Here is a 57,671-nt window from a genome sequence, read left to right on the forward strand (position 1 = left end):
TGTAGCCTTCCCCAATTTAAGACAGGGCTAAATTCAATAAATTTTCATTAATATCATTCGATTCGGGGAAGAATTCTTCCCCGAATCGAGGTTTGTACTCCCTTGGTGATTTATTGCCCAGGGATTGATGCGGATGGTTATTATTGTAATCTTCCATCCATTTATTGCTTAAAGAACGCAATTGATGTAAATCATTAAACCAGTAAGCATCTAATATATCTTCTCTATAAAATCTATTTAAACGTTCTATATACCCGTTTTGCATTGGCTTACCTGGCTGGGTATACCGTATTTCCACACGTTTTCTATTGCACCATTGACTGAATGTTTTAGAGATAAACTCAGGGCCATTATCACAACGGATAGTTTGTGGTAATCCAATTTCTTCTTCTAATTGTTCTAAAGTCTCCACTAGCTTTCTAGCAGGATAGTTCAACCCTGGATCTACAGCCAGTACTTCTCGGTTGCAATCATCAATTATATTTAAGACACGTACCTTTCTGCCATCAGAAAGGACATCTGACATAAAATCCATACTCCAAACCTGATTCAATTGTTCAGTGGTCTCTAAAGGATGTTTTACCCTACCTGTAATGCGCTTTTTATGTTTGCGCCTTAGCTTAAGCTTCATCTGCCGGTATACTCGTAATACCCGTTTCCGGTTCCACTTATGGCCTTCGCGACGTATTCGTTTATAGTATTCATCAAAACCTCTGGTGGGCAACTCAGTGGCCAATTCAGAAAGTTTATCGATTACCTCATAATCGTCTCGCTTAGTCTGATAATACCACATCGAACGGGTTAAACCTACTACATTACAGGCTCGTTTTATGGAGACCTGGTACTCCTTGATCAAATAAACCGCTCTATGCTTCTTGTCGGAAGGCCTTAGAACTTTTTTGACAGTATATCTTTCAGCATTTGGTTATCTAGACTGGCATCGGCATACATCTGCTTGAGCTTGCGATTTTCTTCTTCCAACTCCTTAAGCCGTTTTAGCTCACTAGTTTCCATTCCACCATATTTCTTACGCCAATAATAGATAGTGCTTTTATCAATACCCAGTTCTCGAGCGATATCACCAACAGCTCGGCCTTGTTCGTTTTCTTTCAAGATCTTGATGATCTGACTTTCTGTAAATCTACTTTTTTTCATCGGACAGTTTATCGTTTTTAAAATTAACAATTTCGAATTTTAAACTGTCTTATTTTTAGGGAAGGCTACAGGCGAACTTCCCAAACTTTACGCTATTGACTTTATCAAAAAAAATTAAATTGATAAGTGGTTCAAGAGTCCTTGAAATTAGCTATTAAGAATATTTGATTTTAAAAGCATCCAAGAGAGAGTTTAAAGTTATATCTAGATAACTTCCCATAAGTGCAAATTTTTGCTTGATATCAGAAAGAAAATCCTGGCCGTAATTGCTTTCATTAAGTAAAGGAACTAGAATAATAAATAAATTTCGTGACTCCCTAGCATATATTTCTTTACTAATAGCTGGATTAAGCGCTATCATTTTTAAAAATTCTAGAGTCGTTAGGAGATTTTGTTGATTAAAATTCTCTTTTAATGTTAGATTTCTTAGTGCATAATTATAAACATGAGTAGTCTCTTCTCTATTCTTAAATATATAAGAATTATATAACACAAGCGCGTTTATGGTAACACCAACATACTTTTTTTTAAGAAAAAAATTAATGATTTCAGTTTTCATCTCTGGAAACTTATGTATTAAAAAAAACTCTGTAGTAGAAAAATTTCTCATTCCGAGTAATTTTGAGTAACCGATATCATCTGAAATAAGTAAGTAATTATCTCTTTCGCCTAACAGTCCACAATCAATAAAAAATTCTAAAGGAAAGCTAATTTTACCTTCAGCATACAATGACCTATCAATCTTTAATCTTTCAGTTGGTGTTTCTATTTGAGCTTTTTCTATTAACCAATCTTTGAAGGATTCTAAAAAAGAAATCCGTTTTTGATTAAAATCTTCCCCATAAAAATGCGGAATAACTTTATCAGTATAAATTGATACTGATAGAGGTGAATCAGTATTATTCTTAGTTTGAATAATGAGATTGTCGATTAAGCCTATAAAATTGGAAGAAATCACAAAGCTATTTTCTAAAAAAGAAATTGATTCGGGATGCTCTTTAGATAGTTCGAAGAATAAAATTGCTGATGTGAAATCGACAACTAAATTTTTGTTTTCAAATTTTAATTGTCTAGAAAGATACTTTAAAGGTTTTATGTAAAATCCTTCACTTTGATTACTTGTTAATAGGTAATATGAATCAAAAAATGATTTATCATAATTAAAATAGGCTAACTCAAAAAAGGATATCTGATAATTTTTAAACTGATTCAAGTTTTCATTTTGAGTATTTCTCCTTTCTTCTTCTCTATGCCCAAAATTCACAATAAATGTTTTTTCAAAACTTTTAATATCTGTTGAGTCAAATTTCAATACTTCCACCGGTAACCCTGAGAATGAACTATTCATATCTTCATAGATTTCTTTTTGAAGAGCCGAATATTTATCAAGGATTTCAAGTATTTGAACATTCTTCAATTTAGGGGAAAATTGGCTCTCTATATGAAATGAATCTCCCACTGATTTTCCAATTGATTTTGAAACAATAGGGTTTTCTAATGTTCTCTCATTTATATGAATTGTTTCCTGACTATTATCAATTTGGTATTTCACATAAGAATTTTCTTTTATTGATTCGTTTTGCCCATTATCGTCGTGTAAAATTTTTAAAGTAATAAATTTCATTCTAGCATTAGAATTATTCCGATCACAAGCTAACTTATAAAGTAATTCACGAGCAGTTTCAAAATATTCTTCTCTGTAAAGGGCATCAACTAGCAATAATGCATAATCGATATTTTTGTAGTTGAAATTTATTAGTTCATCTATAAATTCCGGTTTATCATTAAATGCTCCAATGTTTAATGAACTGAAAGTTTTAATACTAAAATAATATTCACTCTCTGGCATAAATTTTAATCCGTACGTAGCAACTTCAAATAAAGTATTATAATCTTTCAGAATTTTTAAAAGAGATATTTCTAGATTAATAAGATCCTGTTTAAAAGAGAAATCTTTCTCTCTCCATAATTTTAACAGACGTAATAATTCGAGTTGCTTATCAGTTTTACACTCCTCAAGTGCCCTTATGAAGAGTAGTAATTCCCTAGATTCATTGCTTACTGAAACTTTATCTTCCAAGTAATCAACGCATTTTTCCGGATAGTTGTTTTCTAGTAATAAAAATCCAAAGATAAATTCAAGTTCTTCATAATTTTCAAATAAGAATGCTACTTCTAGAATCTCCTTTGAACTTGTATCCTCAAATTTTAGAATTAAGTTTAATAATCTTTCGAAATGAGGTTCGGAAATTTGCTTTTTTAAAATTTCACTTCTTAATTCATTTTTATAATCTGGTCTCCTAATTATAATTAAGAAATTACAAATATTGGAAATATTCAATTCATTAATTACAGTAATAGTAGATAAGTAGTAAATAAAATCCTCTTTATTGGGTGTCCGTTGAGGGTTACAAAATAGTTTTAGAGTTATTAAACTTTCGTCTAGTTCACCGGGATAAGAACCAATAATCTTTAAAGCTTCCTGTTCTCGGTTATTTTTCTGAAAAGAATTAGCAATTAAAAGTGTTCTAAGAGCATCCTTTACCGGTAGTTCATTATATGAGGAAAGCAAGTTATTAAGAGTTTCCTCGTTTAAATCAATCTCGCTTTGCAACCAGTAATGATTAAATATAATAAGCTTGTGAACTTTTTTAATTTCACTATTTCTGAGGCTATTGTATAGTATTTTAGACAAATCTAAAAGGTGAATTACTTTTTCAGTTTTGTCTATATTACCCTGAAACTGAATTTTTGTAATTTGAAAAAAATCTAATAACCGACATTCAAAAATAAACTTCCAATGATAAAAATTATTATAATAGATGTGATCGGGTAATTCTTTTGATATTTGATCAATTTTTAGATATTGAAATAAAAATTCATTGGATAAATTTTTAAATTTTGCAAGGTTTAAATTGAATATTAATCTTTTGAATCTATTCTTATTTTTAACAATTTCTGGCACAGAATTCTTAAGAAATGTTTGAGGTTCTTCACTTCTAAAAACCTTAATCACCCATAATTCTTCATTAAATGGCTCTTGTTTATTTAGCCTTTCTAATAGACTTAAATAATCATCACAATTATTTAAATAATGATATATACAGACTTTGCGTTCTGAATCCTTATTATTGCAATTAAAATTATATGATTTAAGAAATAATTCATACGCTTTTTCTACATTTTGTAAAGACTCATAACAAACTGCCTGGAGATAAAATAATTTCGATTTAATAGTGTTTGATATGTGATTGGAATTTTCTTCTAACCTTTTACCTAAACTTTGCAAGCGTTTTAATGCACTTTGAGGCTTTAAATTTTTTATACTTTCAATACATTCTTCAATGTCATTTCTGTAATGATTTTCAAGGAGAGGAACAATTTCAATCAACTGAGTATTAAGAATGCTTAAAATTTCATTAACCTTTTTATGTATTTCGTAGACTTTTTCTTTGTGAAATTCTTCGATCTCTAGGTGTTTCAACTTCGCATTTGAAGATATTTGTTCATTAAAAATTTGGAAAAATAAGGATAATTCCTCTTCACTAGGCTTTAATATTCTAGGGTTTTTCTCTAATTCATTTTGAATTTTAATCGAATCGAGTTGGTAACCATCAAAAATTCGAAATTTTAAAAATTCCTCAAATAAAATTTTTGATTTGTAGAAGGGAATATTTCCTTTACTTTCCACTATAGGATTTCTTTTCTTAAAAATTTCAACACTACTGGAAATAGTTTTAAATAATTCTTCTTTAAAATATTCTTTATTATTCCCAAAAATTTTATCAAAACCTGTGGTAATACCAAAAGAGAATATTTGCTCTGCAATGAAGATTAGAATCTTTTCCATAAATGATAAAAAAAACCCTACTTTTATAGGGTTGATATTTGGATTAACTTATTTTTTGTGAATTTAATTACTTTCCTTCGGTAGATAAGAATTATTGCAGCGGTTATCCTTACCGAAAGATTGAATCATTTCAAGGAGAAATTAACTTGCACGGTTTCAAATAATTTTTTACCTACTCCATTTAATTGCATTTTCTCATATTCAATACAATCGCCATAAATTGAGATCACATATCCTTTCTTTTCGCTCTTTAATTATTATCTAACAACTTCTCCAAATAAGTCACCTTATCCTTTTCTGCCTGCACCAGGCGTTCATAAAGCTTCTTATTTTCTTCGTATGCTTCAACTAATTTGTCAAGTGGATTGAAAGTACAATTGTTTGCTGCAAAGGTTCCCTGACTATTACTGAAGCTATTATCATTGAAATTATTGAAGAAATTAATAACTCTTTCCTCTGTGAAATTTTCGATAGCTTCTTTAGTGACTCCTAAAACTTTAGCCACACTTTCAATTTTTTCATCCTCTAGGGTTTCACTTTTTTCCAGGGTAGAAACACTTTGTTGGCTAATGCCTAATTCTTCGGCAAGGGTTTCTTGTTTCATTCCGCGCAATTCACGAATACGGGCAATCTTACGGCCTATATGGTTGGGTTTGGTAGTTGTTGTCATAATCTCAAAGATAAGGATTCAATTTAAAGTTTTGCGACTTTTAGTATACGGTAAAATACAAGTCCTTGCGGGTATTTTACAAGGCCGAGTGGTAGGGTACGGCCTTCTCGCTTTCTACCTTCAACAGGAAATTAAAATATCTGTATTATGAAGGCATTAACAAATATAGGAATTTATCCTACTAAAAATGTACAGGGGCAAAAGACTCTTCAACAAATTATTAACGAGGTTCTGCCTATTCTTTTAAAGCAAGTAAGCTTAGAAGCTATTTATTGTTTTAGTTTTGAGTCCCATTTCAATACTAAAGAGAACATTTTTCAGGAAAATTATCAGTTGAAAACACGCTGGCAGTTAAACCTACTACTGATTGGAGAAAATCATCCCAATGCTACCGCTGATCTGGCAGATATAATCTATCAGCATACCGAAGGAGAAGTGAGCCTTTTGTTACTATGCTATACCCGCAAACAAATAGCCCAGGCTAATAACAGGCACAAGCACCTTTTTGCAAAGATAAGCCGTTCGGGTTGGTTGGTCTATGGCAAACCACAAGAATTAGCCCCGCTAAAGTTAGTCAATCTTCCCGATTTGGATTATAAAGGAATCATCACATACTCCGAAAACCGCCTGAACATTGCCGAGAGTTTATTAAAGAATACGACTTTATTTTTCGATCAGCCGCTTGTTGCTGCTTATATGTTTCGGTTGGTTGTAGAGCAATTGTGTTTAGGAGTATTATATGCTTTTATTCATTACCACCCGAAGCAATTTCATATTCAATACCTATTGCAGTTGTGCAGGAATTGCTGCGGACTTGAAGATAAGATTCCAGTCATTTTATTTGAGCAGCAGTGGTATAATAAACTGCTAAAAACAAGTACTAGTGATTTGCGCTTTCGAAGTACGGATATCTTCACCTCAGGAGAAATCAAAGCTGCTTACGCTTATTGTGCAGAATTTTTAGATCAACTCACTCCGGCTATTCATAATCAATTACAAACTTTAAAATTAAAGGATTATGAAAAGTAATGATCTAAATAGAATAAAACTTGAGACACTACAGGATATTGGAGCATCCAAGGGTGGTCTTCAAAAAGAAAAAACTAATCGTCATACGCTAAGGATTGCTAATATTCCTTTTGATGATCATACTAGCTACCTACTGAAGGTAACTGCTTTGCTCGAAGTCTGTGTTTTAGCTTTAGACGGGCAGAGAGATTTTCATTCTAAAATGCTCAGTCATCACGATCTGGATACCAGTGTCAAAATGGTATTGGAGATGGTCATTGAAATGATGCCTCATGATGATATGTTCAAATTGAAGAAAATACTGACTGTATTGGAAGAAGATACAGACAACCGCTATTATCCAGAAAAACTGAAGGAACTAATCATAAATTCTAATCATGAAAAAGAAAAAGCTATTGAAAAAGCTAAATGAATTTAGAGAAAAAAATCTAGTTCATTTGGTTCCAAAAACCGGGAGAAATGGTAAATATTACGAAGGTACATATAGGGTAGAAAGTCATATGGAGCTTATGTTTCTGGTTATTAACTTGATTAAAGTTTCTGCCGTAGCATTGGAAGAGAATGAACGTCTATCAGATCAAGAAATCCCAAACCCAAAATACAATGTAATGGAAGTGCTCCGACACGTTTTACAACTCATTCCACTAGAAGAAATTGAAATGATAGATAAGGTTAGTGAGCTTATAGAAGAGGTAAACCTGGAAGAAAACACACCGGGATTTAATAATTAGAAGATCTTCTATAAGTACTGTTTTCACATAAGCCAGACTACTAATTGTTTAGGCTTTAATATTAATAAAGCGAAAAGTCGAATTAAAATTTATTCACTTTGAAATCTAAGCTTAATTTCTATTTTTCATATTCGAGAGTACATTAGAAAATAAGTTAATGGTGAAAATAATACTCGGCAGAAAAAAATAGAATCCTAAATAAGTTTCATAATAGAACTTCACTTCAAAAATATTTTCTAAAATTAAAAGTATTAGAATTAGGAAGCAATGGTATAATGCCTGGTACAAAATTGAAATGATTATTTCATCCAATGAAAATACTGAAATATCTTCAGAAGGTAGATTATTCTCCTTAGCTTTTGTTCTAGACTGAACTACAGCAAAATCACCAAATATGATAAAGCTTATTAAAGTGAAAATGATACAATAAGCACTAATTAAAAATAAATCTGCCTGGAGGAAAAATTCAAGATGAAATAGATGAAAGGTTATATACCAAAATGGCAGAATAACAACTAAGCATAATAAGTTTTTAAGCCTTTCAGGAGCTTTCGAAATATCAAAACTAACCATCAATTGTAATTTAGTTAAAACTACAAAAACTTTTATTTTATTTTTTCAACTCTCCGCAAATATATTTTAAAAAAAAAGAAGTCGAAATTTCCCTTAAACAATAAGTGCGATAAGAATATTAAATTAGTAGTTAATAGGTACCATGCTTTCTTTTTTTGAGTTCGATTTATTAAATTTTTAAAGGTGTGTACCTGTGGGCAAAATCTTGATTGCTCCCGTTGGTCGCAATAAAAAAAAGAGATGCTTAGGGGGGAATTCAAAACAATTTACTTTTTTCATCTGGAGCATTTTCCTTTTGCCGGCGAAAAGAAAAAATAATGTAGATCAGGATGAAATGGTTTATTCTCAATTTTCATTTACTTCTTCCAGCGCCATCGCATTACCTTTTGATGCTACTTCATTCAGGTTTTAAAATTATAGAGGAGCTATAAATAGCAAAGCGGTTTATGCGCTCCGGTTAATTTTTAAGCTTGATTTTTGCATCGAAAGGTAAGGTGATGTAAGAAGGATTTTTAAATAATTCTGAAATCCTGGTCGGTGAATGTTAGTTACCGCCTAGCGGACTTGAGTCAAAAAGCTTTTTCGATATTATTCTTTCAGTATTTAATATTTTAAGCTTTTTGGCTCGTGTCCAAGACAAAATGTTATGAACCTCTTTTGCTGAAAAGGAGCTTATGCGAAGTGGAAGTAAAAGTGGTGAATGGGTTTGAATTTCTGTTTTCCTTGAAATTTGTCGCAAAAAACCACCTATTTACAGGGGTTGCGAGAGCATTTGTCGCAAATTCCGTGAAAAATGACAGGATGAAATTTTATAAATAATTATAATACAGTTTATTACGATTTTATAACATCGCGCAGCGTGTTATCCTCTTGCTATTTCCTCCTAATTTTACAACCAAATTTTATATAGAGAATTATTTATGTTTAGCCTCATACTTCTATAAGTTACGCCAGAATAAAATTTAAAAAAATAATTGCAAACAATTAGAAGTTAATAAAGTATAACAAATTTTCAAAAAAAATATTTGTTTTGCATATAATTTTTTAAATTTATTGAAATTACAATGAATAGAAGCTACTAAAGTTTCAATCATAAAAACTGCATAGCTCATTTGGAAGGAAATACCCTACCTTACCTTCTATAATTAAGTTAACTATCAAATTTTTATTATTTTTTAATTTTATTTGATATTCACAGGGAATGATTAATTCATATCTGAATTAAATAGAATTTAATTAAAACCTTTCATTATGAAAACACAACTACTTTTGTTCCTATTTTTATTATTGTCTTTTAATGCAGTTTTTGGTCAATTATGTGGCACACCTCATCCTACTAATCTTACTATATATCCGCAAGAAGATAATTTCACTAAACAATCTGAAATCTCAAAAAGAGAGTCTAGTTCTGCTATTTGTATTAATGTATTTTTTCATATAGTAAGAAATACCGATGGGACCAATAGGTTTCCGATGCCAAATACTGATGATATTATAACGGAACTTAACGAATTCTATAGTCCCCATAATATTGTAATAAATAACCTGGGAACAAACTTTATTAATAACTCCAACTTTTTGCAGATAGACCAGGGAGAGCATACAACATTGATGAATTCTGGATTTGATGTAACAAATGCAATTAATTACTACATAGTAGATGAATTATGGGATGTATTTGAAGATGGTGTACTTGTAGGGTCGGTTACTGGTGTTGCAGATGCTATTCCATCAGACAGTTTTATTGTTAGAAACGATAGAGTACTTCTACCTACTTCACATCATGAACTAGGACACTGTTTAAATCTTTATCATACTTTTCAAGGTACTGATCCTACTACAATAGGATGTGCTGAAGCAATAGACGGTTCGAATTGTGAGACGTGTGGAGATGTAGTATGTGACACTCCGGCTGACTCGAATGCTGGAAATACTGCGGGTTTTACCCCTGATTTGACAAATATTATGTCATATTATAATAGTCGTGATCATTTTACAGATGGTCAGGGATTTAGAATGAGATATGCTATAAATTCTGAATCTGTTCTAAATAATATTAGAAGTACATCCTGTACGCAAATTTCAGAAATTGCTACAATCTGCTATTCCCAAACGTCAACGGTAAACTTAACTAATCTTGGTGGAGCGACAACAGTATGGACCTCTTCCAGTAATGTGCAAATTGTCTCCAGCAACAACTCAAGTGCAACAATTAAAGCTTTGAATTCTTATTCCAACGGGAATGGGTGGATAAGAGCTGATTTGAGTAATGGTATAATATTTCAAGAAGAATTCCATGTTGGAAAGGCTGAAATTAGTAACGTAATATTTCGTAATAATGGAGCAGGAGTTACAGGTTATTTTTGTACTAGTCATTATTATAATGAATTTGAAATACTTCCTTATGTTCCCGATTCCTCATATGAAATTAGAATTAGGGATTTATCTACATATAACATAGTTGCTGGGCCTTATAATTTTACAGGAAATATAGCTAATTTACCTACAAACTTTAACTATAGTCCAGGTTGGTATCTATTTGAAGTTAGAGGAACTAATTCCTGTGGAGTATCAAGTTGGATTCAACGGGAAGTAGAGTTTGTAGATTGTTCAGTTGGCGGTGGTGGTGAATTGGAATATGTCGTTTTCCCTAACCCTAGTTCTGAGATTTTATATGTTAAAAAAAATATTCCTACAAAGAATGGAAGTTCTGAAAAACCCTCAGATGAAAACCGAAAGAATGCTTTTGAAATTTTTGATTTTAATTCAAACTTAATTTTTAAAGGTATAATAGGCAACCAAAATGGTATTGACGTATCTAACTATAAAAAGGGAAATTATTTTCTAAGAATTTATACAAATGGTAATTATGAAACACATCAAATAATAATTAAATAAATGTAAAATGAAAAATATAATCTTATTAATTAGCTTAGCAACTACTATCATTTCTTGTAGTCAGAATGATGAAGATGATCCGATAGAAGAGACAATATATGGTACTTGGAAATTGATAGAAACTTATAATGGAAGCGGTGCAAATAATTCGCAATGGAAAACTATTGATGATGGATATATATATACTTTTAAAAAGGACAACACATTTTCTTCAAACAGATTTAACGAATGTTCAGAAGGAACATTTGAAATAAATGATTCAAATTTAATCTTAAAATTTAATTGTATAGAATTTAATACGGGAATAGAACCTTCTCCTGGGGTTTTTATAGAAAACTATGCATTTGGAGAAAATTATCTTTTCTTAACTCCTACTTATCTAAATTGTGACGAAGGGTGTTCTAATAAATTTGAAAAAATTAAACTGAATAATTAATAAAAAGACAATTTAATTAAGATTGACTAATTACTATTGTGTTTTAAATTTATAAATTAGCTAACTCAAGTTTCGCTTTAAATTTAAGCTACTAATTTACTGCTACTTATACTTACAGGATTTGGCGTATTGTTTAAAAATGATAAAGATTCACTGTGAAGTATTAATTTCCTTGCAATTGAGTTAATATCTACATTCTCAACCAATATTTCCAAAACCTTCAAAATATCAGCGATTGCCAACAATAGCCTTTCGTTGAGTTTAAAAATTTGAGTGAGGTGTTTATAATCTCTCTCGTAACTGCTCAAAATCATGAGATATTTTAGAATCAATTACCCGGGCATAAATTTGAGTAGTAGATAATTTTGTATGTCCTAAAAGCTTAGATACTGTTTCAATGGGAACACCATTGGCTAAGGTTACCGTTGTGGCAAAAGTATGCCTTGCGGCGTGAAAACTAAGCTCTTTATTGATCTTTACCGCTTTGGTAATTTCGCGTAAGTACTGATTGGTTTTCTGATTAGAATAGACCGGAAGCAAAATATCACTGGAACATACCTTTGGATGATCCTGGTACTTTTCAAGAATTCTTTCAGCTTCTTCTAAGAGTGGGATTCTGAGCATCGTATTGGTTTTTATCCTTCGGGTGTAGATCCATTTATTCCCATCAACACCTATCTGAATATGCTTTTTCTTTAGTTCCTTGACATCGCCATAGGGTAACCCCGTATAACAACAAAACACAAAAATATCTCGGTTGATATTGTGAGTAGACCTTTTGAACTCCTTTTCCTTGATCTTTTGTAATTCGGCTTTGGATAGGTAGACCATATCCACCTGGTCAAAACGGAGTTTAAACCTTTTGGTTGGGTTCTTTTCTATCCAATCTAAATCTTCGGCCAGGCGCATCAGCTTTTTAAAGCGCTCCATATGTTTCATGACTCCATTATTTTGAAGACTGGGCAAGCCTCTTAAATAACTTTCAAATCCCAGGGTAAACTGGTAATCAATTTGTTTTAAATAAACATCTGAAGTATGATGCTGTGTTCTCAAATAACCTTTCAGGTAATTTTCTGTGGTCGTATAGTTTTTCATTGTCCCATACTTTAAAACCTTACCCATTTTCTCTTTGTGATAGTTTATCAAATGGATTAGTGTATAATGTTGCTGGTCACTGCCTAGAAACCGAGCTTTAACTGTCTGTGTGGTTATCAGCAGTCCTTCTTTTAAAAGGCCATCATAGGTTTTATAAAGTTGTGCTTTGGTTTCATCAATTTTTTTATTGATCTGCCGACTTTCCATACTGCTTCCCTGAAGTTTACTGGAGAACTGATTCCATTTATCTACCGGAATAGTGCGTTTTAAACTAATTTCTAAGGATTTGCCGTTAACGGTAATTCGGGCATAGAGGAGGGCTAATTCTGGTTGCTTTTTCTTTTTTCTGATAATAAAAGAAATGGAAAAGGTTTGACTGGTGCGCATAGCTTTGTTGTTTAAATGAAACAATTAATTAAGGCGAAAGTCAAACTACCAATACGTAATTATGGCGTATCGATAAGCTAAAAATACAAAAAAATAGCTCACGATAAACTCACAAATTCACAGGGAACTCACGGTGAACTCACATTAAATTTAACACTATTTGTTAATTTTTGAGCACAAAAAAGAAAGGGTAACTATATGAAAACCATACAATTACCCTTTAACTATGTTAAAATATAACTTGTTTAAGTCGGGGTGGCAGGATTCGAACCTGCGGCCTCCTGCTCCCAAAGCAGGCGCGATAACCGGGCTACGCTACACCCCGAATGGTGTAAAGTTGTAGTGTAGTTTATCTCGAGCGAAGTCGAAAGACTATATCCCGAAATACAATAGCTATTGCTATCCTAAACTTCAAAATTTCAACTTGCAGTGTTTATCATCCTGCAAAGCGGGTGCAAATATAAGAAAACTTATCACTCTACAAGAAAAAGTTTAGATTTTTTATATCTTAGTTAAAAACTTGGCTCTAAAGCAAGCTAAGCCAAACATAAAAACTATGATGAAACGAACTTTATTATTAGCAGGTTTAACCTTTGCATTTTTCGCCTGCGGAGAAAATCAAAAATCAGAAGAAAAAGCTGTGGTAGAAGAAGAAACAGAAAACCCCACACAAGAGAGCAACCCGGTTCCTGAAAAACAGCCGGAAGCAGTTTCTCCCGATAAAGAATATGAGCATGAGGTAGTAATTGGAGATATGTCCATTCCCTGGGGCTTCGACTTCCTTCCAGATGGGAGCATCCTTGTTACCGAAAAAGGTGGAGATTTATACCATTTTAAAAACGGAGAAAAAACAGCAATTTCCGGAGTTCCCGAAATATACAACCAGGGACAGGGCGGCTTATTGGATATTGCCCTTCACCCCGATTTTGAAAGTAATAAGTGGGTATATATCAGCTACTCGTCTGAGTCAGGCGATGGTGAAGGCGGAAACACAGCCTTAATTCGTGCTAAGCTGGAAAATAATCAATTAACCAATCGCGAAGATCTTTATAAAGGAAAACCCAATTCTACCAAAGGACAGCACTTTGGCTCAAGGATAGTCTTTGACAATGAAGGTCACTTATTTTTTACCATTGGAGATAGAGGAAACAGAGATGTAAATCCGCAGGATATTACCAGAGACGGTGGGAAAGTATACCGACTTAATTTAGACGGAAGCATTCCTTCAGACAATCCTTTTGTGGGAGAAGAAAATGCCAAAGAAGCGATTTACTCGTATGGACATAGAAATCCGCAGGGAATGATCTTTAACAAAGAAACCGGAGAAGTATGGGTAAACGAGCACGGCCCAAAAGGCGGCGATGAAATAAACGTAGTAAAAGCCGGAAAAAACTATGGCTGGCCTGTAGTTACCTATGGTGAAAATTATGATGGCACCACTATTACCGAAGAAAGAACAGGGCCTAAATTCCAAAATCCGCTTACTTACTGGATTCCCTCTATTGCACCCAGCGGATTTGAAAAAGTTACTTCAGATAAATATCCAGAGCTAAAAGAAAACCTCTTAATAGGCTCTCTTAAATTTCAATACCTGGAACACATGGCTTTAGAAAATCAAAAAGTAATTAAAAGAGAGAAATTACTGGAAGGTCTTGGAAGAATACGCGATGTTCAACAGGGTCCTGATGGGTTTATCTATGTTGCAGCCGAAGGAACAGGGATAGTGAAAATGCTACCTCTTGAAGAAACAGAATAGGTTGTTTCGTGACTAGCCCAAGCTCACATTAATCCAGGTTCTTTTACTCAAAAAAACCCTAAGACCGGGCTTAGAATTAAAAAACCATATTTATTTTTAGTTTGGGGCAAATGTTTAAATTTGCCCCAAACTTTTTTAGATGCTCATTATAGGGATTACAGGTGGAACCGGCAGCGGAAAAACTACGGTAGTAAGGCAAATTATAGACGAATTAAAAAATGAAGAAGTAGATGTTATTTCTCAAGATTCCTACTATAAAGATCTTAGCCATTTAGCCAAAGAGGAAAGGGTAAAAACCAATTTTGATCATCCAAAATCTATAGATTTTGACCTCCTGGTAGAACACCTAAAAGAACTAAAAGCGGGTAACACCATTCAGCAACCTGTTTATTCGTTTAAAGAGCATAACCGCACCAAAGAGACCCTGGAAACCCAACCTAGAAAAGTAGTAATTGTTGAAGGTATTTTAATTTTTGCTCATCCCGATATTAGAGAGATGTTCGATATTAAAATCTATGTTCACGCCGATAGTGATGAGCGGTTAATTCGCCGACTGAAACGAGATATTTCTGAACGTGGGCGCGACTTAGATGAAGTTTTATGGCGTTATCAAACCACGCTAAAGCCCATGCACCAGCAATTTATAGAGCCTACCAAAGAATTTGCCGATCTTATTATTCCTACCAATAAATATAATAGCGTTGCCGTTAATATTGTACAAACCATAATCAAAGAACGCTTAACCTAATTTTGTATCTTTATTCCAGAAAGCTGGAAAACCTTACAACCTGCCAGGTAAAGGCATAATCTTAATTAGTTACTGAATTTAAAAGATTTGAATTTAAAAGCTTTAAAAAACAAAAAATGGTTCAAAATTATGAGCAATAAGTATGTTTTGCTTATACTCATTTTTGGAGGCTGGATGCTTTTTTTAGATAGCAATTCCTGGTTAGTTCACAATGAACTCAACCAGGAAATAAACGAACTTGAAGAAAACAGGCAGTATTATAAAAATGAAATTGCTAAAGATAAAGCAACCATAGAACAACTTCAGGATTCAGTTGAAATGGAAAAATTTGCCAGGCAGCAGTACTATATGAAACGTCCAAATGAAGAAATATTTATAATTGAATACGACACTATTCAGGAGTAAACTACCTCGAGGCAAACCCACGAGGCATTCGTTGCAAACAATTTTTTAATTTCGAGGCAAGCCTCGGGGTATTACACCCTTTGGCGGTGCCAATAAAACAGATTTAATTTTCAGAAAAACCATAGCATGAAAGAATCTTTATTTCAGGAATTTAACGAAGTTTCTGCAAAAGAATGGAAGCAAAAAATACAGTTTGATTTAAAGGGGGGCGATTATAACGAGAAACTCGTATATAAATCACTTGACGGAATTCATATCAAACCTTTTTATTGCGCTGAAGATATTCAGGAAAGTGTAAAAACACCTTCACCCAAAAACTGGAATATTTGCGAACGCCTTTATGTAGTTTCTGCAGAAAAAAGCAACAACCGGGCCCGGGAAATCTTAACAAAAGGTACCGAAAGTCTTTGGTTTATTATTCCGAATGAAGAAATTGCTATTGAGGTTTTATTAAAGGAAATTAGCCTTGAAAATACACCTATTTATTTTAGCTTCAACTTTTTTTCTGAAGAATATTTCAAACGTTTGCGAAACTTTTTAAAAGACAAAAAGAATCAGGTTTTTCTTCAGCTAGATATTGTAGGAAACCTGGCTCGTTCCGGAAATTGGCATCAAAGTTTTCAAAAAGATTACGAAAGTTTGGAGCACATCTTCAGCTATTCAAAAGATTTTAAATCGGTAATAAGTATAGATACTACCTTATATCAAAATGCCGGTGCTACTATTCCGCAGCAATTGGCCTATGCCCTGGCCCACGTAAACGAATATTTGAACCCTTTTCAGGAAAATCTAAATTCAAAAGGATTTCAACCGCAATTTTTAACGGCTTCAGGCCCAAATTATTTTTTTGAAATCGCTAAACTAAAAGCTTTAAGATGGCTTTATGCCACTTTAGCTTCCGAATATAAAATTCCGGAAAACTGTCATATCCTGGCACAACCCACCAAAAGAAATAAAACGCTGTACGACTTTAATGTAAATCTTCTTAGAACCACTACCGAAAGTATGAGTGCAGTGCTAGGAGGTGCCAATGCGATTTATAATATTCCTTATGATGCCATTTATCATAAAAATAATGAGTTTGGAGACCGAATAGCCCGAAATCAATTATTGGTAATGAAACATGAGGCCTATCTCAATAAAGTTGCCAATGCTGCCGAAGGGGCTTACTATATAGAAAGCCTCACCAAACAGTTTGCAGAAATGGCACTGGACATTTTTAAGGAAATTGAAAAGAACGGTGGATTTTTAAAACAATTAAAAGAAGGCATTATTCAGCGAAAAATTAAAGAAAGTGCTAAAAAAGAACAGGAACAATTTGATAAGGGAGAATTGGTCTTAATAGGTACCAATAAATTCGAAAATACCCAGGACAGTATGAAAGATGAACTGGAATTATATCCTTTTTTAAAGCAAAATCCGCGTAAAACTTTAATTGAACCTATCCTGGAAAGAAGATTAAGTGAGCAAATTGAGCAGGAAAGAATAAACAAGGAAAAGGCCGAATAATTAAAAAAAGAGCAATGCAAAGAAAAGAGCTTCAACATATAAAACTTAGAGTGCCAGCACCTGGAAATGAGCAAAAGGAAGGTAAAAACAACACCTATAAAACCCCGGAAGAAATAAATTTGCAGCCTTCTTATTCAAAAGAAGATATTAAAGGCTTAAACCATTTAAATTTTGCAGCAGGTATTCCACCCTATTTACGAGGACCATACAGCACAATGTATGTGAGCCGGCCCTGGACTATTCGCCAATATGCCGGATTTTCTACTGCCGAGGAAAGCAATGCTTTTTACCGAAGAAACCTTGCTGCGGGACAAAAAGGATTATCGGTGGCTTTTGATTTGCCCACCCACCGCGGTTATGATAGCGATCACGAACGTGTGGTTGGCGATGTTGGTAAAGCCGGGGTAGCCATAGACTCTGTTGAGGATATGAAGATACTTTTTGATCAAATTCCACTAGACAAAATGTCGGTCTCCATGACGATGAACGGCGCAGTTTTACCCATTTTAGCCTTTTATATTGTAGCTGCCGAAGAACAGGGCGTAAAACCAGAACAGCTTTCAGGAACCATACAAAATGATATTTTAAAGGAGTTTATGGTTAGAAATACTTATATCTATCCCCCTACTCCTTCTATGAAAATTATTTCAGATATTTTTGAATACACTTCTCAAAATATGCCGAAATTCAATAGTATTAGTATTTCTGGCTACCATATGCAGGAGGCCGGTGCTACTTGTGATATTGAACTCGCCTACACGTTGGCCGACGGGTTGGAATATATTCGAAAAGGCCTGGAAGCAGGTATGGATATAGATAGTTTTGCCCCCAGACTTTCCTTTTTTTGGGGGATTGGAATGAACCACTTTATGGAAATCGCCAAAATGCGCGCAGCAAGAATGCTTTGGGCAAAACTTGTAAAGCAATTCAATCCTAAAAACCCTAAATCGCTTTCACTTAGAACGCATTCGCAAACCAGCGGCTGGAGTTTAACCGAACAGGATCCTTTTAATAATGTTGCTAGAACTTGCATTGAAGCCGCAGCAGCAGCTTTTGGAGGAACCCAAAGCTTACACACCAATGCTTTAGATGAAGCCATTGCCCTACCAACCGATTTTTCTGCTAGAATAGCCAGAAACACGCAGTTACACCTTCAACAAGAAACAAAAATTACCAAAACAGTAGATCCCTGGGCGGGTAGCTATTATGTTGAAAAACTTACTGATGAAATCGCTGAAAAAGCCTGGAAATTAATAGAAGAAGTTGAAGAATTGGGCGGAATGACCAAAGCCATTGAAGCAGGAATTCCGAAAATGCGTATTGAAGAAGCTGCGGCTAAAAAGCAAGCCAGGATAGACAGCGAAACAGATATTATTGTTGGCACCAATAAATACCGTCTTGACAAAGAAGATGAACTGGTTACTTTAGAGGTAGATAACCAAACCGTAAGAAAACAACAGATAGCACGCCTTGAAAAAATAAAAAAAGAAAGAGATAACAAAAGGTGTACTGATGCACTAAATGACCTAACTGAATGCGCCAAAAAAGAAAATGGAAATTTGCTTAGCTTAGCAGTAGAAGCGGCAAGACATCTAGCTACTTTAGGCGAGATTAGCGATGCGCTAGAAGAGGTGTATGGCAGGCATAAAGCGAAAGTACAAACCTTTAGCGGTGTATATTCTAAAGAGATGAAAGAAAACACTTCTTTTAAAAAGGCCAGGGAACTGGCCAATAAATTTGCGGAACAGGACGGGAGAAGACCCAGAATTTTAATCGCAAAAATGGGTCAGGATGGTCACGACCGTGGTGCAAAAGTAGTAGCCACCGGTTATGCCGATCTTGGCTTTGATGTAGATATTGGGCCACTGTTTCAAACCCCAAAAGAAGCAGCGAAACAAGCGGTAGAGAACGATGTGCATATACTTGGAGTTTCCTCTCTGGCAGCCGGGCATAAAACCCTGGTGCCACAGGTTTTAGAAGAACTAAAAAACCTGGGGAGAGAAGATATTATGGTAATTGTAGGTGGAGTAATTCCGTCTCAGGATTATCAATATTTATTTGATGCCGGTGCCGTGGCCGTTTTCGGGCCTGGAACAAAGATTAGTGATGCGGCTATTCAACTTTTAGAAATTTTAATTGAAGAGTAAAATAAGTAAAACCGACAACTAAAAACTCATAACTGAAAAACCGATAACCGATAACTAAAAAAATTATGGATTTTAATAAAAAAATGCTCCGGGACGATGCTTTAAAAGGTAAAACTATAATTGTGACCGGAGGAGGTAGTGGTCTTGGAAAAGCAATGACCAAATACTTTATGGAACTTGGCGCAAGTGTTGCCATTACCTCAAGAAACCTTGAAAAACTTCAAAATACAGCCAAACAACTTGAAGAGGAAACAGGTGGCAAATGCCTTGCTGTACAATGCGATGTTAGGCATTATGAGCAGGTGGAGAATATGCGCGACGAAGTTTTAAAAGAATTTGGAAGCGTAGATGTCTTGCTAAACAATGCGGCAGGGAATTTTATTTCCCCAACCGAAAGGTTAAGTGCCAACGCTTTTGATACAATTATTGATATTGTACTTAAAGGAAGTAAAAATTGTACTATGGCCCTTGGAAAACATTGGATAGATACAAAGCAAAAAAATAAAACGGCACTTAATATTGTTACCACCTATGCCTGGACGGGTTCTGCGTATGTTGTGCCAAGTGCCACGGCAAAAGCCGGAGTCTTGGCCATGACGCGTTCTTTGGCCGTAGAATGGGCAAAATATGGGATTAGGTTTAATGCCATTGCCCCCGGCCCCTTCCCTACCAAAGGCGCCTGGGACAGATTACTGCCCGGTGATTTAAAAGATAAGTTTGATCTCTCTAAAAAGGTACCGCTAAAACGTGTGGGAGAACACCAGGAGTTGGCCAACCTTGCTGCTTATTTGGTTTCAGATTTTTCAGCTTATGTAAATGGCGAGGTAATTACCATAGACGGTGGCGAATGGCTTAAAGGTGCCGGTCAATTTAATTTACTGGAAGCAATTCCGGAAGAAATGTGGGATCAATTAGAGGCCATGATAAAGGCTAAAAAGGGAAGTTAAGCCTTGTTGCTACAACCCTTACTTCAACTAAACATATATAATTTAAAACCGATTGTTAAGCTTTTATGGCAATAATCGGTTTTTTATGTATAAGCTGTTAACAAAATCATTTTATAAACCTGTAATAAATTGTATTTTTACCCTTCAAAAATCATAAAGACTTAATGGGTAAAATCATTGCTATTGCAAACCAAAAGGGAGGAGTGGGCAAAACCACTACCTCGGTAAACCTGGCCGCTGCGCTTGGAGTACTTGAAAAAAAAGTATTGTTAATAGATGCAGACCCACAGGCCAATGCAACTTCCGGATTGGGAATTGACGTGGAAGAGGTTCAGTTGGGTACCTATCAGCTTTTCGAAAATTCAATAGCTCCTAAAGAATGTATTCAAAAAACAAGCTCTCCAAACCTGGATATTATCCCTGCACATATAGACCTTGTTGCCATTGAAATTGAATTGGTAGATCAGGATGCAAGGGAATCTATGCTAAAAGAGGCGATTACTCCATTAAAAGAGCTTTACGATTTTATACTCATTGATTGTGCCCCTTCCCTGGGCCTATTAACCCTAAATGCCTTAACCGCTTCAGATGCTGTGGTTATCCCAATACAATGTGAGTATTTTGCCTTAGAAGGTTTAGGAAAGTTACTAAACACGATTAAAAGTGTTCAAAAAATCCATAACAATAAATTAGACATTGAAGGCCTTCTACTCACTATGTACGATTCTCGTTTAAGATTATCCAACCAGGTAGTAGAAGAAGTACAGAAGCATTTTGGCGAGATGGTTTTTGATACAATCATTCAAAGAAATGTGCGTTTAAGTGAAGCCCCAAGTTATGGTGAAAGCATTATTAATTATGATGCGGGCAGCAAAGGAGCCAGCAATTATTTAAGTCTGGCACATGAAATTATAAAGAAAAACTCGTAGAAGATGGCGAAGGCGACCAAAAAACAAGCTTTAGGACGTGGACTTTCGGCTTTACTGAAAGATCCGCAAAACGATATACAATCGGCAGAAGACAAAAACGCCGATAAACTGGTAGGGCATATTGTAGAATTGGATTTAAAATCTATAGAAGTAAATCCATTTCAACCCAGAACCAGTTTTAACGAAGATAGCCTTAAAGAATTGGCTACTTCTATAAACGAACTTGGTGTAATTCAACCAATTACCGTAAGAAAACTGGATTTCGACAAATACCAGCTAGTTTCGGGAGAAAGACGTTACAGGGCTTCAAAATTGGTAGGGCTAAAAACTATTCCTGCCTATATAAGAATTGCCAACGACCAGGAATCTTTAGAAATGGCCCTGGTTGAAAATATTCAGCGCCAGGACCTGGATCCCATTGAAATTTCGCTATCCTACCAACGATTAATAGACGAAATAAACCTTACTCAAGAGCAACTAAGTGAACGTATTGGTAAAAACAGATCTACTATTGCCAATTACTTACGACTTTTAAAGCTAGACCCAATTATTCAAACAGGCATGCGAGATGGTTTTATGAGTATGGGGCACGGCCGCGCACTTATTAATGTTAGCGATCCGCAAAAACAATTGGAGATTTACGAAAAAATTCTTCAAAAATCCTTATCGGTTAGGGAAACCGAGCAATTGGTACGAGAAGTAAACGAAGGTTCAAAAGCTTCAAAAACTGCCAGGAAAACAGCTGCAGTTCCTACTTCTTATAAAAAAGGAATCAAAGAGTTTTCAGAATATTTAGGCACAAAAGTAGATGTAAAAGTGACTAAAAAAGGTTCGGGAAAACTCAGTATTCCTTTTTCTTCCGAAGAAGATTTTATTCGCTTAAAAAAACTTATTCAGGGTGAAGACTAATCGGGTTTTATCAGTTCTATTTTTCTTGTTGTTCGTTTGTAAACTTGCAGCACAAAAAGACTCTTTAAGCCTTGAAAATACTGAAATAAAGGATAGTATTTCAAAAGAAAAAGACTATAAACCTTATAATGCCCTGGCACCGGCCAAAGCAGCATTTTATTCAGCGATTTTACCCGGATTAGGGCAAGCCTACAATGGTCGTTACTGGAAAATACCTATTGCCTATGCGGGACTTGGAGTTGGTGTTTATTTTTACATTAACAACGATAAAGAATGGAACCGTTATCGTGATGCCTATAAAGACCGACTTGCCGGAAGAGAGGATGAATTTGGAGATAGAATTAGTACCGAAGCTCTTGTTAGGGCCCAGGAATTCTATAGGCGGAATAAAGAAATTTCATTATTGGTAATTGCAGGGGTGTATGTTTTAAATATAATAGATGCCAATGTAGATGCACACTTACAACAATTTAATGTTAGTGAAGATCTAAGTCTAAAACCCAACATGCAATACGATAACTTTACAGGAAAGTCTAAATACGGAATCTCCTTAAATTTTAAATTTTAAATAAATAGCTTTAAAAAATACAAATGAAAATAGCACTATTAGGATACGGAAAAATGGGTAAGACCATAGAGGAAATAGCAGTAAATCGTGGTCACGAAATTGTTTTAAAGCTGGAAGATGATATCGACAATTTTGAGCTGGATAAAATGGATATAGATGTTGCTATAGATTTTAGTATTCCTAAAGCCGCCTTTAAAAATATTACGACTTGTTTTAAAAGTGATATTCCGGTAGTTTGCGGTACAACGGGCTGGCTAGACGATTACGAAAAAGCGGTAGAGCTTTGTAAAAAGGAAAATTCTGCATTTATATATGCTTCCAACTTTAGTGTAGGTGTGAACCTCTTCTTTGAGCTTAATAGAAAGTTGGCTAAAATAATGAACGGTATGAGCGATTATGCGGTTGAAATTGAAGAAATTCACCATACCGAAAAACAAGATGCCCCCAGCGGAACAGCCATTAGCCTGGCCCAGCAAATTATAGCTGAAAACGACCAAAAGAATAATTGGCAGCTAGACCACGCTGAAGCTGATGAAATACCTATTAAAGCCAAAAGAATTGAAAATGTTCCAGGTACACATACGGTATCTTACGCATCTGAAATAGATACCATAGAAATTATGCACACTGCTAAATCCCGCCAGGGTTTTGCCCTTGGCGCCGTAGTCGCCGCCGAATGGATTAAAGGAAAAAAAGGTGTTTTCTCTATGAAAGACGTTCTTTCAGATCAACTTAAATAGGCTCTAAGCATTATAATACCTTAACAAAAAACAATATTCCCAATACAGGAAAATCTAAAATGTTCATTTCTTAGTAACAATTTCCAAGTAATGTTACTAATATAGCAAAGAATAAAAATATGACGTTTACACAATGGTTTCTGTTTTTTCTGCTAGTGCAGGTTATTCACTTTGCAGGTACCTGGAAACTTTATAAAAAAGCCGGAAGACAAGCCTGGGAGGCCGCTATCCCCGTTTATAATGCCGTAGTGCTTATGAAAATCATTAACCGACCCTGGTGGTGGGTTATCCTTCTTTTTATCCCTATTGTAAACCTAATCATGTTTCCGGTAGTTTGGGTTGAAACCATTAGAAGTTTTGGCCGCCATAGTACTACCGACACCCTTCTGGCTGTTTTTACCCTCGGTTTTTACATCTATTATATAAATTACGCTACCGATGCAACTTATATTGAAGACCGCAGCCTAAAACCCAGAACAGCTGCCGGGGAATGGATAAGTTCTATACTCTTTGCAGTAATTGCGGCTACTATTGTGCATACCTATGTAATGCAACCTTTTACCATCCCAACTTCTTCTTTAGAGAAAACCTTATTGGTTGGAGACTTTTTGTTTGTAAGTAAGTTTCATTACGGTGCAAGACTACCCAAAACCGCGGTGGCTTTCCCCATGGTACACGATACTATTCCCGTTTTAGGAGTAAAATCTTACTTAACAAAACCTCAAATTCCATATTTAAGATTACCAGGCTTTGAAGATATAGAACGTAATGATATTGTGGTCTTCAACTGGCCGGTAGATACGGTAAACGCTTTTCAGCAATATGGTGATGGCAAATATTATTACAAACCCATAGATAAGAAATCTAATTATGTAAAACGTGCGGTTGGACTTCCAGGAGATTCTTTACAGGTAAGTGAAGGCAAAGTATTTATAAATAACAAGCCATTACAACTTCCCGGCCGGGCAAAACCTCAATATACTTATTACGGTACTACCAACGGCCAGGGCTTTAATCCCAGGTATTTATATGAAGAATATGACGTGACCGATGGTTATTATCACGATTCCAACACCAATCAATTCTATATAGCAGCTTTAACCGAAGCAGCCTATAACCGAATTAAAAATCATCCCAACGTTACCAGCATTCAAAGATATTCAGATTCCCTGGGTGCTAAAAATCCGAGTATATTTCCTAATGATGGAAAGTTAAGCTGGAATAACGACCATATGGGACCAATCTATATCCCAAAAGAAGGTGTAACAGTAGATATTACTTCCGAATCTATGCCGTTTTACAAACGTATTATAGAAACCTATGAAGGAAGCGAAATGGGTATTAATAACACGCTAAGCCTAAACGGTACACAGGTGTTATTAAATGGGCAGCCGCTAGATTCTTACACATTTAAACAAAATTATTACTGGATGATGGGTGATAACCGCCATAACAGTGAAGATAGCCGCACCTGGGGCTTTGTACCCGAAAATCATGTAGTAGGAAAACCTGTTTTTGTGTGGATGAGTTGGGATGCCAATGCACAGGGCTTCTTTAATAAAATTAGATGGGATCGTGTTTTCACCACTGTAAAAGGTGATGCCACCCCTACTTCTTATTTACCATACTTTCTTATTTTTGTGGTTATTATTATTGCCTTTAATTATTTTAAAAAACGCCGGAAAAACGCTTAATTTAAATCAATAATATCTGGCATTATAAATTGGATATTTTACTTATATTCAATACTGGCATAAGAATTTTAAAGTTAGATGAAAGAAATATTATTACATCCGGCCTACTTTGGGCCGGTTTGTCAATTTATAGCCCTGGCAAAAGCCGATAAGGTTTGTTTTGAAAACGAAGACAATTACCAGAAGCAAACCTATAGAAACAGAATGTATATCTATGACTCTAATGGGAAATTGCTGCTTAATATTCCAATTAAACACCGTTCTGCTTTAACAGGGCAGCCCAAGGAAGCCGGAAAGCACCAGTTATATAAAGAAGTACAAATTGAGAACGATTTTGATTGGCAGAAACAACATTGGCGAGCCCTAAAAGCTTCTTATCAAACTTCCCCTTTTTTCGAATTTTACGAAGATGAAATTTACCCTCTTTATCACAAGAAGTTCAATTACTTACTTGACTTTAATTATGCCTGTTTAGAATTTGCCACGGAAGCACTTCAACTGGATTTTGATATCAATAAAACTTCAGAGTACATTTTTAATCCTAAAGATAAAGAAGACCTAAGAAACCTGATTAATGCCAAAGCAAAACCTAAGTTCGAGCACGGGCATTACACCCAGGTTTTTCAGGAAAAGCATGGTTTTTTACCAAATCTTAGCATTTTAGACCTAATATTTAACGAAGGGCCAAACAGCTTAAATTTTCTCGAAGCACAGGAAACTACATTTTAATACGCGTCATTATAGGATAATGGTCTGAGAATTCATTTTTAAAACGCTTGTAAGCATTAATTTGAATTTCGGTATCAATAAACATAAAGTCTATACGCAACGGAAAATAACTTAATTTAAAGGTTTGTCCAAAACCTTCACCGGCTTCCAGGAAAGCATCTGTAAACCTCTCCTCGTCATTAATTATATCATAGATATAAGAAAAAGCCGTATTATTAAAGTCGCCGGCAATAATGGTTTTATAAGAAGATTCCTTTACACTCTCCAACATCATTTCGGCCTGCTCTTGTTGCAAACTAAAGCCATGTCCTATTCTACCCAATAACTTTTTTGAATCTTCTTTCCGAAGGTCGTCAATTTCAGGCTTCACATTTAAAGATTGAAAATGCACATTATAAATACGCAGCGTATCTGCTTTTACAAGAAGATCGGTATAAATGGCATTGTTATTTCCATCGTGTGGAAAACCAATTGATTCCCGCTTAAGGATTGGGAATTTTGAAAAAATCGCAGAACCAAATTCAGAATTCTCCCCTTTTCTATGCACAAAATGATATGGGTAGATTTCCTTTAAATTAGTCTCGTCTACGGTATGTTCCTGGGTAAGAAGAATATCAGGATCGTTTTCTTTAATAAACCCTGTTATTTTTTCAGGAATATCTTTTTCTTCGGTCCAGCCATAATTATTAAATAACCTAACATTATAGCTCATAATACTTATTTCTTCTTCTGAAGATTGAGTATTACTACTAAACTGATAAAGACTGGAAACATAGTTATAACCAACAAGTAACACGATAAAAGACAATAAAAATTGTCTTTTTAACCGAATAACCCAGTAAATTAAAAAAACAAGGTTCACCAGAATTAAAACAGGAACTCCCAGGCTTAATACCGAGAGCAACGGAAAAGATTTTGGAGGAATAAATGCCAGGAGATAAGAAAGCAATAAAGCAGTACCGGCTAAAGCATTACAGATAAAAATAATCTTATCCAGAAACCCAAGCTTTCTCATTTAATCTTCTTTACCCGCTTTAAACAAAAAATCTTTTTCGCTTTTACTTAAGCTGTCATAACCACTTTTACTTATTTTATCTAGAATGGCATCAATCTGTTTCTGCTTCTCATCTTTATCCAATTTTTGGGAGGAAGTAGCTTTATGTTGTTTGGTAGCCGTTTTTCTATTGGTATTTTTCCTATATACCGTTTTCATTTTGGCTTTGCGTTCACTTGGTTTAAACAAAGACACTAAACTATCCATTATTTTTTCAAACCAGGAACCAATATCATTGCCCTTTTGTAACTGTTTAGTGTACACATACCCCAATGCCGCCCCCCCCAGGTGTGCCAAATGCCCCCCGGCATTGCTCATTGGAATTTGAATAATATCCAAAAGCACTAAAAAAGCAGCGATATACCAAAACTTTATACTTCCTATTAAAAGAAGCCTCACCCTCATATTAGGAATATAAGTTGCTATCCCTACCAGGACTGCCATTACCCCGGCCGAAGCACCTATTAAATAAGAGCGCCCCATAGATTGAAAAGCAGGGAATAAATTATAGCTTAACATATATACCAGAGCCCCCATAATAACACCTAGAAAAAAATAATTAAGCAGGCGTTTAGGCGAAAAATAGTTAAGAAAATATATTCCTGAAAAGTATAAGATTAGCATGTTAGAGAGAATGTGCCAAATCCCACCATGCAAAAAAGCATAGGTAATAATAGACCAGGGTTTAAAAATGAATTCTCCCGGTTCCTTCGGAAAAACAAACCACTCCAATAAAAAGTCTGAAGGCAACTGAAACAAGAAAGCGATAGTTCTAAACAAGAAGAACAGGAAGAAAACCAATACATTAATAGCGATTAGTTTTTCAACAACCGTAGCGGTTTGCAGCTTGTATCTTATTTTATCAGAGCCTTTCATTTAATCCCAGCGGTTTTGATTAAACTGGTTTTTCTTCCAGTACCACATCATTATAAATCCAAATAAAGCACCTCCTACGTGGGCAAAGTGAGCTATACCTCCACCAAATAAAGAGTAGCCCGTAAATCCTGAAAACAAATCGATTAAAATAAGTACAGGAATAAAGTATTTTGCTTTAACAGGTACCGGTACAAATAACAAAAATAATTCAACATTGGGAAACATCATTCCAAAAGCGACCAGAATACCATAAATAGCCCCCGAAGCTCCAACAGCCGGAGTATTAACACTTTGATAAAGACTTTGTAATGTTTCTTTAGGCACCGAATCCAGGATAGCAGTAGAATACTCTCCTGTTTTAAGTAATTGCTCTACACTTCCCATACTCATTCCAGCATCTAACAAAGCATTATAACCGGTTTTAAACTCTATATAATTTACAAGTGTATGCAAAAACGCAGCTCCCAATCCTGCCGAAAAATAAAAGAATATAAATCGCTTTTGTCCCAACATTTGTTCAATAGGACCTCCAAAAGCCCATAATGCATACATATTAAAAATAATATGCATCAGGCTGCCGTGCATAAACATATGGGTTACAAATTGCCAGGGCATAAAATTCCCGTTCTCAAAAAACCAGAGTGCGAATAATTGATAGGCATAGTCGCCCAGAAACTGGCTTCCAACAAAGAAAATAATGTTGATGATTAAAAGTACTTTTACAGTCTCGGTAATTCTTCCCATTTACATAAATTTTTTATCCAGCTCGTCTACCGTTAAAGTAACGAAAACCGATCTGTTAGACGGGCTTAACCCTGGTTCTTTACAAGCAAACAACCTGTTAACGATATGTTGCTGCTCGGTATTGTTTAAAAGTGTTCCAGATTTTACCGCCATCCCTTTTGCCAGCGATTTTGCCAGCAAATCGGTTTGAGAAAAACCATTATCGGGTACATCATTTTCAAAATCGGCAATAAGCTGCTCCAGTAAAATTTCTACTTCACTTTCCGAAATTAAAGTAGGAATACCTACAATTTCTACGGAATCGGTTTTTACCTCAGAAAATACAAATCCGGTTTGCTCCAGAGAATCTTTTAATTGTTTTATTATCTCAACTTCGTGCGTATTAAACTGAAGCTTAAGCGGAAACAATAATTGCTGGCTTACCGCAGCTGAAACGGTTATATTCTTCAGCATTTCTTCATACAAAATCCTGGTATGCGCCCGGTGTTGATCTATAACTAAGATTCCGCTCTTAAGCGTACTTACAATATATTTTTTGTGTAGCTGAAAGGTAGACTTTTCCTCTGTATCTTCAGAAGGCTGGAATAAATTCCCGGTTACTTCTTCACTCTCAAACTCTATCTCCCTAAAATTGGTATCCTGTTTAGGAATTTCTTCAGTTTGCAAGCCAGCATATAAGCTCTCCCAACTTTCTCTACGTTCTTTTTTAAAATTTGAGGAATAGGAATTAGAGCTTGTTTTATGGGCCCTTGCATTTTCTTCCTGAAAAGGATTAAAGTTACGATCTACTTCTACCTGTGGTATCTCGGCCGATTTATTTTTATAATCGTAAGGTGTATCCAGGTTTGCATCCCTGTCGAAATCTAAAATAGGAGCAACATTAAATTGTCCCAGGCTATGTTTAATAGCACTTCTTAATATAGCATAAAGCGCATGTTCATCGTCAAACTTAATCTCAGTTTTAGTAGGATGAATGTTAATATCAATACTTTTAGGATCAACATTTAAGAAAAGAAAATAGCTGGGATAAGATTTATCTTTTAAAAGTCCTTCGAAAGCAGCTACTACAGCATGATTCAAATAAGGACTTTTTATAAAGCGATTATTTACAAAAAAGAATTGTTCTCCCCGGGATTTTTTAGCAAACTCAGGTTTCCCCACAAACCCCGAAATTTCTACAATTTCTGTCTCCTCGGTTACTGGCACCAGTTTTTCGTTGGTCTTACCACCAAAAATGTTGGTAATTCGCTGCCTATAATTTGTACCCGGAAGCTGAAAAAGTTCACTTCCATTATGAAATAGAGAGAAAGCAATTTGCGGATGTGCTAAAGCTACCCTTTGAAATTCATCTATAATATGCCTGGTTTCCACCGCGTCCGATTTCAGGAAATTTCTCCTGGCCGGAATATTATAAAAAAGGTTCTTTACACTCACCGAAGTTCCTTTTGGGCATACACAAACGTCCTGCCCGGCCACTTTACTTCCTTCCACTTTAATTTGCGTTCCTACCTCATCGGCTTCGGTCTTTGTCTTTAGCTCTACGTGTGCAATCGCTGCGATAGAAGCAAGTGCTTCTCCTCTAAAACCTTTAGTTTGCAAACTAAAAAGATCTTCAGCTGCCTTAATTTTTGAAGTAGCGTGACGTTCAAAACACATTCTGGCATCGGTTAGGCTCATCCCCTTCCCATCATCAACAACCTGTATAAGGGTTTTACCTGCATCTTTTATAACCACCTGGATATTCCCAGAACCTGCATCAATGGCATTCTCCACTAGCTCTTTAATTACAGAAGCAGGCCTTTGCACCACTTCCCCCGCAGCAATTTGATTCGCTACATGGTCTGGTAAAAGTTGAATTATATCTGTCATTTAAGGATTATTGGAAAAGATGGACAGATCAAAATCTATTATCCATAAGAAAATTAAAACGAGCACCATAATTATAATAAGCAAGCGCTTATTAATTTCCCGGTTACCGCGAGTTCTACTTGATTTACGCGCTTCAGCCCATTGAGAACCAAAATCTATGGCGTTAGTAGCTTCTTTGTACTTACTGAATTTTGAATCAAAATCATAAATATTCCCTGTATCCTTACCCTTATAATAACGCGGGGTATAATTATAGCGGGCATTTTTTCTCGGTTTATAAATTTTGATCTTCAAAATATGCTGATTTTCTATGGTAGTTCAAATTTACTCAAATTGCTTCAAAAAAACGAAACAACGAGCTTAAAAAGAAATCAACAAGAATAATGCCGATAAAGCCTATATCCTAATATTTGGCATCCTGGCGCAATTTCGCCATTTTAATGGCCGCAATGGCAGCCTCAGTACCTTTATTACCGTGTTTCCCACCACTTCTATCTATGGCCTGCTGCATGTTTTGATCGGTTAGTACACAAAAAATAATTGGGGTATCGGTTTGTATATTAAGATCTTTTATTCCCTGGGTAACACCTTCACAAACAAAGTCAAAATGTTTGGTTTCCCCTTCTATTACACTTCCAATAGCAATAATAGCATCAAGCATATCAAAGGTTTCCTGCATTTTTTTACAGCCGTAAATAAGCTCAAAACTACCGGGAACATTCCAGCGAACAATTTTTTTAGGGGTTACGTTGTTTTCAATTAGCGCATTGTAAGCACCATTATAAAGACCTTCGGTAATCTGTTCATTCCATTCTGAAACAACAATCCCGATACGAAAATCACTCGCATCGGGAAGTTTGTCTTTATCGTATTCTGAAAGGTTATTTCCTGCTGTAGCCATACATTATTGTTTTGCAGCACGAGCCTGCCCCATATAGACAGGTACCTGTTCAGCTTCAGGAGCTTCAGGGTACTCATCTTTTATTTGCTGAAGATACCCTTCAGCATCAGCGGCCTGCCCTAATTCTAAAGCGGTAATTGCTGCTTTTAATAAAAATTTTGGTGTTGTAAATTCGTTAGATCTCATAGAAGCTGCTTTCTCATAATAGTCTAAAGCTTCTTCCGGTTGCTCTAATTGCATAAATGCATCGCCAATTCCTCCGGTAGCCAAAGCTGCCAAAACCTCATCATCACTATTAAAATCTTCAAGGTAATTAATAGCTTCCTGGTAATTCCCGGTATTCAAGTAAGCAAAACCAGCATTATAAGTTGCAAGGTTTGCAGCATCTGTACTTCCGTAGTTATCAATAATATCAATAAAACCGTATTTCCCTTCACCTCCATTTAAAGATAGAGTGAAAAGCGAATCACGCTCAGCTCCGGAAGCATTTAGAGCAGATGCAAAATAGTTTTGCGCCTGCGCCATTTCATTGGCGGCTTCTTCCTGTTTTGGCTCACTTATAAAACGTTCGTAACCAAGGTAACCCAAAACAGCTACTATTGCTACGCCCACAATAATATAGATATAATTTTGATTCTCTGCTACCCAGGTTTCGGTTCTACCCGCACCTTCGTCTAGCGTATTAAATACTTCAGCAGTTGTAGATTCTTCTTCCACATGCTTCTGCTGTTCTTCTTTATTAGATGGTTTATATCCCTTTTTCTTGTAAGTTGCCATAAAAACTGTTTAATGCGTGGCAAAAATATGATTTTTATTCAAAATTAAAAGGGAAATTATTTGTATTTTTTTAATATTTTCGGGTCATTCGCTTAACTTTCAGAATTCTATTATATAAATATCAAAAAGCTGAATAACAGCATTTTATGTTTCTAAAAAACCTTTCTTTAATTAATTACAAGAACCTTCATTCAGCTTCTTTTGAGTTTGACAGGAAAATAAATTGCTTTGTAGGCAATAATGGCATTGGCAAAACCAACGTTTTAGACAGTATTTATCTACTGGCTTTTGGCAAAAGTTATTTTAATCCCATTACCAGCCAAAATATTAATCATGAAGCCGATTTTTTTGTGGTGGAAGGTCAATTTGAAAAATTACAAAAAGAAGAACAAATACTGGTTAGTGCGAAGCGCGGCCAGAAAAAAGTAATAAAAAGAAACAACAAGCCCTATGAAAAATTCAGTGAACATATTGGCTTTATTCCTACCGTAATTATATCTCCGGCAGACCGTGACCTCATAATAGAAGGAAGCGAAACCCGGCGCAAGTTTATAGATGGCGTGATTTCACAAAGCGATAAAGATTATCTTAACAAGCTTATTCAATACGGAAAAATAAATGCACAACGTAATTCTTTACTAAAGTACTTTGCTGCAAATCATAGTTTTGATCGTGACACCTTAGAAGTATACAACTTACAGCTTAGCGAATTAGGGCACTATATTTTTGAAAAACGGAAAGCTTTTTTAGAAGATTTTATTCCCATTTTCAATAAGCGATATACAGATATCACCAACAATAAAGAACAGGTAGATATCACTTACAAAAGCCAGTTGTTTAAAAGCTCTTTAGCTGCTTTACTTGAAGCAAATCTTCAAAAAGACATGGCTTTACAATATACAAGTGTAGGAACCCATAAAGACGATTTAAGTTTTGAAATAGAAGGTCATCCTATTAAAAAGTTTGGCTCCCAGGGGCAACAAAAATCATTTTTAGTAGCTTTAAAATTGGCTCAATTCGACTTTATTAAAGCTATTAGCAAGGTAAATCCAATTTTACTGCTTGATGATATTTTCGACAAATTAGACGAGCAAAGAGTAGCCCATATTGTAGCTTTGGTGGCTACCGACCAGTTAGGACAAATTTTTATTAGTGACACCCACGTTGATCGCACCGAAGCGGTGGTTAAAAGCAGTAATCAATCTTATAAAATTTTTAAATTGTGAGTAAAAAAATTCTTCTTTTCCTAGTCGGAATCGTACTTTTAGGATGCCAAAAACAGGATCCCGAGGAACAACTTCAATACCTTACCGGCTATTGGGAAATAGATCGCGTTGAAATCTCTGAAGACTCGGTAATTAAGTATAAGGTAAATGCCACTGTAGATTATATGGAGTTTGAGGGCAAAGAAGGTTTTCGGAAAAAGGTGAAACCACAATTTGACGGAAGTTTTAAAACAAGCGATCATAAAGAGGAGATTACAGCACGAATAGAAAACGATAGCTTACACCTATATTACAAAACTCCTTTTGATGAGTGGAAAGAAACGATAATTGTAGCCGAAGAAGAAAATTTTAGTGTGCTAAACCGAGACGGAAAAATATATCATTACACCAAATTCACCTCCCTATTAGATGAAGAAAATGAAGAAGAGAAATAACGAAAACCAAAGTTTAAGCGAAGTTTTAAAAGAATTTGTAGATCACAATAAACTTCAGGGTGGCTTAGATAAGGTAAGTGTTAAAGACGTATGGTACAGAGAAATGGGACCCGCAATTGAAAAGTACACTACTGCCATCAAATTGCAAAACGAAACACTTTATGTCCAGTTAAGTTCTTCTGTGCTTCGGGAAGAACTTAGTTATGGTAAAGGAAAAATAATAACCATGCTCAACAGGGAATTAGGAAAAGATCTTATCAAAAAATTGGTTTTACGTTAATGCAACATCGGTATTTTAAAATTTACAAACCCTACGGTTATTTAAGTCAGTTTATTACCAACGAACGCCCACGCAAGAAAAAGAAACTATTGGGAGAACTGGGTGATTTCCCGGAAGAAACCATGGCCGTTGGGCGTCTTGATCAGGATTCAGAAGGTTTACTATTTCTCACCACCAATGGCAAAGCCAGTGCTAAGGTTACCGGTAATAAAATTGAGAAAGAATATTATGTGCAACTAGATGGGCAAATCACGCCAACTGCTGTTAAAACACTACAAGCCGGAATAGAAATAAGTATTAACGGAAAAAATTATAAAACACAGCCCTGCAAAGCTTTTATTTTAAAGGAAAGGCCGGTATTTCCAGAAAGGTCTAAGAAAATTAGGGATGAACGTCACGGCCCCACCAGTTGGATTTCTGTAACATTGGTTGAAGGTAAATTTCGTCAGGTAAAAAAAATGACTGCAGCTGTTGGTTTTCCAACTTTAAGGTTGGTAAGAGTAAGAATTGGGAATGAGCATATAGACAATATGAATACAGGCGAGGTTATTGAGCTCCCGTCTTTCTCTTATTAGAAATAATGCCTTAACTCGGTTTTATTTATTTCTTATTAAGCCTATAAAACCTAACTTTGCAGCTACATATAAATCTATGCAAAACGCAGAATTAAGAACAGTAACCGTTACCAGGTACATCACCCCACTAAGAGAAGGCGGCTCCTTACCTGCCCTCACCGAAGCCGACGACGATTTTAAATATGTACTTAAATTTAAAGGAGCAGGACATGGTGTAAAAGCACTTATTGCCGAGCTTCTTGGAAGCGAAATTGCCCGGGCATTGGGCTTTAGGGTACCGGAACTTGTTTATGCCAATTTAGACGAAGCCTTTGGAAGAACAGAAGGGGACGAAGAAATTCAAGACCTTTTACAGGCAAGCCAGGGCTTAAATCTTGCGCTACATTTTCTTTCCGGAGCTATTAATTTTGATCCTGTGGTTACCGAAGTTGAAGAATTTGAAGCATCAAAAATAGTCTGGCTTGATGCATTTATCACCAACGTAGACCGCACCTATAGAAATACCAATATGCTTATGTGGCATAAAGAGTTGTGGCTTATAGATCATGGGGCGTCTTTTTATTTTCATCACTCCTGGACTAATGTAGAAGAAAAAGCAAAAACCCCCTTTAATTTTATCAAAGATCACGTATTACTTCCACAGGCAAGTAAAATAAAGGAGGCAAATGAATTTGTAAAAAAAATAATTACTCCAGAAAAGATTGAAGAAATTGTATCCTTAATTCCTTCAGAATGGCTACAATGGCAAGATACCGATGAAACAGAAGAAGAAATTAAAGCGGTGTACGCCCAATTTCTTAAAACCAGGCTGGATTATTCAGAAATTTTCACAAAAGAGGCAGAAAATGCAAGAAAAGCACTTATATGAATATGCTGTAATAAGGCTTGTGCCAAAGGTTGAGCGCGAAGAATTCTTAAACGTGGGCATTATTTTATTCAGTAAGAAAGAGAAATTCTTAAAAGCCGTATTCAATCTTGATGAAGAGCGACTGCGTATTTTTTGCAAAGATATGGATAGGGATGAAATTTGCTCTAACCTTGATTCTTTTAAAAAGATATGCGAGGGAAATAAAAATGGTGGTCCAATTGCTCAATTAGACCTGCCCTCCCGGTTTAGATGGTTAACAGCCGCTCGTAGCTCTATTATTCAAACTTCACGACCGCATCCGGGTATGACAAATGATCTTGATGTAACGTTAAAACGGCTTTTTAAGGAACTTGTACTGTAAGTAGTAAACCTATTGAAACTTGAGTCTAAATAGAAAAATAAAAATTGATTCGTAAAATTGAATCTCGATTATTGAGTGAATTCTAATTTATTGCACAGAGCACTTTTTATCTAATGAAGTTTCCTTAATAATTAATCCAAAGAACTCAAATGTTTCTTTCGCCTTTCCCGAAGCCTCTTTTATTTGAATTTCGGTAAATTCTTTTGATTTTAATTCTTTTACAAAAGTGTTCCATGATTTAACCCCATCACGATCACGACTAAAAAAGTGCGGACCCGGAATTCCCTGTAAACTGCGGCAATTAGGAACTTCCTTTGAAATATACATACCACCAAGCGCAGAACCCAGAACCACATAAGCAGCACCAAGGGCTTCCTCATAAGAGTTTAGCGAAAATTCTGGTTTAAATTCTTTATAAATAGATGCATCTACTTCCAATTCCTCGAGGTCTTTCGCCAGCTTTTGGCTTTTATCTGATTTATATGTGGGAATAAGTTTTACAATTTCATCTTCAGTAATTTTATATGAAATATAGTTCTGAAGTAATAAGAGTTTGTAATTCTCCAGACTTATATCATTGGAAATAATTTGACCGGCAAGATTTTCCTTCTCCAAATCTTCATGAAGTTTTTTGGTAGAATCCCTAAGGTTATTCAGCATCTTCTATATTAAATTTATCCAGGTTATTTCTTATTTTTTCAATATTCTCACGTTGCTCCAAATCATCGGCCTTCATATTATCTAAATAGCTATAAATTTGGTGAACTGCTATTTTATTTTTTCTAATTTGTTCCCTTAATTCATCATGCTGCACCATATTATAAACCACTTGTTTTAAAAGTGGTTCTAATTTTTCGCTAAGATTATCCATATGTTTTTTTAAGATAAACCCCGATGCTCCAGAGAGTATAGTATTTGCAGCAAGTTCGTCGTCATCTAAAGCTCCTGTAACAAAAATAAACGGGGTGTTCTCATCTATAGATTTCACCAACTCCATAATTTCAAGGCCTGTACCGCTTGGAAGATTATAATCTGAAATTACTAAATCTGGTAAAAAGTTGGTGAAAATATTTTTAAAACCTGGTAAGTCCTGTACTACTTTTATTTCAACTGTTTCTACAATCTTAGTTATTTGCCTTTCGATTAACACGGCATCGGTTTCCTCATCTTCAACCAAAATAATACGTAATGGAGTACTAATCATTATTTAGAATTTCCACAAAAATACTAAACTAGTTAATGCAAAAAGCCGCGGCTTTATAAATTTGGGTATATTTTATTATAAAAAATGGAGTTCAACTTCTCTCTATTCCGTCTTATAACCAAATTTCTTTCTTTTACCTCTATTTACAACTGTTTAGTTTGGTTAAAATCAGTCCTTCATCTATAAGTTAGCTTTTAAATAGGCTTTATTCCGTAAATATTGGGTAATTAGTAATACGGTTATTGCAAGTGATACACACGTATATAATCGAGTTCCATTACGGCGGGGAACAAAGCATCATCTACTCCATTATCACCAATATACTTACCACCAATAACCATATCTATTAAAAGGTAGAAGGGTTTATCGAAAGGCCAATTGTCTTCATTGGGAGAAGCAGGCCTATCTAAAGTATAAATTATATTTTCCAAATCATCAATATAGAACTTAATATAACGGTCTGTCCACAATATACCGTAAATATGAAACTCTTCTTCTACTGTTTCAAGCTCATTATTTACTCGTATCAGGGAGCCGTTAAAAGAGTTGTTAGCGGTACTATGAACGTTAATATTGAATTCGTTAGGATTATGACTAAAATACTCCATAATATCAATTTCACCACATTGCGGCCATCCTACTTGAGCTTCATTATCTCCAATTAAAACCAATTTAGCCCAAATCCCACTTTTCTCCTGTTCTGGAAGTTTTGCGTTTATTTCAATACGGCCATATTCAAAGGCGTACTTACTACTTATTCTTGCCGATGAATATACATTAGCATTTTTTTCGGCCGTAATATTTAATATACCTCCATTTAAATTCACATTTTCTTTCCGGTAAGTTTGTAATTGATCTGCAACATCAGGATTAGTTGTGTTTTTAGGTTCAAAAGCCCAAACGTCATCAGCTAAGGTTGTTCCATTAAATTCTTCATTCCAAACTAATGCAACGTTATTCCAATCAATATCACCATCGCCACCAGGAGAATCCATTGTAATCTTGGTTCTTTCCTGAACAGGTTCAGGCTCGCGGTCTCCAGATTCCTCTTTAGAATCACAACTTAGTAGAAATAAATTAAGAAGTATAACTACTATAATTCGATCAAAATAAAATTTATGCCTTTTCATAACGTTGACTTTAAGTAGTATTTTTTATTACTCTTAAAGTTAACTAAAAGTGAGTAAAGTCTTACTCAAAAACATTAAAAATTATTGAAAATCAGAATTATACACCAAATTTTGCATTACAAAACTAAGTTCATCAAGAGTAATTTAAGTCTCACTTTCCCAGAAAACACGGCATTTTGCTTATATAATTAAGTCCCGTAGCTCAAAAAGGTTTGGATCGATTCAAATCTAAAAATTAAAGAAAAAGGTAGTGCCTTTGTTAGGTTCACTATCCAGCCAAATTTCTCCCCGGTGCTTTTCTATAATTCTGGCTACTATAGATAAACCAACCCCTGTACCTTTAAATTGACTTTTAGAAGCTCTTGAAAAGACTTTAAAAATTTTGTCCCTATCGCCGGCAGGAATTCCAACACCATTATCTTTTATATAAAAAACGTCCTTGTCGTCCTGTAAAGTCGCTCCTATTTCAATCTTTGGATTTTTTGTTTGTTCAGAATACTTTAATGCGTTTCCTAAAAGGTTGCTCCATACTTGCCAAATCATTCGACGATCCCCAAAAGTTTCCGGTAAATTTTCTTTTATTACAACTTCTGAAGACGGATAATTATTCTCTATATTAAAACTCAACAAAAGTTCATCTATTAATTTACGAGTGCTAAAACTTGTTTTTTTAAGGTCTCCGCTAGTTATTTTTGAAAACGATAAAATATCATCTATTACCACTTCCATTTTATGAGAAGTGCTTAAAATAGTATTTATTGCCTTGGTAGCTTCGGCAGGTAATTCCCGGCTAAAATCTTCTTTTAGTATTTTCGCAAAACCATTAATGCCACGCAGAGGCCCCCTAAGATCGTGAGAAATACCAAAACTAAAAAGCTCCAGATCTTTATTGGCTTCCTGAAGCTCTCTATACAACCTGGCAATCTCTTCTTTTTGTTTGGCGAGCAGAAATTGATTTAAACCTTCACCAAAAGCTTTTACCGTTTCAATTTCATAGTCTTTCCAGCTATGAGAGATACCGTCTAATTTCTCAGTCCATTTTTTAAAAGACTTTCGCGGACTTAAACGTTGTTTTTCCTGATTATAAGAAACTTTGTTATTGGGGTTTCCTCCCCAACTTACGGTCTCAGCCATTTCTGGCCTAAACCACATAATAAAACTATCCTTAGACTTTCCCAGCTTAAAACTTAATACCCCCGAAGCGACTTTTTTATAATTTTCAGCACTGTCATATTTATCTTTTAGACTTTTAGTATAGAAAACCGATTGGTTTTTGCCATTTAAAAAGCTACATAAGTCTATCACCTCTTCTTTACTGGGAGTTTTGCCAAAAAGTTCTATTTCCTGATTCAAAATTACTGCACCCCCTGTACTTTCCACTAAAGAAGTAAAAGGAAGGGAAGTTCCTAAAAGGTTCTCAATTAAAGAATCTTCTATATTTAATTCTTCCGTAATCTTTTGCCTTAAAGTAGATTTCTCATTAAACTTTTGATTGAATATTCCGGTTTGTATAGCCGAAACTTTATTAGAAAAAACCTGGGCTAAAAACTTACAGGTTTCCCTATGAAAATAATTAATAAATTTAGCCGAATAATGATGACAGGCTACCAGGCCCCATAAACTCCCGTTTACAATTATAGCAGCCGTTAAAGAGGCTCCTACTTTCATATTTTGTAAGTACTCAATATGAATAGGGGAAACTCCTCTTAATGATGACTTTGAAAGATCCAGGGCTTTACCGGTAATAGGTGAGATTTCCGGGGAGATAGGAACAGGATCATAATTTACATCGGAAATAATCCTTACCTTATGTTTTAGAAATAATTCTCGTGATTGTGCGGGAATATCACTTGCAGGATAGCGCAAATCTAACCAGGTTTCTAAGTGCTTTTCCTTTTGTTCTGCCACCACTTCTCCATTCCACTCTTCATCAAACCGGTATACCATTACCCGGTCATAATTAAAAATGTCTTTTATTAACTTTGCGGCCTTAGCACATAAAGCTGTAGTTTGTTCAACGCCATCCAGGCCATTAATAATACTGGTTAATTGCTGCTGAAACTGTGAAGCCTTCCAGGTTGCGCCAAGCACCTCAAAATCAAGGATAAGGTTGTTGTCAGAGAAATGAGGCAACATTACAAACTCCTGCCCATTGATTTGCAAAGTTTCGGCATTAAAACCCGATTCCTTAGCAATTGCAGTTTCTAAACGTTCAAATGAAGGTTTGCCTATTAATCTCTCTAAAGAAGATCCCAAAAAATCTTCATGCAAAATTCCGAAGAATTTCAATGTATTTTCACTTGCCTGGGTTACCTTAAAAGTTTTAGGATTCAGCACAACAACAACTCCGTGCGCCTGGGTTTTGCCAATTAGATGTATAGGTTCCTTTTCACAATTACGAACATCTAAACTAGCAGAAGACCACAACTGCTCTTCGCTCATATATAGCTATGCTTTTAATTTAAAATAAAATGTACTTCCCACACCTACCTGGCTTTCTACCCAAATAGTACCTTCGTGTAACTGAACAATTTTCTCTACGTGTGCTAAACCAACCCCGGTACCTTCATTTGTATCGGTTTCCTTTATTCGATTAAAAATTGTAAAAATGTTCTTTTTGTCTTCTTCCGAAATCCCATAGCCATTATCGGTTACAGAAAAGACCCAATGGGCACCTTCTCTGTAAGATGCAATACGAACGTCGGGATCTCTCTCTTTTGGGGTATATTTTATAGCATTGCTAATAAGGTTTTGGAATAGTAAACGTAATTCTACCTCATAGCCCATTATTTTTGGCAACTTACCGGCATTCACCCTGGCATTGGTATCTTTAATTCTTTTACCAAGATCATATTTTACCACTTCTACAACTTCATTAATATTTACAAGGCTTTTTTGGCCGTTGCGCCCAATTCTTGAGTGTTCTAAAAGTGCCTTAATCTGTTCTGAAAGACGGGTAGAAGCATCTTTTATATACTTAATATAATCTTTACCCTTTTCATCTAATTTGGTGGCATATAATTTCCCTAACACATCACTACCAAATTTAATGGTAGAAAGTGGCTCCTGAAGGTCATGAGAGCAAATAGAAACGAATTGCTCCAGGTCCCTATTGGCGCGCTCCAGGTCGTCATGCTGTTGTTTTAGTTGATTTTCAGCTTTCTTTAAGGCCGAAATATCTACACAGGTATACCTTATAGTCATCACCCTACCATCCAAATCTTTTTCAGCTGTTGCATTTAAGATTACAGGAAGTAAATCTCCGTTAGCCATAAGCATATTTTGCTCCATATTTACGATGGTGCCGTTATTCTTAAACTCCTTATTCGTTTTTAAGGCTTTAAGCTGGGATTCTTCGTTGTAAAGATCGTAGATTGGCTTATCTATTAAATCGTCTTTAGTTTCATAACCCAATTTTGTTACCGCCATTTCATTGCATTGCACAATAAGCTGTGTTTGCGGATCTACACTAATATGAACTACCGGGTCTTCTTCATAGAAAGATTTAAAACGCTTCTCACTGGCTATTAGCTTTTCTTTAGATCTTTGCAATAAACCTACATCAATAAATGTAACTACTACTCCACTTATTTCATTATTAGAGTTTATATATGGTGAGATTCTTCTTAGAAAATAAGAATTATCTTTGGTCATCACCTGCTTTTCAAGAATTTTACCTGTTCTAAGTACGCGCTTACAGCGAGTTATAAGGTTACTTTTCCCCATACTCGAGGTAAAGTGCTCTATAGGGCGACCTTCATCGGAGTCTATTAAATTAAAATGCCTTTGGATTGCCGGAGTGAATTTTCTTATTCTTAGACTTTTATCAAGGAAAATCACACCTATTTCGGTACTTTCAAGCAAATTGTTCATATCGGCATTTAAAGCTGCCAAATCCTCTACCTTCTGAAGATTTTCAGCATTTACCGTATTAATTTCTTCATTTACACTTTGCAGTTCTTCGTTGGTACTTTGCAACTCTTCATTAGAAGCCAATAATTCTTCATTGGCTGCCTGTAACTCTTCGTTACTGGTTTCTATTTCTTCTAATGAAGTATTAAGCTCTTCTTTAGTTTCCTTAAGTTCCTCTTCAAGATCTGCAACGTACTCTTTTGTACGCTTTGTAAGAGTTAACTTTTCGAGTGTACCAACATCGTTTAAGTTTATTTCCTTTTCAACAAACGTAATTACAAAATTGGTATTATCATCTTCTCCTTTTTGCTGAAAAGGTTTTACGATAATATCTACTACACCCTGAGAATCATATTTTTCAAATGAGGCATCCTGATACCTAAGTTTTTTATTGTTCTTTTTCGCTTTTTTTAAGGTACTTTGAATAATATATTTTAAATCGGGCCCCAGCATGTCCAATAAGTTTACAGAAAAACCACTAACCGGTAAATTGGCATATTTCCTAAATTCACCAACAGCCTGTAAAATATTGAAGTCTTTATCTACAAACACACTAGCTCCCCCAAAAACCTCCAAGATGGTTTCATTAAGCTCTTCTGTAAGTTTCGCTTTTATAGGGTTTGTTGTTTTTCTAGGCGTGGGACGTTTAATTTCACGTGTATTTGCAGGTAAATGATTCGTTGGAGTTGACTCTGAGATATTTGTATTTAAACGCTTTTCTGCATTTTGGTTTTGAAAAATTTTTGCAGAGCGATCTATAACTTTAAAATTATTTTTTTGAGAAGATACATTTTCACTGGTCCCTAACACTAAAACACCTCCTACTTTTAAGGCATACTGTAGAAAATTTAATGCCTTATTTTGTATTCCGGGCTGAAAATAGATTAAAAGATTTCTACAGGCCACAATATCCATATTACTGAAAGGCGGATTTTTGATAATGTTATGTTTTGAAAACACTACCATTCGTCTCATTTTATCAATTACTTTATAACCGTGCGGTTTACTTATAAAGTACTTCAGTAATAATTCAGAATCGATATCGGCCACAATACTTTCAGGGTAAAGCCCCTCACTTCCAATATTCAAATGCTTCTCAGAAATATCAGTAGCAAAAATCTTTAAATCAATACTTTTATTCTGGCGTTCAATTTCTTCGCTAATAATCATTGCAAAAGAATATGCTTCTTCCCCACTACTACAGGCAACATCCCATAGTTTAATAATTTCACCATTCTTTTTCTTGGCCACCAGTTTTGGAATAACATCTTCCCGTAGAACCTTCCAAACATTTTCATCTCTAAAAAACTTAGTAACTCCAATAAGGAACTCACGATGAAGTATTTCTGTCTCTTCCTCATTATGAATAAGGAATTCATAATAATCTGAAAGGCTTTTACATTTACAAACATTTACTCTTCTCGCTATTCTTCGCGCCAGGGTAGCGTGTTTATACTCCCTAAAGTCCAACCCGGTTTTTTCATCAACAAAGCGAAGAATTTTCATTAATTCGCTTTCGTTATAGTTTAAATCTCCATCTTTAAAGTGAAAAACAGAAGGAGCGTCTATAAAGTTTTTAAGCTCTTTTCCCATTTGGGAAACCGGCAGCACATAATCTATAAGACCAGTGTTAATAGCACTTTGTGGCATTCCATCAAATTTTGCTTCTTCAGGGTCCTGTACCATAACCATTCCATCCCGGTCTTTTATTGCCCTTACTCCCCGTGTACCATCACTTCCGGTTCCACTTAAAATTACTCCAATGGCTTTTTCCTTTTTATGTTTTGCAAGGGATTCAAAAAACATATCTATAGGTAAGTTTAAACTTTGTCCCGTTGGTTTTTTTACAAGATGAAGTTTATTCTTATCTAAAATGAGATTGTTTGCGGGCGGAATTAAATAAATATGACCTTGTTCAATTTTCTTTCCATCCTTCACCTCACGAATAGGCAGGTTTGTATTTTTTTTAAGTAGCTCTCCCATCATACTTTTATAGTCTGGGGAAAGGTGCTGAATAACTACATAAGCATTTTTATCGGTTTCGGGTATGTTTCCAAAAAAAGCTTTTAAAGCTTCTAACCCCCCGGCACTTGCACCTACAGCTATAATGCGTGGTTCACTGATTTTAAGCTTGTTCTCCAACTCAGATTGGGAAGGGTAGTTATTTACTTTTGTCATTTAGAAATGATTAAGTCAGACGTATATAAAATTAATAATAGTGAAAGATCAAAAATATAGGTTACATCAAATAAATATGGCCTCATTTGCAATTTAAAATAACAAAATATCAATAAAAAAGTAGAATATCATCTTAAACAATTTATAAAGCTATTTTTTTTATAGATTTTTTAACTAACCTCTTTATTGAAAAACTGGACCACAAATCTTTATTTCCGGGTCAAAAATACACTAAATCTTAATTTCTAAGGAAGCAATATTTAAACAAAAAAATAGGTCTAAAAGCCAACCAATCACTTTTTCATAAACTGATAAATATCATTTCGGTAAAGCCAACCTAGGCTTAAATTTACTGTAATACAGCTTTATGAAGTTTTTTTCCTCATATCAATCAGGTTTTAATTCCTTTTTCATTGAAATAGGGGAAATGGGAAATTTTACGGGACGGTATTTCCGGGAGCTATTCAGTGGTCCATTTGAATTTAGGGAATTTCTAAAGCAATGTTACCAAATGGGAAATAAATCTTTGCTCCTGGTAAGTGTTACCGGATTTATTTTGGGCCTGGTATTTACCCTGCAATCCCGTCCTACCTTACTGGAGTTTGGCGCAGTTTCCTGGATGCCCTCCATGATAAGCATCTCTATTGTTAGGGAGATTGGCCCGGTAATAATTGCACTTATTTGTGCCGGAAGAATTGGCTCCAGTATAGGTGCCGAATTAGGTTCTATGAAGGTAACTGAACAAATAGATGCTATGGAGGTCTCCGGGACCAACCCGTTTAGGTTTCTGGTGGTTACCAGGATCCTTGCGGCAACCTGTATGCTTCCTATTTTGGTAATTGTAGGAGATTTTGTGGCATTAATAGGCTCTGCCCTTATAGAAAACATTAAAGGTGATGTTTCTTTTACCCTTTACTTTAACCAGGTTTTTGAAGCTCTTGAATTTACAGATTTACTTCCTGCTACCATAAAAACTTTCTTTTTTGGATTTGCCATTGGTCTGGTAGGCTGTTTTAAAGGTTACAATAGTAAAAAAGGAACCGCAGGTGTAGGAAAAGCTTCAAACTCTGCAGTGGTCTTTACCTCTATGCTCTTGTTTATATTAGATTTTATTGCCGTTTTTATAACCGATATTTTTTATAACTAAAGATGAAAAGCAACCCAGTAATAGCGATAAATCATTTATATAAAAGCTTTGGAAAACTAGAAGTTCTAAAAGATTTTAATTTAAAGCTTTTTGAGGGAGAAAACCTTGTATTAATGGGAAAATCCGGTTCAGGGAAATCGGTGATGATTAAATGTCTTGTGGGCTTAATGGAAGCCGATAAAGGCGATATTAAAGTTCTGGGAAAGGATATCTCAAAATTAAAACAAAATGAGTTAGATGAATTACGAACAAAAATTGGCTTCTTATTCCAGGGCAGTGCTTTGTACGATTCTATGACCGTGCGGCAGAATCTAGAATTTCCTTTAAGAAGGCATAGTCATAACACCGAAAAGAAAACAGAGGAACTTGTAAAAGAAGCCCTGGCAAATGTTGGGTTACCAGATACTATAGATCTTATGCCCGCCGAGCTTTCTGGAGGGATGCAACGCCGTATTGCTTTGGCGAGGGCACTTATTTTAAAACCAAAGATTATTATTTATGACGAGCCTACTACAGGACTGGACCCAATAACCGCTAAGGAAATTATTTTATTGATGATGAATATTCAAAAGAAATATGCAACCTCATCACTAATAATTACTCATGATGTAGACTGTGCCCGGGTAATTTCAAATAGAATGATCTTGCTACTAGAGGGAAAAGATTATGCTGAAGGAAATTTTAAAGACCTGGCTACTTCTAAAGATCCAAAAATTAAAGCTTTTTTTAAATAGTATGCTATGAAATCTAATTCAAAACAAAATCTAAAATTAGGCCTTCTTATTATAGCAGGTATAATCATATTTAGCCTTGCCGTTTTTTCAATTGGAAAAAAACAAAATCTTTTTGGCGATTCTATATTGATAAGTTCTGTTTTTAAAAATGTAAACGGCCTGCAACCTGGAAACAATGTTAGGTATTCTGGTGTGAATGTAGGAACTGTAAAAGACATTAAGTTCTTAAATGATACTGCCATTTGCATAGATATGCTTATTAATCGTGAAACAGGGAGTTTAATTAAATATAGCTCCCTGGCAACTATAAATTCTGATGGTTTGGTGGGAAGCATGGTTTTAAATATTCTTCCTAATAGCCAGGCGGCCTCCAGAACAATACAGGAAGGAGACACCCTTGAATCTCTTAGCCAGGTAGCCACTGCCGATATGCTAAACACCTTAAGCCAAACCAACGAAAACGCTGCGCTCTTAACAGCCGATCTTCTAAAAATCACCAATAGTATAAATGCCGGTGAAGGTGTCCTTGGAGGTTTACTTAAAAATGATACCCTCGCAAAAAATTTACAGCAAAGTACCGAAAATTTAAAAGAACTCACCCACTCTACTCGTATGGGAATTAATAAGATAAATGGCATTCTAAATTCAGTAGATTTTGAAAATAGTTTGGCCGGTCTGCTCCTTGCCGACTCCGCAGCTCAACACGACTTTAGTGTTATTGTTAAAGACCTAAAGATTTCTTCTTCACAAATAAAAGCCATAAGTACAGATTTGGAGATATTTTCAAATGATCTTACTTCAGAAAAAGGAGCCTTAAATTATATTATTAAAGATACTGCGTTTGTAGATCATCTGGATAATAGTATGCAGAATATTGAAGAAGCAACTCATAGGTTTAACGAGAATATGGAAGCCTTAAAACATAATATTCTATTTCGTGGATATTTTAGAAAACTGGAACGACAAAAAGCAAGGGAAGAAAAGAAAAAGCAATAAATTATATCTACTACCGAAAAAAGGGAGTATTGATTTAAATATTATCCATTCGCCATCTTTTTAGCTCTGGCAGTTTTTTTATGAGTTGGCGTGCTTCCTCAAGACTTATATCTTCCTGTACTTCTGCCATTTCCAGCAACTTGATTTCCAACTGGTGTAAATTAAGGGATTTATCAACAAATGCACCATCCTTATAGCAATCACGGCAATAATCGGTATTTACCGACTTATCCCGATTTGTTCCGGCGTTAGCGGGCACAAAAGGCCATCCACAACTTTGGCAAATTAAAGTTTCCATAATATCATTTTTTACCTGCTAAGCAGTATTTTTAACTTTGAAAGCATTAACAGTTCGGCTTTGTTTTTTCCTGCAAAAGACGCTGCAATAGCATCAGCGGTTTCCCATATTAACTGTTTTATGTTTTGGGTAAATAATTGATGATGCTCTTTTTTATAATCCTTAAATTCGTTAAACGCCCAGTCTGCTGTGGGAGCATTTTCTTGCAACCAATCAAATACTATTTCAATTTGATAGGCTTCATCGGTTCCATACATATCGGTTGCGCTATCTACCGGCACCCATTGTTCTTTAACCAATTTCTTTAAAGTATTTATTTCTTCGGCACGTACTACTTTATCTGATGCTGCTATGGCATAGAAAAGTATCCCAATTTTAGTATAGAAATCTTCGGTGAGTATTGTTTTTTTAGAAATTTTCATATCTGGTTCTATTTTTCACTTAAAGATACACTAGCTATAAGTGGTTAAAAATGATAAAAATCATTATTCATCTATATTTCTGAATAATCTCTTAAAGATATAGCAACCTAATTAATTGACTAAAAGAAATATATAATTTTTATGTTTTATGAATTTTTAAAATTACTTTGTATATTTAAGTGTTGTTTAATGCATTTCGCACTCCCCCATTGGAAATGCAAGGCAGTCTCCAAATCTTTTCTTTTTCTATTAATCGTAAGCTCATTTAGGATGAAGTGTATTGTGTTTTGTTCAGAAAAAGTTAGTGATATTTTTAAACTAGAAAAATCGTCTATTTTAAAAGAGTGCGCATTTGTGCATACAGCTACCTTAAAAGATTTAAACGACTTTCTAATTTCCCAAAGGCCAGAGCTAATTATTTGGGATAAAAACACTAACATTCCTACTAGCATTTTTAGAAATAAGCAAAAATCACAGAGCATCCCGTTATTGTCTATTATCCCCGCAAAAAATCTTGATACCTGGCATCCGATTCACAATAGGCATAAGTATGTACTGCGACCTTATTCCCTGGTTGAACTTCAACATAAAATAAAATCTTTAGTACCCATACAGCTACAAAAAAACCAAACAGTAAAAAACAGCAAAAGAGCTATAATACCAGATATTAAATCTTTGAAAACCTATATCCAACAACAGGGAGAACCGGTAAAATGGGATAAAAATAAAATTATATTTAGGGAAAACAGGCATTCTAGCTTTATCTATCTGGTAAACAAGGGACTTCTTAAAACTTTTAGGATGGATCAGTTGGGAAAAGAACTAATTACCGGTATTTATCGTAAAAATGAGTTGCTGGGTCTTTATGGCTTCCACGATAATCTCATTTGTCCCGAAACCGCCAGTAGTATAGAAGCTTCTACAGCCTATCGCTTTCCATATAAAAGCTTTAAGGAACTTTTGGAGAACAATCCTAACCTCGGTTTAGATTTGGCACAACTTTTAACCGATACCGTGTTAAGGCTTAAATCACAACTTTTAGAAATGGCCTATGCTTCAGTTTTAAAAAAAACTTCTACTACCATACTACAATTTGCCGATGATTTAAAGCAACCCGACTTTAATGGCCTAAAAATTTCCAGAACAGATTTGGCCAGTATGGCAGGAATTTCACCTGAAAGCTTTATAAGAAGTCTTTCCTGTCTTAAAAAAGAAGGTATAATAGCCATAAAGGGAAAAAATATAAACATTTTAAACTCAGAAAGACTCCAGGAAATCATATAGCCTTAATTTTTTGTTAAAAATTAAGTTTCTGACATATATCATTATTTCTGAGCTTTTTATAAACTATTTTCATATCCTTGAAATAAAGCAAAATATAAATTTGATTTCCTTGTACTGTTGAGAGTATGGAATCAAATTTTAGAAGATATCAAAGGTATTTTTTAACCAGATATACAAATTTTACTTCGTGTAAGATCACTGATATCATCCAAGTGTTAAAGAGTAAACTTAATATCTTCTTTAGGAAACAGGAGGCAATGGTCTCCTGTTTCTGTGTTTAGATATCTTCCACATAGAACAAAAAAAACATAAAAACCTGATTTACATCATATTAAAATTAAATTTTTAAAAGTAATTTAATGTACTCTTTAGAGAAATTATTAACCATTAAATTCTAAATATTATGTCTATCACAAAAAGCAAACGTAGAACTCCAACTATGGAAAGTTCTTTATTGAGTTCGTATCCATTTTTCTCTGATTTAATGGATACTAAAAGAGGAATTTTTAACTTGAACCGTCTCTTTAACGGAGATTTTGATGAGGATCTTCCTGCGCTAAATGTAAAAGAAAAAGAAAACGAGTTTGAAATTGAACTTGCAGCTCCCGGACTCTCAAAAGAAGATTTTAAAATTTCTATTGAAGACGGTATTTTATCTATTTTGGCAGAAAAAGAAAATAAAGTTGCAGAAGAAAATGAAAATTTTGTGAGAAAAGAGTTTAGCTACAACAGCTTTTCCAGAAATATAAGTTTACCAGACGAAGTAGATTTGGACAAAGATATAGAGGCGAAATACAAAGGAGGAATACTTAAGATGAATCTGAAAAAAAGAAAGGGCGAAAAGGCGAAAAAAGCAAAAACAGTAAATGTATCCTAAATTAACTCGTAGCAAGCCTATGAGGAACTACATCTCAATTATAGAATGGAGAAGTAAACTACCTTAAGGCAGTCTTGGGTATTATAAACTTTGGGATATCAATAAAAATGCAGGCTCGTAAAAACGGGGCTGCATTTTGCTTAAAGTTTATGAATCCTCCATTTTCCGTTAGGGCCTTTAACACTTAGCAAATTTTCTCCTAGCCACTTTGCATTAATTTCAGGTGCATCCTTTAGTTTCTTTCTAGATACAGAGACCGGGAAAGGACCTTCCAGATATTTTAATATTTCACCTTCCCTATTCAGAAGCACTATATCATATTTATAAGAAATCACCCTTTTGCCTAAAAGCTGGTTTTCTCCTAGCTCCTCTTTTTCAAGTTTTATTGCAAGTGCCTTCCCATGAGAGAAGTTACTTAGGTTTAAGTAAACCGGTTCTATGATAGTTTTTCCTTCTGCATTGATAAAACCGTAATAATTAATACCGTTTTTTTGTTTTTTAATGATAGCCCGACCATCTTTTATTTGTGGATATTTTATTCCTGACACTCCAATTGTACCGGGTTTCGGATTTTCATTAGCAATAAGGTCGTTTCTAAAGGATACTACCATATTCCCGTTAGCGTCTAAAAAACCCCAGGTATTGGCATGCCTTACAGCGGTAAACCCATTTTCCTCATTGGCTACATAATCAAACTCTTTAGGCTCTTGTGCAAATAACACAATAGGAAAACTTAATAAGATTCCTAACAGTAAATTTTTCATCTCTAAAAGTTTTAAAACAACTTTTAAATATAACATAAAATACTGTAAATAAAACTGATAGCCGTCATACTAAACAAAAAGCTTTTGTAGCTTTATATGTTTTAAATTGAGAAACAAACTGATTTTCCTCATAGTTTAAACTTAGTTCTTGGGTTAACTTTATAAATCAAAGGTTCAGAAAATGAGAAAGATAATTATACCCACAGATTTTTCGGAAAATGCAAACAATGCTTTGCGTTATGCCTGCCAACTTTTTAAATACGAAAAAAGTGAACTTATTCTTTTACATGCCTATGCCGAAAAGGTATATGCCGATGAAAATGTATTAAGCAATGCACTAATGGACGAATTAAAAGCTGTTACAAAAATAAGATCTGAAGAAGAATTAGGTAAAATAAGTTTAAAGGTTCACGATGAATTTTGTAATCCCCGGCATAAAGTAAAATTGATAGCTGCTTTTGGAGACCTTGTAGATGAAGTAAACAGTTTAGTAAATTCAGAAAATGCCGATCTTGTAGTGATGGGAACACGCGGACTTACCAACGACAGCAGCCTGGGAATGGGCAGTAACACCCTAATGGTCTTAAAATACGTACAATGCCCGGTACTGGCTATCCCCGCTAATTTTACATATAACGAGCCTAAAAATATTCTGTTTCCAACCAATTTTTTAATTCCCTATCAAAAAAGAGAATTAAAGGTTGTGGGGGAGATTGCCCGGGATTTTAATTCAAAAATCCACTTTCTCTACTTGTCCAAACATAAAGCTACCTCTTCCCGCCAACAGGATAATTTAGAATTTTTAAAACAACAGTTCTACAATACAATAACCGAAGTACAACAAAAAGATGAACTGAGAAAGGAAAAAGCCATAGAAGATTTCATTGCTACCAATAAAATAGACCTTTTAGTTATGGTAAATTCCCGGCACACATATTTAGAAGACATGCTATTAACCTCCACAATAGATAAGGTAGGTTTACACCCAAGCGTACCCTTGCTTGCTTTACAAAATTTTAATAGAGAATGCGTTTAAAACTTAGAAATCATGAAAAAAATACTCTTACCCACCGACTTTTCTGAAAATGCATACAATGCTATTAAATATGCGCTTACTATTTATAAAAATGAGGAGTGTAGGTTTTATTTGTTAAACACCTATACACCGGTTTTATATGATACCGAATATATTTTATACAACAGTACACAACCTAATCTTGCCGAAGTTTACCAAAAAAATTCTCAAAACGGCTTAAAAAAGGTAGCACAAAAAATTAAACGTGATTTTAATAACCCAAATCATCATTTTGAACAAATTTCAGCTTTCAACCTTTTAATAGATGAGATGAAAGAGCAGGTTAAATCTAAAGAAATAGACCTTGTGGTTATGGGAACCCAGGGAGCTACCGGTGCCGAAGAAATATTAATTGGTACCAATACGGTACAGGCCATAAACAAACTAAGAATTCCATTACTTACTATCCCTTCTGAATATGAATATGAATCTCCAGCAAATATTCTGTTTCCAACAGATTTTCAATTGCATTTTAGCTCCCCACAGCTGGAACCCATTCTAAATGTTGCCAAAAATCATACATCTAAACTGGATATCCTACATGTTTTCTTCGGAAAAGATCTTGATGAAACCCAGGAAAAAAATAAAAAAAACCTAAATGAAGTCCTTGATGATTTTCCACATCAATTCCACACTATAGAAGATAAAAGTATAACCAGCGCCATTAAAAATTTTCAGGAAAAAAATAAGGTAGATATGCTTTTTATGGTGAATAACAAACATAGCTTTTTTGAAAACTTACTCTTTAGACCGGTAGTTAACAAAATAGGCTTTCATATTAAAGTACCGTTTATGGTGATTCCCTCAGGAAAATTTAGCTAATTATGAAAAACATACTCATCCCCACCGATTTTTCAGTTAATGCCTGGAAAGCTACTGTTTATGCATTTCGTTTGTTTGAAAATGAACTATGTAATTTTTATTTTTTAAATGCATGCAAACCCGAATTCTATACGCCAGATATAAATGGCCATAGTTTATCTCAAGCAAAAGAAGATAATAAAGCATTAATGGGAAAACTATTAAAGGAAGTAGCCATAGTTAATAAAAACCCGCATCACAGGTTTAAATCTTTAATACTGGAATCCTGGTTAAACGATGCCATAACAGAAATTCAAAAGGATATAATTTTTGATCTCATAATTATGGGAACCAAAGGCGAAAATGAGCCCGACGACAAGATTTTTGGCACCAATAGCATGAATGTTGTAGAAACGGTAGAACATATGCCCGTTCTCTTAATTCCAGATCAAAGTGTATATGTGCCTGAAGTAAAAAAAGAAATGGTTTTGGCCACCCGTTTTGACAAATCTTTTTCTATTGCCGAAATCAATTTTTTGATAGATATGGCCAAAAAATTTAAAGCCAGTATTAGAATTCTCTACATTCAGGACACCGATAATCTTTCTGATGATCAGGAGACCAGAAAAGAAGAATTACATGAGTATTTTAAAGACATATCCCACAGCTTTCATACATTAACAGATATTGAAGTTGCGAAGGGTATTCATAGCTTTATTCAAAGCCGGGGCAGCGACATTTTGGTTTTAAACCATAAAAAAAGAGGTTTTATTAAAACACTTTTTTCTAAATCCCTGCTTAAAGAATTGGGAAGAAAACCACAAATTCCCACCATCTTTATGCCCACAAATTTATAATGTAGAATTCATTATTTTTAAATAAAAGAATAAAAATGGATGTCTCCAACTTACAGGTTATAAAAGCTTCCGGTGAAAAAGTTCAGTTTTCTATAGATAGGGTTGCTGAATCCCTAAAGCGATCTGGGGCCAATAATAAATTAATTAATAGTACACTAGAAAGTCTTAAGAAAGAACTGTATGATGGCATTACTACCAAAGAAATATACACGCGTGCTTTTAGTTTGCTTAAAAAAGGAAATAATACCAGCGCTTCTAAATACAAATTAAAGACAGCAATTTACGAATTGGGCCCAACAGGATTTCCGTTCGAAAAATTTATTGCCGCACTTTTAAACCATAGTGGTTATAAAACTGAAACCGGGAAAATATACCAGGGTAAATGCGTAACTCATGAAATTGACGTAGAGGCAAAATCAGATACAAAATTAATTCTTATAGAGTGTAAATTCCATAATGCCGGTAAAAATAGTGATGTAAAAATTCCTTTATATATAGATTCAAGAATTCGGGATATAAAAAACTTTAGAAAAAACAATAATCATAAACTTGAATTGGAGGAGGCTTGGGTAGTTACCAACACCCGTTTTACTGCAGATGCTATACAGTATGGTAAGTGCAGTAATCTAAAGTTATTAAGTTGGGATTATCCAAAGGGCCAGGGTTTAAAAGATAGAATAGACAGGCTAAGTTTATATCCCATAACCGTTTCTACCCTACTTTCAGAAAGAGAAAAGAATTTTTTACTTAGCAGAGATATAGTTTTATGCCAGGATCTTATAAATGACAATTTCTATCTGGATCAACTGGAAGTTCATAATCCGCGTAAAAAAAGAATCCTAAAAGAAATGGAAGAGCTTTGCAAACATTAAACCTATGGGAGAAAATATAAAAATCCATTTTTTAGGCGCAGCAGGTACAGTTACCGGCTCTAAATTTCTTTTAGAAACATCGGAATTAAATATTTTGATAGACTGCGGCCTTTTCCAGGGAATTAAAAGTTTAAGAGAGCTAAATTGGAAAGATTTTCCATTTAAACCCACCTCTATAGATATCATTTTATTAACTCACGGCCATCTAGACCATACAGGTTATTTACCGCGATTAGTAAAACAGGGCTATAGAAATCCAATTTTAGGAACACCTCCTACCTTGGGTATTACAGAAATCATCTTAAAAGATAGTGCAAAAATACAGGAAGAAGATGCCGAGAGGGCCAATAATGAAACCTATAGTAAGCACCAACCGGCCTTGCCCCTATATACCACGCCAGATGCTGAAAAAACTATTAATTTATTTGAAAGTATTAACCTAAATGAATGGTACCAGCTTTCAAAAAATATTAAATATCGGTATCAGGTAAATGGTCATATTCTAGGTTCTTCCTTCATTGAACTGGATATTTTCAATAAGCGCTTTGTATTTTCAGGTGACATTGGCAGAAAAAAAGATTTACTTCTAGATCCCCCCAATAAGCCCGAAAAAGCAGATTACTTATTTCTGGAAAGTACTTACGGAGATAGACTACACCCCAAAGATAAGTCGGATGAAATACTTACCAAAGCTATAAAAGAAACCCTATCTAATAAAGGGAGCCTCATTATTCCAAGCTTTGCAGTAGAACGTTTACAGGGAATCATGTATAAAATTTACTTATTAGCCAGAGAGAAAAAAATTCCCAAAATAGCCATTTATATAGATAGCCCAATGGGGAACAAGATTTTAGGCTTGTTTTACAGTTTTGCCGAATGGCATAAGCTAAGCACTACTGAAATGAAAGATATGCTTTCCTACTTTAATATTATCACTTCTTATCGTGATACCTGGAAAACCATAGACGAAAAACACCCTAAAATTGTTATTGCCGGAAGTGGAATGGTTACGGGAGGTAGGGTACTTACTTATTTGCGCTATTTAATAGATAAACCTCAAACAACAGTTTTATTAGTAGGATACCAGGCCGAAGGTACTCGTGGAAGACAGCTGGAAAATGGAGCCGCGGAAGTGAAAATCTTCGGGAAATACTGCCCTGTAAAAGCAAAAATTTTAAAAGTTGAAAGCCTCTCTGCTCATGCCGATCAGGAAGAATTATTAGACTGGCTTTCTAGCATAAAAAATAATCCTCGAAAAATATTCTTAACTCATGGAGAACCCACAGCCCTCGACTCATTAAGAGTTAAAATTAAAGATCTATATAATTCTGAATTAGTAATTCCCAATCTTTATGATATTACCAGCCTAAAACTTTAAAAATCCAGAAATTTCACGAAAACCTTTTCGTAAAATTTAGCACATATATTACTGCAATAATGGCAGAAATATGTCAGTTATTCTATAGAATCAATCTAAATTATCAGTTATAGTTTTTTTCTATGATTTAATCAGGACCGGTCTATAATTATAAAAAGAAAAAAGACTATTTCCTATCAGGGCTATTTTTATAAGGAAAAAACTCACAGTCCAGTTAATCCCAGGTATAAAGGCGATAGGGGTTCCTAAAGTTTCTAAAAGCTCTCTTCTAAAAAAGCAAAAAGTATCTTTTAGATTAGTTTAACCATATATTTTCTTAGTTCCCACAAAAATAAATTAATTTAATCCTGATTTTAAGTCATAAAACCATTTTGGCAGGAATCGTCGTATGGTCTTTGTTCCCTATGTGAAGGATTTAGTAATCCAAAAGACGAAATAGAATTAATTAACCAAAAAATATAGAATGAAAGTATTAGTTATTGGAGCAGGAAATATGGGATTAACTTACGCTGAAGGAATGGCGAAGTCCAGTTTACTTAATCATCGTAACCTAATGATTTTTGACAAATCGGCTGAGGTAATAACCACCCTTAGCAAGCTAGATCATTTTGATGTTTATGATGATATAGAGGAATGTCTTCCAGAAGCAGATATCGTATTTCTGGCTGTTAAACCATATCACTGCGATGCTTTGTTTGAAGAAATTAGACCATTGGTAAACAATCAGCAAATTTTTGTTTCACTAATGGCAGGTGTAACTATAGATAAAATACAGGAAGGTTTAGACGTTAAAAAAGTTGTGCGTTCTATGCCAAACCTTCCGGCCCAGGTGGGTAAAGGAGTTACCTCGTTTACAGAAGCCGAAGAAGTATCCAGGGTAGAACTATTAATGGTAAGAAACTTACTGGATACTACAGGAGCATCAATTCACGTACAAACAGAAGAATTTATAGATGCTTCTACAGGTATTTCAGGAAGTGGACCAGCATATGTATTTTATTTTATGAACTCCATGTTAGAGGCGGCCTTAAAAATGGGCTTCTCTAAAAACGATTCTAAAGTATTGGTTAGCCAAACTTTTGAGGGTGCTGTAAAACTATTTAATGAATCAGATCTTTCCCCGAGTACATGGATGGATCGTGTAGCCTCTAAAGGAGGGACAACCCGTGCCGCTTTAGATTCCATGGATGAAAATAATGTTGAAGAGCTTATTAAAGATGCCGCTTATGCTGCTTTTGACAGAGCCGTTGAGTTAGGTAAAGAATAGTTAATTTTAAATAGAAGTTTAAATATAACTTTATAAAATGAAAAAAAAGAGAATTGTAGTTAAGGTCGGAACAAATGTAATGACCAATAAAGATAACAGGATTTTAGGCCCCGTGCTAAAACATCTTGTAGAACAAATAGCTACTTTATATGAAGAAGATGTAATGGTAGTTCTGGTTTCATCAGGATCGGCCATTGCCGGAAAAGAAGTTTTGGGTGATGTAAATATTGAAGATCCCTCTAAAAGAAGGCAGGTATTTTCGGCCGTGGGCCAACCTCGTATGATGCGCCACTACTACAGCATTTTTCACGATTATGGAATGCGTTGCGCACAGGTACTTGCCACTAAAAGAGATTTTAGTCCGGGAATTCATCGTGAAAACATGATTAACTGTTACGAATCTTTACTATCGGAAGGAATAATTCCTATTGCTAATGAAGATGATGCCGTCTCAGTAACCATGTCTATGTTTTCTGATAATGATGAACTTGCAAGCCTGGTGGCCGAATTAATAGATGCAGATTCTTTAATTATCCTTAGTGATACAGACGGGCTTTACACCGGTCACCCAGAGGATGATGATTCTGAAAAACTAAACAAGGTAC

At 34.9% G+C, this 57,671-nt stretch carries 53 protein-coding genes, 1 tRNA gene and 1 pseudogene (1 of these 55 running past the window's edge); 35 read left to right on the top strand and 20 right to left on the bottom strand.

Annotated elements, in window-relative coordinates; genetic code table 11:
• Nucleotides 1-16: 16 nt before the first annotated feature.
• From I6U49_RS10955 to I6U49_RS10965, 3 genes and pseudogenes are all read right to left on the bottom strand, one after another.
• Nucleotides 17-1,155 (bottom strand): annotated as a pseudogene (locus I6U49_RS10955) (IS3 family transposase).
• Between the two features lie 154 nt (nt 1,156-1,309).
• Nucleotides 1,310-5,005, bottom strand: coding sequence for a PIN domain-containing protein (locus I6U49_RS10960; protein ID WP_198628691.1), 3,696 nt, complete (start codon nt 5,003-5,005; stop codon nt 1,310-1,312).
• A gap of 250 nt (nt 5,006-5,255) precedes the next feature.
• A complete protein-coding gene (locus I6U49_RS10965; RefSeq protein ID WP_198628692.1) occupies nt 5,256-5,675 on the bottom strand; it encodes a helix-turn-helix domain-containing protein in 420 nt (139 codons plus the stop codon).
• A 147-nt stretch (nt 5,676-5,822) separates the two neighbouring features.
• Here I6U49_RS10965 and I6U49_RS10970 point away from each other — a divergent pair, with 147 nt between their 5' ends.
• The 5 genes from I6U49_RS10970 (at nt 5,823) to I6U49_RS10990 (ending at nt 11,342) form a co-directional block, all read left to right on the top strand.
• On the top strand, nt 5,823-6,704 hold the full coding sequence (locus I6U49_RS10970) for a hypothetical protein (protein ID WP_198628693.1): 882 nt from the start codon (nt 5,823-5,825) through the stop codon (nt 6,702-6,704).
• Complete coding sequence (locus tag I6U49_RS10975) at nt 6,694-7,116, top strand: hypothetical protein (RefSeq protein WP_198628694.1); 423 nt, start codon at nt 6,694-6,696, stop codon at nt 7,114-7,116. The genes I6U49_RS10970 and I6U49_RS10975 overlap by 11 nt, the downstream gene beginning before the upstream one ends.
• On the top strand, nt 7,082-7,435 hold the full coding sequence (locus tag I6U49_RS10980; protein ID WP_198628695.1) for a hypothetical protein: 354 nt from the start codon (nt 7,082-7,084) through the stop codon (nt 7,433-7,435). The genes I6U49_RS10975 and I6U49_RS10980 overlap by 35 nt, the downstream gene beginning before the upstream one ends.
• A 1,824-nt stretch (nt 7,436-9,259) precedes the next feature.
• Nucleotides 9,260-10,906, top strand: coding sequence for a zinc-dependent metalloprotease (locus I6U49_RS10985; RefSeq protein ID WP_198628696.1), 1,647 nt, complete (start codon nt 9,260-9,262; stop codon nt 10,904-10,906).
• 7 nt (nt 10,907-10,913) lie between these two features.
• The gene (locus I6U49_RS10990) at nt 10,914-11,342 is read left to right on the top strand and encodes a hypothetical protein (protein WP_198628697.1); all 429 of its coding nucleotides are present in this window, start codon (nt 10,914-10,916) and stop codon (nt 11,340-11,342) included.
• Between the two features lie 282 nt (nt 11,343-11,624).
• On the opposite strand, the gene I6U49_RS10995 is transcribed toward I6U49_RS10990, so the two are convergent.
• Together I6U49_RS10995 and I6U49_RS11000 are read right to left on the bottom strand one after the other, a co-directional pair.
• Nucleotides 11,625-12,824 (bottom strand): site-specific integrase, encoded by a 1,200-nt coding sequence (locus I6U49_RS10995; RefSeq protein ID WP_198628698.1) that lies wholly within the window; start codon nt 12,822-12,824, stop codon nt 11,625-11,627.
• A gap of 250 nt (nt 12,825-13,074) precedes the next feature.
• Nucleotides 13,075-13,149 (bottom strand) — tRNA-Pro (locus I6U49_RS11000).
• Nucleotides 13,150-13,383: 234 nt separating this feature from the next.
• Between I6U49_RS11000 and I6U49_RS11005 the strand changes: the two genes are divergently transcribed.
• The 12 genes from I6U49_RS11005 (at nt 13,384) to I6U49_RS11060 (ending at nt 25,905) form a co-directional block, all read left to right on the top strand.
• Nucleotides 13,384-14,580: a PQQ-dependent sugar dehydrogenase gene (locus tag I6U49_RS11005; RefSeq protein ID WP_198628771.1), complete on the top strand. Its 1,197-nt coding sequence runs from the start codon at nt 13,384-13,386 to the stop codon at nt 14,578-14,580.
• Nucleotides 14,581-14,719: 139 nt separating this feature from the next.
• Nucleotides 14,720-15,328 (top strand): uridine kinase, encoded by a 609-nt coding sequence (gene udk / locus I6U49_RS11010; RefSeq protein WP_193709818.1) that lies wholly within the window; start codon nt 14,720-14,722, stop codon nt 15,326-15,328.
• An 87-nt stretch (nt 15,329-15,415) separates the two neighbouring features.
• The gene (locus tag I6U49_RS11015; RefSeq protein ID WP_193709819.1) at nt 15,416-15,733 is read left to right on the top strand and encodes an FtsB family cell division protein; all 318 of its coding nucleotides are present in this window, start codon (nt 15,416-15,418) and stop codon (nt 15,731-15,733) included.
• 126 nt (nt 15,734-15,859) lie between these two features.
• Nucleotides 15,860-17,242 (top strand): methylmalonyl-CoA mutase subunit beta, encoded by a 1,383-nt coding sequence (locus I6U49_RS11020; protein ID WP_198628699.1) that lies wholly within the window; start codon nt 15,860-15,862, stop codon nt 17,240-17,242.
• Nucleotides 17,243-17,256: 14 nt separating this feature from the next.
• A complete protein-coding gene (scpA, locus tag I6U49_RS11025) occupies nt 17,257-19,389 on the top strand; it encodes a methylmalonyl-CoA mutase (protein WP_198628700.1) in 2,133 nt (710 codons plus the stop codon).
• A 65-nt stretch (nt 19,390-19,454) separates the two neighbouring features.
• Nucleotides 19,455-20,336: an SDR family oxidoreductase gene (locus I6U49_RS11030; protein ID WP_198628701.1), complete on the top strand. Its 882-nt coding sequence runs from the start codon at nt 19,455-19,457 to the stop codon at nt 20,334-20,336.
• Between the two features lie 164 nt (nt 20,337-20,500).
• Nucleotides 20,501-21,265, top strand: coding sequence for a ParA family protein (locus I6U49_RS11035; protein ID WP_193709823.1), 765 nt, complete (start codon nt 20,501-20,503; stop codon nt 21,263-21,265).
• Nucleotides 21,266-21,268: 3 nt separating this feature from the next.
• Nucleotides 21,269-22,174, top strand: a complete 906-nt coding sequence (locus I6U49_RS11040) for a ParB/RepB/Spo0J family partition protein (RefSeq protein ID WP_193709824.1) — start codon at nt 21,269-21,271, stop codon at nt 22,172-22,174.
• The gene (locus tag I6U49_RS11045) at nt 22,164-22,742 is read left to right on the top strand and encodes a DUF5683 domain-containing protein (protein ID WP_193709825.1); all 579 of its coding nucleotides are present in this window, start codon (nt 22,164-22,166) and stop codon (nt 22,740-22,742) included. Before I6U49_RS11040 ends, I6U49_RS11045 begins: the two co-directional genes overlap by 11 nt.
• A gap of 23 nt (nt 22,743-22,765) precedes the next feature.
• On the top strand, nt 22,766-23,482 hold the full coding sequence (dapB, locus tag I6U49_RS11050; RefSeq protein ID WP_198628702.1) for a 4-hydroxy-tetrahydrodipicolinate reductase: 717 nt from the start codon (nt 22,766-22,768) through the stop codon (nt 23,480-23,482).
• A gap of 119 nt (nt 23,483-23,601) precedes the next feature.
• Nucleotides 23,602-25,176, top strand: coding sequence for a signal peptidase I (lepB, locus tag I6U49_RS11055; RefSeq protein WP_198628703.1), 1,575 nt, complete (start codon nt 23,602-23,604; stop codon nt 25,174-25,176).
• 78 nt (nt 25,177-25,254) lie between these two features.
• Nucleotides 25,255-25,905 (top strand): WbqC family protein, encoded by a 651-nt coding sequence (locus I6U49_RS11060; protein ID WP_198628704.1) that lies wholly within the window; start codon nt 25,255-25,257, stop codon nt 25,903-25,905.
• On the opposite strand, the gene I6U49_RS11065 is transcribed toward I6U49_RS11060, so the two are convergent.
• The 7 genes from I6U49_RS11065 to I6U49_RS11095 all read right to left on the bottom strand — a co-directional run bounded on the left by I6U49_RS11065 (nt 25,895) and on the right by I6U49_RS11095 (nt 32,126).
• Nucleotides 25,895-26,920 carry an endonuclease/exonuclease/phosphatase family protein gene (locus I6U49_RS11065; protein WP_193709829.1) on the bottom strand — a complete coding sequence of 342 codons (1,026 nt, stop codon included), beginning with the start codon at nt 26,918-26,920 and terminating at the stop codon, nt 25,895-25,897. The two genes, I6U49_RS11060 and I6U49_RS11065, sit on opposite strands and share 11 nt — an antisense overlap.
• Nucleotides 26,921-27,835: a rhomboid family protein gene (locus tag I6U49_RS11070; protein ID WP_193709830.1), complete on the bottom strand. Its 915-nt coding sequence runs from the start codon at nt 27,833-27,835 to the stop codon at nt 26,921-26,923.
• Entirely contained in the window at nt 27,836-28,579 is a 744-nt protein-coding gene (locus tag I6U49_RS11075) for a rhomboid family intramembrane serine protease (protein ID WP_193709831.1), read from the bottom strand.
• Nucleotides 28,580-30,448 carry a DNA mismatch repair endonuclease MutL gene (mutL, locus tag I6U49_RS11080; protein ID WP_198628705.1) on the bottom strand — a complete coding sequence of 623 codons (1,869 nt, stop codon included), beginning with the start codon at nt 30,446-30,448 and terminating at the stop codon, nt 28,580-28,582.
• A complete protein-coding gene (locus I6U49_RS11085; protein ID WP_193709833.1) occupies nt 30,449-30,742 on the bottom strand; it encodes a hypothetical protein in 294 nt (97 codons plus the stop codon).
• 109 nt (nt 30,743-30,851) lie between these two features.
• The gene (ribH, locus tag I6U49_RS11090) at nt 30,852-31,349 is read right to left on the bottom strand and encodes a 6,7-dimethyl-8-ribityllumazine synthase (protein WP_193709834.1); all 498 of its coding nucleotides are present in this window, start codon (nt 31,347-31,349) and stop codon (nt 30,852-30,854) included.
• Between the two features lie 3 nt (nt 31,350-31,352).
• Nucleotides 31,353-32,126 carry a tetratricopeptide repeat protein gene (locus I6U49_RS11095; RefSeq protein ID WP_198628706.1) on the bottom strand — a complete coding sequence of 258 codons (774 nt, stop codon included), beginning with the start codon at nt 32,124-32,126 and terminating at the stop codon, nt 31,353-31,355.
• A gap of 146 nt (nt 32,127-32,272) precedes the next feature.
• Between I6U49_RS11095 and recF the strand changes: the two genes are divergently transcribed.
• From recF to I6U49_RS11125, 6 genes are all read left to right on the top strand, one after another.
• Complete coding sequence (gene recF, locus I6U49_RS11100; RefSeq protein ID WP_198628707.1) at nt 32,273-33,352, top strand: DNA replication/repair protein RecF; 1,080 nt, start codon at nt 32,273-32,275, stop codon at nt 33,350-33,352.
• A complete protein-coding gene (locus I6U49_RS11105; protein ID WP_193709837.1) occupies nt 33,349-33,786 on the top strand; it encodes a lipocalin family protein in 438 nt (145 codons plus the stop codon). The genes recF and I6U49_RS11105 overlap by 4 nt, the downstream gene beginning before the upstream one ends.
• A complete protein-coding gene (locus I6U49_RS11110; protein WP_193709838.1) occupies nt 33,770-34,066 on the top strand; it encodes a DUF721 domain-containing protein in 297 nt (98 codons plus the stop codon). The genes I6U49_RS11105 and I6U49_RS11110 overlap by 17 nt, the downstream gene beginning before the upstream one ends.
• Nucleotides 34,066-34,641 carry a pseudouridine synthase gene (locus I6U49_RS11115; protein WP_198628708.1) on the top strand — a complete coding sequence of 192 codons (576 nt, stop codon included), beginning with the start codon at nt 34,066-34,068 and terminating at the stop codon, nt 34,639-34,641. Before I6U49_RS11110 ends, I6U49_RS11115 begins: the two co-directional genes overlap by 1 nt.
• Before the next feature lie 76 nt (nt 34,642-34,717).
• A complete protein-coding gene (locus I6U49_RS11120; RefSeq protein WP_198628709.1) occupies nt 34,718-35,509 on the top strand; it encodes a HipA family kinase in 792 nt (263 codons plus the stop codon).
• Nucleotides 35,487-35,870 carry a DUF3037 domain-containing protein gene (locus I6U49_RS11125; protein WP_198628710.1) on the top strand — a complete coding sequence of 128 codons (384 nt, stop codon included), beginning with the start codon at nt 35,487-35,489 and terminating at the stop codon, nt 35,868-35,870. The genes I6U49_RS11120 and I6U49_RS11125 overlap by 23 nt, the downstream gene beginning before the upstream one ends.
• A gap of 87 nt (nt 35,871-35,957) precedes the next feature.
• Here I6U49_RS11125 and I6U49_RS11130 read toward each other — a convergent pair whose 3' ends face one another.
• The 5 genes from I6U49_RS11130 to I6U49_RS11150 form a co-directional block, all read right to left on the bottom strand.
• Nucleotides 35,958-36,530: a biliverdin-producing heme oxygenase gene (locus tag I6U49_RS11130; RefSeq protein WP_198628711.1), complete on the bottom strand. Its 573-nt coding sequence runs from the start codon at nt 36,528-36,530 to the stop codon at nt 35,958-35,960.
• On the bottom strand, nt 36,520-37,074 hold the full coding sequence (locus tag I6U49_RS11135) for a response regulator (protein ID WP_193709843.1): 555 nt from the start codon (nt 37,072-37,074) through the stop codon (nt 36,520-36,522). The genes I6U49_RS11130 and I6U49_RS11135 overlap by 11 nt, the downstream gene beginning before the upstream one ends.
• A 239-nt stretch (nt 37,075-37,313) precedes the next feature.
• Nucleotides 37,314-38,204, bottom strand: coding sequence for a glycoside hydrolase family 16 protein (locus I6U49_RS11140; RefSeq protein WP_198628712.1), 891 nt, complete (start codon nt 38,202-38,204; stop codon nt 37,314-37,316).
• A 228-nt stretch (nt 38,205-38,432) separates the two neighbouring features.
• Nucleotides 38,433-40,646 (bottom strand): ATP-binding protein, encoded by a 2,214-nt coding sequence (locus I6U49_RS11145; protein ID WP_198628713.1) that lies wholly within the window; start codon nt 40,644-40,646, stop codon nt 38,433-38,435.
• A gap of 6 nt (nt 40,647-40,652) precedes the next feature.
• Entirely contained in the window at nt 40,653-44,294 is a 3,642-nt protein-coding gene (locus I6U49_RS11150; protein WP_198628714.1) for a chemotaxis protein CheB, read from the bottom strand.
• Nucleotides 44,295-44,661: 367 nt separating this feature from the next.
• On the opposite strand from I6U49_RS11150, the gene I6U49_RS11155 reads away from it, so the two are divergent.
• From I6U49_RS11155 to I6U49_RS11165, 3 genes are read left to right on the top strand one after another with little or no spacing between them, the layout of a single operon-like run.
• Nucleotides 44,662-45,441: an MlaE family ABC transporter permease gene (locus tag I6U49_RS11155; RefSeq protein ID WP_198628715.1), complete on the top strand. Its 780-nt coding sequence runs from the start codon at nt 44,662-44,664 to the stop codon at nt 45,439-45,441.
• 2 nt (nt 45,442-45,443) lie between these two features.
• Nucleotides 45,444-46,175, top strand: a complete 732-nt coding sequence (locus tag I6U49_RS11160) for an ABC transporter ATP-binding protein (protein WP_193709848.1) — start codon at nt 45,444-45,446, stop codon at nt 46,173-46,175.
• Nucleotides 46,176-46,181: 6 nt separating this feature from the next.
• Entirely contained in the window at nt 46,182-47,171 is a 990-nt protein-coding gene (locus I6U49_RS11165) for an MlaD family protein (protein ID WP_198628716.1), read from the top strand.
• Between the two features lie 34 nt (nt 47,172-47,205).
• Here the strand turns inward: I6U49_RS11165 and I6U49_RS11170 are convergent, their stop codons facing one another.
• Both I6U49_RS11170 and I6U49_RS11175 read right to left on the bottom strand, forming a co-directional pair.
• Nucleotides 47,206-47,469 carry a zinc ribbon domain-containing protein gene (locus I6U49_RS11170; protein WP_193709850.1) on the bottom strand — a complete coding sequence of 88 codons (264 nt, stop codon included), beginning with the start codon at nt 47,467-47,469 and terminating at the stop codon, nt 47,206-47,208.
• Nucleotides 47,470-47,480: 11 nt separating this feature from the next.
• Entirely contained in the window at nt 47,481-47,891 is a 411-nt protein-coding gene (locus I6U49_RS11175) for a hypothetical protein (protein ID WP_193709851.1), read from the bottom strand.
• Nucleotides 47,892-48,161: 270 nt separating this feature from the next.
• Here I6U49_RS11175 and I6U49_RS11180 point away from each other — a divergent pair, with 270 nt between their 5' ends.
• A complete protein-coding gene (locus I6U49_RS11180; RefSeq protein ID WP_198628717.1) occupies nt 48,162-49,175 on the top strand; it encodes a Crp/Fnr family transcriptional regulator in 1,014 nt (337 codons plus the stop codon).
• A 403-nt stretch (nt 49,176-49,578) separates the two neighbouring features.
• Nucleotides 49,579-50,052 (top strand): Hsp20/alpha crystallin family protein, encoded by a 474-nt coding sequence (locus tag I6U49_RS11185; protein WP_193709853.1) that lies wholly within the window; start codon nt 49,579-49,581, stop codon nt 50,050-50,052.
• Nucleotides 50,053-50,192: 140 nt separating this feature from the next.
• Here I6U49_RS11185 and I6U49_RS11190 read toward each other — a convergent pair whose 3' ends face one another.
• A complete protein-coding gene (locus tag I6U49_RS11190) occupies nt 50,193-50,816 on the bottom strand; it encodes a WG repeat-containing protein (protein WP_198628718.1) in 624 nt (207 codons plus the stop codon).
• Nucleotides 50,817-50,997: 181 nt separating this feature from the next.
• Here I6U49_RS11190 and I6U49_RS11195 point away from each other — a divergent pair, with 181 nt between their 5' ends.
• The 7 genes from I6U49_RS11195 to proB form a co-directional block, all read left to right on the top strand.
• Nucleotides 50,998-51,852: a universal stress protein gene (locus tag I6U49_RS11195; RefSeq protein WP_198628719.1), complete on the top strand. Its 855-nt coding sequence runs from the start codon at nt 50,998-51,000 to the stop codon at nt 51,850-51,852.
• A 12-nt stretch (nt 51,853-51,864) separates the two neighbouring features.
• Complete coding sequence (locus tag I6U49_RS11200) at nt 51,865-52,713, top strand: universal stress protein (protein WP_198628720.1); 849 nt, start codon at nt 51,865-51,867, stop codon at nt 52,711-52,713.
• 2 nt (nt 52,714-52,715) lie between these two features.
• Nucleotides 52,716-53,549: a universal stress protein gene (locus tag I6U49_RS11205; RefSeq protein ID WP_198628721.1), complete on the top strand. Its 834-nt coding sequence runs from the start codon at nt 52,716-52,718 to the stop codon at nt 53,547-53,549.
• 35 nt (nt 53,550-53,584) lie between these two features.
• The gene (locus I6U49_RS11210; RefSeq protein WP_198628722.1) at nt 53,585-54,421 is read left to right on the top strand and encodes a restriction endonuclease; all 837 of its coding nucleotides are present in this window, start codon (nt 53,585-53,587) and stop codon (nt 54,419-54,421) included.
• Nucleotides 54,422-54,425: 4 nt separating this feature from the next.
• Nucleotides 54,426-55,799, top strand: a complete 1,374-nt coding sequence (locus tag I6U49_RS11215; RefSeq protein WP_198628723.1) for an MBL fold metallo-hydrolase RNA specificity domain-containing protein — start codon at nt 54,426-54,428, stop codon at nt 55,797-55,799.
• 463 nt (nt 55,800-56,262) lie between these two features.
• Nucleotides 56,263-57,066 (top strand): pyrroline-5-carboxylate reductase, encoded by an 804-nt coding sequence (gene proC / locus I6U49_RS11220; RefSeq protein WP_198628724.1) that lies wholly within the window; start codon nt 56,263-56,265, stop codon nt 57,064-57,066.
• A gap of 37 nt (nt 57,067-57,103) precedes the next feature.
• Nucleotides 57,104-57,671, top strand: the 5' portion of a protein-coding gene (proB, locus tag I6U49_RS11225; protein ID WP_193709861.1) for a glutamate 5-kinase. Its footprint extends 203 nt past the window's final position; only the first 568 of its 771 coding nucleotides appear in the window; the start codon lies at nt 57,104-57,106; its stop codon lies beyond the right edge, outside the window.

This window comes from Salegentibacter maritimus (assembly GCF_016236915.1).
Lineage (GTDB): Bacteria > Bacteroidota > Bacteroidia > Flavobacteriales > Flavobacteriaceae > Salegentibacter > Salegentibacter maritimus.

What these genes read in the sequence shown, in the direction of transcription:
- I6U49_RS10960 (WP_198628691.1), bottom strand. Translation starts at nt 5,005, where the DNA reads ATGGAAAAGATTCTAATCTTCATTGCAGAGCAAATATTCTCTTTTGGT.
- I6U49_RS10965 (WP_198628692.1), bottom strand. Translation starts at nt 5,675, where the DNA reads ATGACAACAACTACCAAACCCAACCATATAGGCCGTAAGATTGCCCGT.
- I6U49_RS10970 (WP_198628693.1), top strand. Translation starts at nt 5,823, where the DNA reads ATGAAGGCATTAACAAATATAGGAATTTATCCTACTAAAAATGTACAG.
- I6U49_RS10975 (WP_198628694.1), top strand. Translation starts at nt 6,694, where the DNA reads ATGAAAAGTAATGATCTAAATAGAATAAAACTTGAGACACTACAGGAT.
- I6U49_RS10980 (WP_198628695.1), top strand. Translation starts at nt 7,082, where the DNA reads ATGAAAAAGAAAAAGCTATTGAAAAAGCTAAATGAATTTAGAGAAAAA.
- I6U49_RS10985 (WP_198628696.1), top strand. Translation starts at nt 9,260, where the DNA reads ATGAAAACACAACTACTTTTGTTCCTATTTTTATTATTGTCTTTTAAT.
- I6U49_RS10990 (WP_198628697.1), top strand. Translation starts at nt 10,914, where the DNA reads ATGAAAAATATAATCTTATTAATTAGCTTAGCAACTACTATCATTTCT.
- I6U49_RS10995 (WP_198628698.1), bottom strand. Translation starts at nt 12,824, where the DNA reads ATGCGCACCAGTCAAACCTTTTCCATTTCTTTTATTATCAGAAAAAAG.
- I6U49_RS11005 (WP_198628771.1), top strand. Translation starts at nt 13,384, where the DNA reads ATGAAACGAACTTTATTATTAGCAGGTTTAACCTTTGCATTTTTCGCC.
- udk (WP_193709818.1), top strand. Translation starts at nt 14,720, where the DNA reads ATGCTCATTATAGGGATTACAGGTGGAACCGGCAGCGGAAAAACTACG.
- I6U49_RS11020 (WP_198628699.1), top strand. Translation starts at nt 15,860, where the DNA reads ATGAAAGAATCTTTATTTCAGGAATTTAACGAAGTTTCTGCAAAAGAA.
- scpA (WP_198628700.1), top strand. Translation starts at nt 17,257, where the DNA reads ATGCAAAGAAAAGAGCTTCAACATATAAAACTTAGAGTGCCAGCACCT.
- I6U49_RS11030 (WP_198628701.1), top strand. Translation starts at nt 19,455, where the DNA reads ATGGATTTTAATAAAAAAATGCTCCGGGACGATGCTTTAAAAGGTAAA.
- I6U49_RS11035 (WP_193709823.1), top strand. Translation starts at nt 20,501, where the DNA reads ATGGGTAAAATCATTGCTATTGCAAACCAAAAGGGAGGAGTGGGCAAA.
- I6U49_RS11040 (WP_193709824.1), top strand. Translation starts at nt 21,269, where the DNA reads ATGGCGAAGGCGACCAAAAAACAAGCTTTAGGACGTGGACTTTCGGCT.
- dapB (WP_198628702.1), top strand. Translation starts at nt 22,766, where the DNA reads ATGAAAATAGCACTATTAGGATACGGAAAAATGGGTAAGACCATAGAG.
- lepB (WP_198628703.1), top strand. Translation starts at nt 23,602, where the DNA reads ATGACGTTTACACAATGGTTTCTGTTTTTTCTGCTAGTGCAGGTTATT.
- I6U49_RS11060 (WP_198628704.1), top strand. Translation starts at nt 25,255, where the DNA reads ATGAAAGAAATATTATTACATCCGGCCTACTTTGGGCCGGTTTGTCAA.
- I6U49_RS11065 (WP_193709829.1), bottom strand. Translation starts at nt 26,920, where the DNA reads ATGAGAAAGCTTGGGTTTCTGGATAAGATTATTTTTATCTGTAATGCT.
- I6U49_RS11070 (WP_193709830.1), bottom strand. Translation starts at nt 27,835, where the DNA reads ATGAAAGGCTCTGATAAAATAAGATACAAGCTGCAAACCGCTACGGTT.
- I6U49_RS11075 (WP_193709831.1), bottom strand. Translation starts at nt 28,579, where the DNA reads ATGGGAAGAATTACCGAGACTGTAAAAGTACTTTTAATCATCAACATT.
- mutL (WP_198628705.1), bottom strand. Translation starts at nt 30,448, where the DNA reads ATGACAGATATAATTCAACTTTTACCAGACCATGTAGCGAATCAAATT.
- ribH (WP_193709834.1), bottom strand. Translation starts at nt 31,349, where the DNA reads ATGGCTACAGCAGGAAATAACCTTTCAGAATACGATAAAGACAAACTT.
- I6U49_RS11095 (WP_198628706.1), bottom strand. Translation starts at nt 32,126, where the DNA reads ATGGCAACTTACAAGAAAAAGGGATATAAACCATCTAATAAAGAAGAA.
- recF (WP_198628707.1), top strand. Translation starts at nt 32,273, where the DNA reads ATGTTTCTAAAAAACCTTTCTTTAATTAATTACAAGAACCTTCATTCA.
- I6U49_RS11110 (WP_193709838.1), top strand. Translation starts at nt 33,770, where the DNA reads ATGAAGAAGAGAAATAACGAAAACCAAAGTTTAAGCGAAGTTTTAAAA.
- I6U49_RS11115 (WP_198628708.1), top strand. Translation starts at nt 34,066, where the DNA reads ATGCAACATCGGTATTTTAAAATTTACAAACCCTACGGTTATTTAAGT.
- I6U49_RS11120 (WP_198628709.1), top strand. Translation starts at nt 34,718, where the DNA reads ATGCAAAACGCAGAATTAAGAACAGTAACCGTTACCAGGTACATCACC.
- I6U49_RS11125 (WP_198628710.1), top strand. Translation starts at nt 35,487, where the DNA reads ATGCAAGAAAAGCACTTATATGAATATGCTGTAATAAGGCTTGTGCCA.
- I6U49_RS11130 (WP_198628711.1), bottom strand. Translation starts at nt 36,530, where the DNA reads ATGCTGAATAACCTTAGGGATTCTACCAAAAAACTTCATGAAGATTTG.
- I6U49_RS11135 (WP_193709843.1), bottom strand. Translation starts at nt 37,074, where the DNA reads ATGATTAGTACTCCATTACGTATTATTTTGGTTGAAGATGAGGAAACC.
- I6U49_RS11140 (WP_198628712.1), bottom strand. Translation starts at nt 38,204, where the DNA reads ATGAAAAGGCATAAATTTTATTTTGATCGAATTATAGTAGTTATACTT.
- I6U49_RS11145 (WP_198628713.1), bottom strand. Translation starts at nt 40,646, where the DNA reads ATGAGCGAAGAGCAGTTGTGGTCTTCTGCTAGTTTAGATGTTCGTAAT.
- I6U49_RS11150 (WP_198628714.1), bottom strand. Translation starts at nt 44,294, where the DNA reads ATGACAAAAGTAAATAACTACCCTTCCCAATCTGAGTTGGAGAACAAG.
- I6U49_RS11155 (WP_198628715.1), top strand. Translation starts at nt 44,662, where the DNA reads ATGAAGTTTTTTTCCTCATATCAATCAGGTTTTAATTCCTTTTTCATT.
- I6U49_RS11160 (WP_193709848.1), top strand. Translation starts at nt 45,444, where the DNA reads ATGAAAAGCAACCCAGTAATAGCGATAAATCATTTATATAAAAGCTTT.
- I6U49_RS11165 (WP_198628716.1), top strand. Translation starts at nt 46,182, where the DNA reads ATGAAATCTAATTCAAAACAAAATCTAAAATTAGGCCTTCTTATTATA.
- I6U49_RS11170 (WP_193709850.1), bottom strand. Translation starts at nt 47,469, where the DNA reads ATGGAAACTTTAATTTGCCAAAGTTGTGGATGGCCTTTTGTGCCCGCT.
- I6U49_RS11175 (WP_193709851.1), bottom strand. Translation starts at nt 47,891, where the DNA reads ATGAAAATTTCTAAAAAAACAATACTCACCGAAGATTTCTATACTAAA.
- I6U49_RS11180 (WP_198628717.1), top strand. Translation starts at nt 48,162, where the DNA reads ATGAAGTGTATTGTGTTTTGTTCAGAAAAAGTTAGTGATATTTTTAAA.
- I6U49_RS11185 (WP_193709853.1), top strand. Translation starts at nt 49,579, where the DNA reads ATGTCTATCACAAAAAGCAAACGTAGAACTCCAACTATGGAAAGTTCT.
- I6U49_RS11190 (WP_198628718.1), bottom strand. Translation starts at nt 50,816, where the DNA reads ATGAAAAATTTACTGTTAGGAATCTTATTAAGTTTTCCTATTGTGTTA.
- I6U49_RS11195 (WP_198628719.1), top strand. Translation starts at nt 50,998, where the DNA reads ATGAGAAAGATAATTATACCCACAGATTTTTCGGAAAATGCAAACAAT.
- I6U49_RS11200 (WP_198628720.1), top strand. Translation starts at nt 51,865, where the DNA reads ATGAAAAAAATACTCTTACCCACCGACTTTTCTGAAAATGCATACAAT.
- I6U49_RS11205 (WP_198628721.1), top strand. Translation starts at nt 52,716, where the DNA reads ATGAAAAACATACTCATCCCCACCGATTTTTCAGTTAATGCCTGGAAA.
- I6U49_RS11210 (WP_198628722.1), top strand. Translation starts at nt 53,585, where the DNA reads ATGGATGTCTCCAACTTACAGGTTATAAAAGCTTCCGGTGAAAAAGTT.
- I6U49_RS11215 (WP_198628723.1), top strand. Translation starts at nt 54,426, where the DNA reads ATGGGAGAAAATATAAAAATCCATTTTTTAGGCGCAGCAGGTACAGTT.
- proC (WP_198628724.1), top strand. Translation starts at nt 56,263, where the DNA reads ATGAAAGTATTAGTTATTGGAGCAGGAAATATGGGATTAACTTACGCT.